Source organism: Pseudomonas sp. G34, from assembly GCF_031119625.1.
Taxonomy (GTDB): domain Bacteria; phylum Pseudomonadota; class Gammaproteobacteria; order Pseudomonadales; family Pseudomonadaceae; genus Aquipseudomonas.
Genome location: NZ_JAVHZV010000029.1, coordinates 332,682 through 388,570, shown reverse-complemented (window position 1 = coordinate 388,570; position 55,889 = coordinate 332,682). Strand labels below are relative to the sequence as shown.

At 63.5% G+C, this 55,889-nt stretch carries 53 protein-coding genes and 1 pseudogene (2 of these 54 cut by a window edge); 18 read left to right on the top strand and 36 right to left on the bottom strand.

The annotated features are described in order from the left end of the window. The 4 genes from QYS36_RS20105 to QYS36_RS20090 all read right to left on the bottom strand — a co-directional run. Positions 1-75, bottom strand: the beginning of a protein-coding gene (locus QYS36_RS20105; protein WP_075930344.1) for an SDR family oxidoreductase. 693 nt of this gene lie to the left of the window's left edge; only the first 75 of its 768 coding nucleotides appear in the window; its start codon is at positions 73-75; its stop codon lies beyond the left edge, outside the window. Between the two features lie 26 nt (positions 76-101). Continuing rightward, on the bottom strand, positions 102-1,169 hold the full coding sequence (locus QYS36_RS20100; protein WP_308841133.1) for a phosphotransferase family protein: 1,068 nt from the start codon (positions 1,167-1,169) through the stop codon (positions 102-104). Positions 1,170-1,370: 201 nt separating this feature from the next. Then, a complete protein-coding gene (locus QYS36_RS20095; protein WP_075930342.1) occupies positions 1,371-1,682 on the bottom strand; it encodes an SCP2 sterol-binding domain-containing protein in 312 nt (103 codons plus the stop codon). 58 nt (positions 1,683-1,740) lie between these two features. Further along, positions 1,741-2,439, bottom strand: a complete 699-nt coding sequence (locus QYS36_RS20090; protein WP_308841132.1) for a histidine phosphatase family protein — start codon at positions 2,437-2,439, stop codon at positions 1,741-1,743. A gap of 204 nt (positions 2,440-2,643) precedes the next feature. Here QYS36_RS20090 and sohB point away from each other — a divergent pair, with 204 nt between their 5' ends. Both sohB and QYS36_RS20080 read left to right on the top strand, forming a co-directional pair. Beyond that, a complete protein-coding gene (sohB, locus tag QYS36_RS20085) occupies positions 2,644-3,663 on the top strand; it encodes a protease SohB (RefSeq protein ID WP_308841131.1) in 1,020 nt (339 codons plus the stop codon). A gap of 37 nt (positions 3,664-3,700) precedes the next feature. Next, positions 3,701-4,693 (top strand): YhdH/YhfP family quinone oxidoreductase, encoded by a 993-nt coding sequence (locus QYS36_RS20080; protein ID WP_308841130.1) that lies wholly within the window; start codon positions 3,701-3,703, stop codon positions 4,691-4,693. A 45-nt stretch (positions 4,694-4,738) separates the two neighbouring features. On the opposite strand, the gene QYS36_RS20075 is transcribed toward QYS36_RS20080, so the two are convergent. Next, positions 4,739-5,236, bottom strand: a complete 498-nt coding sequence (locus tag QYS36_RS20075) for a DUF934 domain-containing protein (RefSeq protein ID WP_308841129.1) — start codon at positions 5,234-5,236, stop codon at positions 4,739-4,741. Beyond that, complete coding sequence (locus tag QYS36_RS20070) at positions 5,220-6,878, bottom strand: nitrite/sulfite reductase (RefSeq protein ID WP_308841128.1); 1,659 nt, start codon at positions 6,876-6,878, stop codon at positions 5,220-5,222. Before QYS36_RS20070 ends, QYS36_RS20075 begins: the two co-directional genes overlap by 17 nt. Positions 6,879-7,373: 495 nt before the next feature. Here QYS36_RS20070 and QYS36_RS20065 point away from each other — a divergent pair, with 495 nt between their 5' ends. From QYS36_RS20065 to QYS36_RS20055, 3 genes are all read left to right on the top strand, one after another. Then, positions 7,374-8,300, top strand: a complete 927-nt coding sequence (locus QYS36_RS20065; RefSeq protein ID WP_308841127.1) for a ZIP family metal transporter — start codon at positions 7,374-7,376, stop codon at positions 8,298-8,300. An 89-nt stretch (positions 8,301-8,389) separates the two neighbouring features. Then, complete coding sequence (locus QYS36_RS20060; protein WP_308841126.1) at positions 8,390-9,166, top strand: transporter substrate-binding domain-containing protein; 777 nt, start codon at positions 8,390-8,392, stop codon at positions 9,164-9,166. Positions 9,167-9,203: 37 nt separating this feature from the next. Further along, positions 9,204-9,506 (top strand): DUF1883 domain-containing protein, encoded by a 303-nt coding sequence (locus QYS36_RS20055; RefSeq protein WP_073266852.1) that lies wholly within the window; start codon positions 9,204-9,206, stop codon positions 9,504-9,506. Positions 9,507-9,512: 6 nt separating this feature from the next. Here QYS36_RS20055 and QYS36_RS20050 read toward each other — a convergent pair whose 3' ends face one another. Genes QYS36_RS20050 through metH form a run of 4 tightly spaced genes read right to left on the bottom strand, consistent with a single transcriptional unit; the run spans position 9,513 to position 14,587 of the window. Then, positions 9,513-9,941, bottom strand: a complete 429-nt coding sequence (locus QYS36_RS20050) for a hypothetical protein (RefSeq protein WP_308841125.1) — start codon at positions 9,939-9,941, stop codon at positions 9,513-9,515. A 16-nt stretch (positions 9,942-9,957) separates the two neighbouring features. Beyond that, positions 9,958-10,278, bottom strand: a complete 321-nt coding sequence (locus tag QYS36_RS20045) for a DUF5629 family protein (protein ID WP_308841124.1) — start codon at positions 10,276-10,278, stop codon at positions 9,958-9,960. A 23-nt stretch (positions 10,279-10,301) separates the two neighbouring features. Beyond that, a complete protein-coding gene (locus tag QYS36_RS20040) occupies positions 10,302-10,811 on the bottom strand; it encodes a hypothetical protein (RefSeq protein WP_308841123.1) in 510 nt (169 codons plus the stop codon). A gap of 59 nt (positions 10,812-10,870) precedes the next feature. Continuing rightward, positions 10,871-14,587 (bottom strand): methionine synthase, encoded by a 3,717-nt coding sequence (gene metH / locus QYS36_RS20035; RefSeq protein ID WP_308841122.1) that lies wholly within the window; start codon positions 14,585-14,587, stop codon positions 10,871-10,873. 187 nt (positions 14,588-14,774) lie between these two features. Here metH and QYS36_RS20030 point away from each other — a divergent pair, with 187 nt between their 5' ends. The 5 genes from QYS36_RS20030 (at position 14,775) to QYS36_RS20010 (ending at position 21,029) form a co-directional block, all read left to right on the top strand. After that, positions 14,775-17,051: a fatty acid cis/trans isomerase gene (locus tag QYS36_RS20030; RefSeq protein ID WP_308841121.1), complete on the top strand. Its 2,277-nt coding sequence runs from the start codon at positions 14,775-14,777 to the stop codon at positions 17,049-17,051. Positions 17,052-17,233: 182 nt separating this feature from the next. Further along, positions 17,234-18,253 carry an acyltransferase gene (locus QYS36_RS20025; protein WP_308841120.1) on the top strand — a complete coding sequence of 340 codons (1,020 nt, stop codon included), beginning with the start codon at positions 17,234-17,236 and terminating at the stop codon, positions 18,251-18,253. A gap of 70 nt (positions 18,254-18,323) precedes the next feature. Continuing rightward, complete coding sequence (nfuA, locus tag QYS36_RS20020) at positions 18,324-18,908, top strand: Fe-S biogenesis protein NfuA (protein ID WP_042552611.1); 585 nt, start codon at positions 18,324-18,326, stop codon at positions 18,906-18,908. 166 nt (positions 18,909-19,074) lie between these two features. After that, on the top strand, positions 19,075-20,067 hold the full coding sequence (locus QYS36_RS20015; protein WP_308841119.1) for a response regulator: 993 nt from the start codon (positions 19,075-19,077) through the stop codon (positions 20,065-20,067). Between the two features lie 5 nt (positions 20,068-20,072). After that, positions 20,073-21,029, top strand: coding sequence for a diguanylate cyclase (locus QYS36_RS20010; protein WP_308841118.1), 957 nt, complete (start codon positions 20,073-20,075; stop codon positions 21,027-21,029). Here QYS36_RS20010 and QYS36_RS20005 read toward each other — a convergent pair. From QYS36_RS20005 to QYS36_RS19980, 6 genes are all read right to left on the bottom strand, one after another. Next, entirely contained in the window at positions 21,026-22,183 is a 1,158-nt protein-coding gene (locus QYS36_RS20005; protein WP_308841399.1) for an MFS transporter, read from the bottom strand. The two genes, QYS36_RS20010 and QYS36_RS20005, sit on opposite strands and share 4 nt — an antisense overlap. Next, the gene (locus QYS36_RS20000; RefSeq protein ID WP_308841117.1) at positions 22,170-22,421 is read right to left on the bottom strand and encodes a DUF1272 domain-containing protein; all 252 of its coding nucleotides are present in this window, start codon (positions 22,419-22,421) and stop codon (positions 22,170-22,172) included. Before QYS36_RS20000 ends, QYS36_RS20005 begins: the two co-directional genes overlap by 14 nt. Then, positions 22,414-23,424 carry a GlxA family transcriptional regulator gene (locus QYS36_RS19995; RefSeq protein WP_308841116.1) on the bottom strand — a complete coding sequence of 337 codons (1,011 nt, stop codon included), beginning with the start codon at positions 23,422-23,424 and terminating at the stop codon, positions 22,414-22,416. The genes QYS36_RS20000 and QYS36_RS19995 overlap by 8 nt, the downstream gene beginning before the upstream one ends. Positions 23,425-23,507: 83 nt before the next feature. Further along, entirely contained in the window at positions 23,508-24,533 is a 1,026-nt protein-coding gene (locus QYS36_RS19990; protein ID WP_308841115.1) for a DNA topoisomerase IB, read from the bottom strand. Between the two features lie 289 nt (positions 24,534-24,822). Next, positions 24,823-25,092: a hypothetical protein gene (locus QYS36_RS19985; RefSeq protein WP_074887633.1), complete on the bottom strand. Its 270-nt coding sequence runs from the start codon at positions 25,090-25,092 to the stop codon at positions 24,823-24,825. 365 nt (positions 25,093-25,457) lie between these two features. Further along, positions 25,458-26,537 carry a patatin-like phospholipase family protein gene (locus tag QYS36_RS19980; RefSeq protein ID WP_308841114.1) on the bottom strand — a complete coding sequence of 360 codons (1,080 nt, stop codon included), beginning with the start codon at positions 26,535-26,537 and terminating at the stop codon, positions 25,458-25,460. A 129-nt stretch (positions 26,538-26,666) separates the two neighbouring features. Between QYS36_RS19980 and QYS36_RS19975 the strand changes: the two genes are divergently transcribed. Genes QYS36_RS19975 through QYS36_RS19960 form a run of 4 tightly spaced genes read left to right on the top strand, consistent with a single transcriptional unit; the run spans position 26,667 to position 29,278 of the window. Beyond that, positions 26,667-26,975: a PepSY domain-containing protein gene (locus QYS36_RS19975; protein WP_308841113.1), complete on the top strand. Its 309-nt coding sequence runs from the start codon at positions 26,667-26,669 to the stop codon at positions 26,973-26,975. Continuing rightward, positions 26,975-27,289 (top strand): PepSY domain-containing protein, encoded by a 315-nt coding sequence (locus QYS36_RS19970; protein ID WP_308841112.1) that lies wholly within the window; start codon positions 26,975-26,977, stop codon positions 27,287-27,289. Before QYS36_RS19975 ends, QYS36_RS19970 begins: the two co-directional genes overlap by 1 nt. Position 27,290: 1 nt before the next feature. Continuing rightward, on the top strand, positions 27,291-27,959 hold the full coding sequence (locus tag QYS36_RS19965; protein WP_308841111.1) for a response regulator transcription factor: 669 nt from the start codon (positions 27,291-27,293) through the stop codon (positions 27,957-27,959). After that, entirely contained in the window at positions 27,956-29,278 is a 1,323-nt protein-coding gene (locus QYS36_RS19960) for a sensor histidine kinase (RefSeq protein WP_308841110.1), read from the top strand. Before QYS36_RS19965 ends, QYS36_RS19960 begins: the two co-directional genes overlap by 4 nt. Before the next feature lie 95 nt (positions 29,279-29,373). On the opposite strand, the gene QYS36_RS19955 is transcribed toward QYS36_RS19960, so the two are convergent. After that, positions 29,374-29,970 carry an NAD(P)H-dependent oxidoreductase gene (locus tag QYS36_RS19955; protein WP_308841109.1) on the bottom strand — a complete coding sequence of 199 codons (597 nt, stop codon included), beginning with the start codon at positions 29,968-29,970 and terminating at the stop codon, positions 29,374-29,376. A 272-nt stretch (positions 29,971-30,242) separates the two neighbouring features. Here QYS36_RS19955 and QYS36_RS19950 point away from each other — a divergent pair, with 272 nt between their 5' ends. The 4 genes and pseudogenes from QYS36_RS19950 to QYS36_RS19940 all read left to right on the top strand — a co-directional run bounded on the left by QYS36_RS19950 (position 30,243) and on the right by QYS36_RS19940 (position 34,509). Next, complete coding sequence (locus tag QYS36_RS19950) at positions 30,243-31,559, top strand: Na+/H+ antiporter family protein (protein WP_308841108.1); 1,317 nt, start codon at positions 30,243-30,245, stop codon at positions 31,557-31,559. A gap of 106 nt (positions 31,560-31,665) precedes the next feature. Then, a pseudogene (locus QYS36_RS24070) lies at positions 31,666-32,490 on the top strand (cache domain-containing protein); the annotation flags it as partial. A gap of 36 nt (positions 32,491-32,526) precedes the next feature. Further along, positions 32,527-33,348 carry a methyl-accepting chemotaxis protein gene (locus QYS36_RS24065; RefSeq protein WP_374990483.1) on the top strand — a complete coding sequence of 274 codons (822 nt, stop codon included), beginning with the start codon at positions 32,527-32,529 and terminating at the stop codon, positions 33,346-33,348. Positions 33,349-33,444: 96 nt separating this feature from the next. Further along, complete coding sequence (locus tag QYS36_RS19940; protein WP_308841106.1) at positions 33,445-34,509, top strand: AI-2E family transporter; 1,065 nt, start codon at positions 33,445-33,447, stop codon at positions 34,507-34,509. 290 nt (positions 34,510-34,799) lie between these two features. Here QYS36_RS19940 and nuoN read toward each other — a convergent pair whose 3' ends face one another. From nuoN to purB, 19 genes are all read right to left on the bottom strand, one after another. Further along, positions 34,800-36,287 carry an NADH-quinone oxidoreductase subunit NuoN gene (gene nuoN, locus QYS36_RS19935; protein WP_308841105.1) on the bottom strand — a complete coding sequence of 496 codons (1,488 nt, stop codon included), beginning with the start codon at positions 36,285-36,287 and terminating at the stop codon, positions 34,800-34,802. A gap of 19 nt (positions 36,288-36,306) precedes the next feature. Beyond that, positions 36,307-37,836, bottom strand: a complete 1,530-nt coding sequence (nuoM, locus tag QYS36_RS19930; protein ID WP_308841104.1) for an NADH-quinone oxidoreductase subunit M — start codon at positions 37,834-37,836, stop codon at positions 36,307-36,309. A gap of 41 nt (positions 37,837-37,877) precedes the next feature. Continuing rightward, positions 37,878-39,725, bottom strand: coding sequence for an NADH-quinone oxidoreductase subunit L (nuoL, locus tag QYS36_RS19925; protein WP_308841103.1), 1,848 nt, complete (start codon positions 39,723-39,725; stop codon positions 37,878-37,880). Then, positions 39,722-40,030, bottom strand: coding sequence for an NADH-quinone oxidoreductase subunit NuoK (gene nuoK, locus QYS36_RS19920; protein WP_027905359.1), 309 nt, complete (start codon positions 40,028-40,030; stop codon positions 39,722-39,724). The genes nuoL and nuoK overlap by 4 nt, the downstream gene beginning before the upstream one ends. Then, positions 40,027-40,536, bottom strand: a complete 510-nt coding sequence (nuoJ, locus tag QYS36_RS19915) for an NADH-quinone oxidoreductase subunit J (RefSeq protein ID WP_308841102.1) — start codon at positions 40,534-40,536, stop codon at positions 40,027-40,029. Before nuoJ ends, nuoK begins: the two co-directional genes overlap by 4 nt. Continuing rightward, positions 40,536-41,084 carry an NADH-quinone oxidoreductase subunit NuoI gene (gene nuoI, locus QYS36_RS19910; protein ID WP_308841101.1) on the bottom strand — a complete coding sequence of 183 codons (549 nt, stop codon included), beginning with the start codon at positions 41,082-41,084 and terminating at the stop codon, positions 40,536-40,538. The genes nuoJ and nuoI overlap by 1 nt, the downstream gene beginning before the upstream one ends. A gap of 13 nt (positions 41,085-41,097) precedes the next feature. Then, a complete protein-coding gene (gene nuoH, locus QYS36_RS19905) occupies positions 41,098-42,090 on the bottom strand; it encodes an NADH-quinone oxidoreductase subunit NuoH (protein ID WP_308841100.1) in 993 nt (330 codons plus the stop codon). After that, on the bottom strand, positions 42,087-44,816 hold the full coding sequence (gene nuoG / locus QYS36_RS19900; protein WP_308841099.1) for an NADH-quinone oxidoreductase subunit NuoG: 2,730 nt from the start codon (positions 44,814-44,816) through the stop codon (positions 42,087-42,089). The genes nuoH and nuoG overlap by 4 nt, the downstream gene beginning before the upstream one ends. Before the next feature lie 107 nt (positions 44,817-44,923). Continuing rightward, positions 44,924-46,285, bottom strand: a complete 1,362-nt coding sequence (gene nuoF, locus QYS36_RS19895; protein WP_308841098.1) for an NADH-quinone oxidoreductase subunit NuoF — start codon at positions 46,283-46,285, stop codon at positions 44,924-44,926. Continuing rightward, positions 46,282-46,773 (bottom strand): NADH-quinone oxidoreductase subunit NuoE, encoded by a 492-nt coding sequence (gene nuoE, locus QYS36_RS19890; RefSeq protein WP_308841097.1) that lies wholly within the window; start codon positions 46,771-46,773, stop codon positions 46,282-46,284. The genes nuoF and nuoE overlap by 4 nt, the downstream gene beginning before the upstream one ends. Positions 46,774-46,783: 10 nt before the next feature. After that, positions 46,784-48,565, bottom strand: coding sequence for an NADH-quinone oxidoreductase subunit C/D (nuoC, locus tag QYS36_RS19885; RefSeq protein WP_308841096.1), 1,782 nt, complete (start codon positions 48,563-48,565; stop codon positions 46,784-46,786). 59 nt (positions 48,566-48,624) lie between these two features. After that, complete coding sequence (locus QYS36_RS19880; protein ID WP_308841095.1) at positions 48,625-49,302, bottom strand: NADH-quinone oxidoreductase subunit B; 678 nt, start codon at positions 49,300-49,302, stop codon at positions 48,625-48,627. Between the two features lie 10 nt (positions 49,303-49,312). Continuing rightward, positions 49,313-49,726, bottom strand: coding sequence for an NADH-quinone oxidoreductase subunit A (locus tag QYS36_RS19875; RefSeq protein ID WP_074887692.1), 414 nt, complete (start codon positions 49,724-49,726; stop codon positions 49,313-49,315). Positions 49,727-50,137: 411 nt separating this feature from the next. After that, on the bottom strand, positions 50,138-51,733 hold the full coding sequence (locus QYS36_RS19870) for an isocitrate lyase (protein ID WP_308841094.1): 1,596 nt from the start codon (positions 51,731-51,733) through the stop codon (positions 50,138-50,140). 477 nt (positions 51,734-52,210) lie between these two features. Continuing rightward, positions 52,211-53,017: a secretin N-terminal domain-containing protein gene (locus tag QYS36_RS19865; RefSeq protein ID WP_308841093.1), complete on the bottom strand. Its 807-nt coding sequence runs from the start codon at positions 53,015-53,017 to the stop codon at positions 52,211-52,213. A gap of 13 nt (positions 53,018-53,030) precedes the next feature. After that, positions 53,031-53,651, bottom strand: coding sequence for a histone acetyltransferase HPA2 (locus QYS36_RS19860; protein ID WP_308841092.1), 621 nt, complete (start codon positions 53,649-53,651; stop codon positions 53,031-53,033). A 38-nt stretch (positions 53,652-53,689) separates the two neighbouring features. Continuing rightward, positions 53,690-54,112 carry a GNAT family N-acetyltransferase gene (locus QYS36_RS19855; protein ID WP_073266895.1) on the bottom strand — a complete coding sequence of 141 codons (423 nt, stop codon included), beginning with the start codon at positions 54,110-54,112 and terminating at the stop codon, positions 53,690-53,692. Further along, entirely contained in the window at positions 54,105-55,274 is a 1,170-nt protein-coding gene (locus QYS36_RS19850) for a cupin domain-containing protein (protein ID WP_308841091.1), read from the bottom strand. The genes QYS36_RS19855 and QYS36_RS19850 overlap by 8 nt, the downstream gene beginning before the upstream one ends. Positions 55,275-55,354: 80 nt before the next feature. Then, a protein-coding gene (purB, locus tag QYS36_RS19845; RefSeq protein ID WP_308841090.1) for an adenylosuccinate lyase crosses the window boundary here: on the bottom strand, positions 55,355-55,889 show its final stretch. Its footprint extends 836 nt past the window's final position; the window shows 535 of its 1,371 coding nt (coding positions 837-1,371); its start codon lies off the right edge, out of view; it ends in the stop codon at positions 55,355-55,357.

Sequence of the window (55,889 nt, the reverse complement as noted above, 5' to 3'; positions counted from 1 at the left end):
TTCACCGATGCCGCGGCTGGCACCGGACACGAAGGCGATCTTGCCGTCGAGGTCGAACAACTGGGTCTTGGACATGGCGTGAGTCTCTATAGGTGATGACGTCAGAGCGATGAGCGCGCGATGACCCCGAGGGCCATCTGCTCCAGCAGCGCGTTCATCTGCACGAAAGAGGCGAAGCGCTTGTCGGCGGTCTGCCCGTGGTAGTAGCGGTAGTAGATCTGCTGGACGATGCCGGCCAGGCGGAACAACCCGTAGATGTAATAGAAATCGAAACAGTCGATACGGATGCCCGCACGCTCGGCGTAGTAGTCGACGAATGCCTGGCGGGTCAGCATCCCCGGGGCATTGCTCGGCTGGCGGCGCATCAGCTGCACCGGCGCCGGGTCGCCTGCCTCGATCCAGTAGGCCAGGGTATTGCCCAGGTCCATCAGCGGATCGCCCAGGGTGGTCAGTTCCCAGTCGAGCACGCCGATGATGCGCATGGGGTCGTTGGCATCGAGGATCACGTTGTCGAAGCGGTAGTCGTTGTGCACGATGGCCGGACGCGGATGATCGGCCGGCATCTTCTCCTCCAGCCAGCTGCGTACCTCCTGCCAGGCGGGCGCATCGGGGGTGCGCGCGTTGTCGTAGCGCTCGCTCCAGCCCTTGATCTGCCGGGCCACGTAACCCTCCGGCTTGCCCAGCTCGGCCAGGCCGCAGGCCTGGTAATCGACCTGATGCAGCTCGACCAGGCGGTCGATGAAGCTCTTGCACAGCGTCGTGGTCTGGGCGGGCGTGAACTGCAACTCGGCGGGCAGATCGGCGCGCAGGATGATGCCGTCCAAACGCTGCATGACGTAGAACTCGGCACCGATCACCGACGCGTCGGTGCAGTGCACGAAGGCCTGGGGGCAATAGGGGAAGGCGTTTCTGAGCTGGTTGAGAATGCGAAATTCACGGCCCATGTCGTGGGCCGATTTGGCTTTGCTGCCGAAGGGTGGGCGGCGTAGCACCAGTTCGCGGTCGGCATAGCGCAGCAGGTAGGTCAGGTTGGATGCGCCGCCGGGGAACTGGCTGATCTGCGGTTCACCGCGCAGGTCGCTGATCTGGGCCTTGAGGTAGGTGTCGATGGCGCGAGCATCGAGTTCTTCGCCCTGGCGGATGGCGCCGGGCCGGTCGGTGAGTGTCATCCCTATCCCTTCTGATTGTCGTTGGCGGTGATGATCGGGCCAATTTATCAGCCCGTTGTGTGGCGGCAAGCGTGTTGCACGTCTATCGATATTGCTGTTGATGACGAATCAAGGCCACTGATGCGTCGCACGGCAGGCAAGGCGAAAAAAAACCGGAATCCACGGATTCCGGTTTCGCTGTTCGAGGCGCTGGGCTGGTCCTCAGACCGGGAACAGCTCGCTCAGTTTGAGCGCCAGCATCATGTCGCCTTCGGCGCGCAGCTTGCCGGCCATGAAAGCCTGCATGCCGTCGGTTTCACCGGTGGTGATGCCCTTGAAGGTTTCCTTGTCCATGATCAGGGTGACGTTGGCGTCCGGGCTGTCGCCCTGTTTCACGTCGCAGGTACCGTCCTTGACGATCAGGTAGTGATTGTCGGCATCTTCGATGTTGAACTGGAAAACCAGGTCCAGGCCTTCGGCAGCGCTGGGGTTGAACTTGGCTTTCATGGTTTGGACGATGTCTGCGACGCTCATGGTGGTTTCCTTGTGTTTGCGGATTGTTCTGCACCCTCGCGGGTGCGTTGACCGTCGCTCAGCGATAGGTAATGAGCGAAGGGGTGTTCAACAGCTGCAGATGGGCGTGGCTGTTGAAGGACGCTAAGGTCACCCGCTCGCCCTGGAACTTCAGGCAGCTTAGCGAGGTGTTGACGATTTGCCAGTTCATGGCGAACGCGCTGGCGACCGGCATGCCGGTCAGCAGGTGAATCAGGGCGGTGATGGTGCCGCCCGAGGTGAACACGGCGATACGCTCGCGGCCCTGGGCCTGTTCGAGCAGGCGTTGCAGGCCGCCGTTCACCTGGTCGAGAAAGGCTTGCCAGCTCTGCAGCGCCGGCGCGTCGTAGTCACCGCCGACCCAGGTGTCGAGCAGGCGCACGAACAACCGCTGGAATTCCGCGCGGTTATGCGCGGCATTGCGCATCACGTCCAGGGCCTGGGGCTCATGGGGCAGCAGGGCGGGGAGCAGGGCGCGAATCACCCCCTCGGCATCGAATTCATTGAAGGCGGCATCGGTCTGCAGCTCAGGCGCCTCCTCCAGCTGTGCCAGGACCAGGCGCGCGGTATGCGCTTGGCGGGTCAGGCTGCCGCTGACGGCGCGCTCCAGGCGCAGCCCCGTCTGGGCGAGGTGACTGCCGAGCAGGATCGACTGACGCTCGCCCAGCGACGAGAGGACATCATAATCCTCTGCACCGAATGAGGCCTGGCCATGTCGAATCAGGTAGATGCTGCCCACGTGCGCTGCAACCCGGAAGCCTTGAATGTGAGGCGAGGGTAGGAGGGATGGGCGGAGGCTGTCAACGAAAAATCATACGTTTGTTTGAATTGCCTGGCAGGCGCTGCAAAGCCACTGCTGCCGCTGGCCGCTGCCTGGTGCCGCCGGTATGCTGGACGCTGCTGGCCTCCGCGCGAGGCCGTCGATTGGATAAAGGGGAAGTGTGTGGAGTTTCTTGCTGATTACGCAGGTTTTCTGGCCAAGACGGTGACGCTGGTCGTCGCCATACTGGTCGTGCTGGTGGCAATTGCCGTGCTGCGTAGCCGGGGGCGCCGCAGCGGTGGCCAGTTGCAGGTCACCAAACTCAATGATTTCTACAAGGCGCTGCGCCAGCGTCTCGAACAGTCGATCCTCGACAAGGATCAGTTGAAGGCGCTGAGCAAGGAGGAAGCCAAGGCCGCCAAGGCGGCGAAGAAGCAACCGGCGCAGAAGTCGCGGGTCTACGTGCTGGATTTCGATGGTGACATCAAGGCCTCGGCCACCGACGGCCTGCGCCACGAGATCACCGCACTGCTCAGCCTTGCCACGCCCCAGGACGAAGTGGTGCTGCGCCTGGAAAGCGGCGGCGGCATGGTGCACAGCTACGGCCTGGCGTCTTCGCAACTGGCGCGCATTCGTCAGGCCGGCGTGCCGCTGACGGTGTGCATCGACAAGGTGGCGGCCAGCGGCGGCTACATGATGGCCTGCATCGGCGAGAAGATCATTTCCGCCCCCTTTGCCATCCTCGGCTCCATCGGTGTGGTCGCGCAGTTGCCCAACGTCAATCGCCTGCTGAAAAAGCACGACATCGACTTCGAGGTGCTGACCGCCGGTGAATACAAGCGCACCCTGACGGTGTTCGGCGAGAACACCGAAAAGGGCCGGGAGAAGTTCCAGGAGGACCTGGAAACCACCCACGAGCTGTTCAAGAACTTCGTGGCCCGCTATCGCCCGCAGCTGGAGATCGACGAGATCGCCACCGGTGAGGTGTGGTTGGGTATGGCGGCGTTGGAGAAGCAGCTGGTCGACGAATTGAAAACCAGCGACGAATACCTGGCCGAGCGCGCTCGCGAAGCCGATCTTTATCAGCTGCACTATGTACAGAAGAAATCCCTGCAGGAGCGTGTCGGCCTGGCTGCCAGCGTAGCGCTGGACCGTTTTGCCCTGACCTGGCTGGGCCGTCTGAGCCAGCAACGCTTCTGGTAACCCGCACCCTCCGCCGCGGCGGATCAAGGAGGTTTGGATGACGAATTTCACTGCGCTGCAGGCAGCACCCGATACCGAAGGCCATTTTTCGATGCAAGTGGTCGGGCGTGATGTGGCCGACCTGCCCGCGGGCGAGCTGTTGATCCGCGTCCGCTACTCTTCACTGAACTTCAAGGATGCGCTGTCCGCCACCGGCCAGCGCGGCGTTAGCAAGCATTACCCGCATACGCCGGGGATCGATGCAGCCGGCGTGGTGGAGCATTCCAGCGCCGCCGAATTCGCCGAAGGCGATGAGGTGATCGTCACCGGCTATGACCTGGGCATGAACACCGCGGGCGGTTTCGGCCAGTACATCCGCATTCCGGCAAGCTGGGCGATCAAGCGCCCGCAAGGGTTGTCGCTGCGCGAGGCGATGATTCTCGGCACCGCAGGCCTGACCGCAGCGTTGTGCGTCGACAAGCTCGAGCAGGCCGGCGTAGAGCCCGACAACGGCCCGGTACTGGTCACCGGCGCCACCGGCGGTGTGGGCAGCATTGCCGTGATGTTGCTCAGCACCCTGGGTTATCAGGTCAGTGCCGCCACGGGTAAAGCCCAGCAGGCCGACATGCTCACGCGCCTGGGCGCGACCCAGGTGGTGCCACGGCTGGAGTTGCAGAGCGGCACCGATCGGCCGCTGCTGCGTGAACAATGGAGCGGGGCGGTGGACACCGTCGGCGGCGACATCCTGTTCAACGTGCTCAAGGCCACCCGTTACGGTGGCAGCGTGGCCTGCTGCGGGCTGACCGCCGGTGTCGACTTCCAGGCCAGCGTGCTGCCGTTCATCCTGCGCGGGGTCAACCTGCTGGGCGTCGACTCGGTCGAGCTGCCGCTGGTGGTCAAGGCCTCGATGTGGGACAAGCTGTCGTTGCAATGGAAGCTGCCGAATCTGGAAGCGCTGGTAACCGAGGTCGGGCTGAGCGAGTTGCCGGCGGCCATCGAGCGCATCCTGCAGGGCGAGCAGGTGGGCCGGGTACTGGTCAGGCTGGATTGATTTGCGCGCCATAAAAAACCCGCCATCCGGCGGGTTTTTTCATGCTTAGGCGCGGCGCCTGAACAGCGGTTGAGGTTGGTCCGCAGAGGCCTGGTAGACCTCGGAGAACTCCTCGAAGGCTTTCAGCGCGTCCTCGGCGTCCTTGTCTTCACGCAGGGCGAAGGCATCGAAGCCGCAACGCTTGAGCGCCCACAGCTGGTCACGCAGCACGTCGCCGATGGCGCGCAGCTCGCCCTTGAAGCCGTAGCGGGTGCGCAGCAGGTAGGCGGATGACGAGTGACGGCCATCGGTGAACGCCGGGAAGTTCAGGGCGATAACCTGGAAGGCGTCGAGGGAATCGACGATCGATTCGATCTCTTCCTCGGCATCCAGCCACACACCCAGGCCGCCGTCGCGGGCTTTCAAGGCACGGCCATGTTCGAGCCACAGGTTCAACGGCACGATCAGGTCGTCGCAGTTGGACAGTTCTTCGAAGGCGGTTTCCTTGGGCAGCAGGTGCCAGCTTTCGTCGACGATCTGGCCGTTCTTAATGATTCGCTGCATATACGCGCTCCTTGAACGGGGCGACACCGATACGGCGGAAGGTGTCGATGAAACTCTCTTCTTCGGTACGTTGCTCGACGTAGACGTTGACGATCTTGTCGATCACGTCCGGCATGTCGTCCTGGGCGAAGGATGGGCCGAGGATCTGCGCCAGGCTGGCATCACGGCCAGCGCTGCCGCCAAGGGACACCTGATAGAACTCCTGGCCTTTCTTGTCGACGCCGAGAATGCCGATGTGGCCCACGTGGTGGTGACCGCAAGCATTCATGCAGCCGGAGATGTTCAGGTCGATATCTCCGATGTCGAACAGGTAGTCGAGGCTGTCGAAGCGGCGCTGGATGGCTTCGGCGACCGGGATCGACTTGGCGTTGGCCAGGGAGCAGAAGTCGCCACCCGGGCAGCAGATGATGTCGGTCAGCAGGCCCACGTTCGGGGTGGCGAAACCCTGCTCGCGCAGCTCGCCCCACAGGGTGAACAGCTGCTCCTGCTCGACGTCGGCGAGGATCATGTTCTGGTTGTGGCTGTTGCGCACTTCGCCGAAGCTGTAGCGGTCTGCCAGCTCGGCGATGGCGTCGAGCTGCTTGTCGGTCACATCGCCTGGGGCGACGCCGGTCGGTTTGAGCGACAGGGTAACGGCGACATAGCCCGGCTTCTTGTGGGCGAAGGTGTTGCGCTGGCGCCAGCGGGCAAAGCCCGGGTGCTCGCTATCGAGCTTGGCGAGCAGCGCGTGCTGATCCTCCAGCGCCTTGAACGCCGGGTCGACGAAGTGAGCGGCGACGCGCGCGACTTCGGCCTCGGTCAGGGTGCTTGGGCCATCCTTCAGGTGCGCCCACTCGGCATTCACACGCTCGGCGAACACTTCAGGGGTCAGCGCCTTGACCAGGATCTTGATGCGCGCCTTGTACTTGTTGTCGCGACGGCCATAGCGGTTGTACACACGCAGGATGGCGTCGAGGTAGGAGATCAGGTGCTGCCAGGGCAGGAATTCGTTGATGAAGCTGCCGACGATCGGGGTACGGCCCAGGCCGCCACCCACGGCGACCCGGAAGCCCAGCTCACCGGCGTCGTTGTTCACCGCTTCCAGGCCGATATCGTGCACCTCGATGGCCGCACGGTCGCCCGCGGCACCGTTGACGGCAATCTTGAACTTGCGCGGCAGGTGGCTGAACTCGGGGTGGAAGGTCGACCACTGGCGGATGATCTCGCACCAGGGGCGCGGATCGACGATTTCGTCCTTGGCCACGCCGGCGAACTGGTCGGTGGTGGTGTTGCGAATGCAGTTGCCGCTGGTCTGGATGGCGTGCATCTGCACGGTAGCCAGCTCGGCGAGAATCTCCGGCACGTCTTCCAGCTCGGGCCAGTTGAACTGCACGTTCTGGCGGGTGCTGATGTGCGCGTAGCCCTTGTCGTAGTCGCGGGCGATCTTCGCCAGCATGCGCACCTGAGTGGAGGAGAGCAGGCCGTAAGGCACGGCGACCCGCAGCATGGGCGCGAAACGCTGGATGTACAGACCGTTCTGCAGGCGCAGCGGACGGAATTCTTCGCCGCTCAGTTCGCCACTGAGGTACCGGCGGGTTTGATCGCGGAACTGCTTGACGCGGTCCTCGACGATTTTCTGGTCGTACTGGTCGTATACGTACATGGGAATCCTGTTATCAGGCTGCTTGCCAGATCGATGAAAGGCGATTGCGGCGCGACAGTGCGGCTTGGATCAGCCGCGAACGATTTGGCGTTCGTTGGCTGGGTGGCCCTGGCAAGCCGTCACTTACAATGCTTCGATGACCTGTTACAGCAAATCTGCGCGCACGGCCGCGCACTCCTGGTGCGGAGCCGGGGCACGATACCAGTTCAGGTTTATGCGCAAAAGTGATGTTTGAGTATAAGAAAAGAACTTTTGGAGCTAAGCGTGAAAGCATGCATAACTATGCCGTCGGATCGCTGCTCACCGCCTCCAGGGGCTGGGTCTGCGGATTTGTTTGAATGAGAATCGTCCGACCGTTCGCCACGGCCCGTGCTGCGCTATCGGAGCACGGAGACCGCACAGCGCAGAGGTGAAACGCGGGCGATAATCCGCTTGTCGCACTAAACAGGCAGCCCGTTACCGCCGCCTACTTTCGGGGTTGATCACAGAGGTTCTATGCAAACGCTTTCCGAGCGCAACGGCTTCCTGCAGGCATGCATGTCCCAGGTGCGTGAGTCGCCCTGGGTAGCGGCTGGCTTGGGCGTTGCCTTGCTGGTCGTGGTATGGCTGCTGGTGAGCAGCCTGTTCAACATATTCGATGACGGCCATCCGGAGCGCATCCGCCATGCCCTGTATGGTGGCGGGGCCGGTTTCGCGGCTACCGCCCTGGGCGCACTGGCGGCACTCGCGCTGGGTAACATCAGCGTCAAGACCCAGGACAGCATGCTGGGATTCGCGGCCGGCATGATGCTCGCGGCAAGCTCGTTTTCGCTGATCCTGCCGGGCCTGGAAGCCGCGGAGAACCTGACCGGTAGCGGTATGCGCGGGGCCGCGACGGTGGTGCTCGGGCTGGCCCTTGGTGTGTTGCTGATGTTGGGGCTCGATCATTTCACCCCCCACGAACACGAAAGCGCAGGCGCTCAAGGGCCGCACACCAGCCGGCTGAGCCGGGTGTGGCTGTTCGTGTTCGCCATTACCCTGCACAACCTACCCGAGGGCATGGCCATCGGTGTCGGCTTTGCCGCCGATGACATGCAGGTCGGCATTCCCCTGGCCAGCGCGATCGCCATTCAGGACATTCCCGAGGGCCTGGCCGTTGCCCTGGCCCTGCGCACCATCGGTATCTCGGCGTTGCGCGCGGCCTTGATCGCCGCGGCCAGCGGCTTGATGGAGCCGCTGGGGGCGCTGGTTGGGGTCGGCATGTCCAGCAGCTACGCGCTGGCTTATCCCGTCGGCCTCGGCCTGGCGGCGGGCGCCATGCTGTTCGTGGTCTCCCATGAAATCATTCCCGAAACCCACCGCAATGGCCACCAGACGCCGGCGACCCTGGGGCTGATGGGTGGATTTGCTGTGATGATGTTCTTAGATACGGCATTGGGCTGATAGGCATTTGTCAGGCGCTGATGCACACTGCGCACCGTCTTGGCTGCTGCGATCGAAATGCAATGGGTGCGTGGGCATACAATGAGGTCATGGCCCGTGGGCGTCACGCCGCCTGCGTGCTGGTGCTGGCGGCCGCCCTGGGCGGCGCTGGCGGCGCGCACGGCGAGCAGCTGAACGTCTATGTCGGCCAGGGGCAGATGCCGTTTGCCGATGGCACCGCCAAGCGTGCCGGGCTGTTTGGCGAACTGATGCACGAGCTGTGCACGCGCACTGCGCAGCAATGCGTGTTTCGCAGCGTGCCCTGGCGGCGGGTACTCAGTGAAGCCGAGGGCGATCCCCATGGCATCGTGCTCAATCTGGGCCGCACCCCCGACCGGGAGGCAGGCTTCGTCTGGTTGCTCGACGTGCTGCCCACCCCCTATGTGCTGGTCAGCCTCGACCGTACGTTCGACACCCTGGGCGACGCCCTGCAGGCCGGCCCGGTGGCGGTGATGGCCGGCACCCCGCGGGCCGATGAAATCAAGCGAATCCGCAGCGGTGATCAGCGCGTGGTGGAAGTCACCGACCCGCAACAGGCTGCCGAGTTGTTGCGCAGTGGCCGGGTGGTGGCCTGGTATGAAATCGACCTGCGGGCGTTGTACCTCTGGCATGAGCTGGACGCCCAGGCGCCGCTGCGGCTCGGCAAGCCGTTGAGCAATACCCGCAGCCATATCGCCGGCAGCCTCAAGCTGGAAGGTGCCAGCAGGTTATCTCGGCAAATGAGCGCCGCCTTCGCCGACATGCGCCGCGACGGCAGCTGGCAGCGCATTCTCGCCAGCTATCTGGGGCTGGATCGGTCGCGGGCTTTGCTGTCGGACGGCTGGTGAGTCATGCTAGCGCCCTGAAACCCCTGAGGAGCGCTTGATGAAGTACATCCACCAGCGCGAGCACCTCAACGAAGACGATCTGGTCGTCATCGAATGCTCGCAACCCTGCAATATCCGCCTGATGAACGATGCGAACTTTCGCAGTTTCAAGAATGGCGGCCGCCACACCTACCATGGCGGCGCGTTCGACAAGTTCCCGGCCAAGATCACCGTGCCCAGCAGCGGTTTCTGGAACATCACCATCGATACGGTGACGCGCAAGGCGATCAGCGTAACGCGCAAGCCGACGCTCAAGCACTCGATCAAGCTGGTGCGTCGCTCGTCGTCGGATTTGTCCTGAGGCGGTTCAGATACTGCTGCTGTTGAAACCTTCGTCGATCGTCGCTTCGCAGGCGCCTGGCGCCAGGCTGCAAATGGCCTCCAGCCCGAGATAGTCGTAGCCGTGTTCCTGCTGACCGGGATGCCACGGCTTCTCCTGGCAGCGAAACTGAATCCACAGCCGGTAACCCTCGTCGCCGGCCTGATAGGTTTCCGACTCGATGTAATAAGTGCCGGCCAGGCATTCGCGGCAGGGAAAACCATCGGCTTCGAGGAAGCACTGCTCGGGGTCGTTGACATAGGCGTCAAGGCGGCGCTGCAAGGCCTCGTAAAGCGCGCCCAGCAAAGGCGCAAACGCCGCTCTTGCTTCCTCGGCTCGAGGCCCGTCGAGCAGGATGCAGTGCCGGGCATAGTCCGGCGCCCAGGCGGGTGGGGCGATGCGCTGCAAGCTGATCATCCGTACGCTGCCGCGCTCAGTCTTCTGCGTCGCTGCTCACTGCCGCGAGACAGGTCAGGTGGTGTTCGCCAACACGCCAGCTGTCTTGCGCTGCCAGATATTCGGCCTCCATCACCGCGTTGTAACTGAACTGCCAGCGTTTGCGTTCGCGGCCATCCTGAGCGTCGATGGTCAGCACCACGGTTTCGCTGGCGAACGGCTCGCCCGCTTCAGCGGCGGCGTCGGCCTGGTCGAGAAGCGCGTCGTCGAGCTGGAAATCGAAGGCGTGCAGGCCGTCGATGAGCAGCATGTCGGCGGTTTCCAGTTGGTCGAGCAGGTAGATCGGCGTATTGGTCATGGCAGTCCCGTCGGTTAATCAGATCAGTGCGCCAGGTAGGCGAGTACTCGCGGATCCTTGTATAGCGCCACCACACCATCGGCGATCGAACCGCTGAGGTCTTGCTGGGCACTGGCGCCGGTGGCGTGATTGACGGTCATCTCGAAACGCTGCCCGTCGCCCAGGCTGACGGTGAAGGTCATGGTGCCTTTCCAGTAAAAGAAGATGTAGCGGCTTTCCAGGTGGGTGACCTTAAGGTCGATGCGCTTGTCGCGTCCAGGGCTCATCTTGCCGTGACGGGCAAGTTCGAAGCGGGCCTGGGTAACCATGGTCCTGGTGACTTCGTGGTAATTCGATTGCAAGCGCGTACCGCTTTGCGAGTGCAGGATCACCGGCTCGGTGGCGGGCTGGGCATTTTCGATGGCGACCGTTCCCTTGACCGGAAAATCGGCAATCTTCGACGACGCCAGCTCGAACACCGGTGGGTCGAAGGCGATGGTGCCGCAGCCGGTAAGCAGGGCGCACAGCAAAAGCGCGGGTAGTCGGTAGTACATGGTTACGTCCTTGCAGAGAAAGAACCCGGCGGCCGTTACCGCGCGGTCCTGGTGATGGGTCAGTCGTCGTAGCCGAGGTTGGGCGCCAGCCAGCGTTCGCTGACGGCGATGTCCTGCGCCTTGCGCTCGGTGTAGCGCTCGATCTGATCCTTGTCGACCTTGCCCACGGCGAAGTACTGCGCCTCGGGGTGGGCGAAGTACCAACCGCTGACTGCGGCTGCCGGGAACATCGCATAGTGCTCGGTGAGGAACACGCCGCTCTTGCCGGCCTTGTGGTAGTCGGCTTCCGGGTCGAGCAGCTTGAACAGCGTGGCCTTCTCGGTGTGGTCCGGGCAGGCCGGGTAGCCAGGGGCAGGGCGGATGCCCTTGTAGGCTTCCTTGATCAGCTCGTCATTGCTCAGGTGCTCGTCCGGCTGGTAGCCCCAGTGCTCCTTGCGCACCTGCTCGTGCAACCATTCGGCGCAGGCTTCGGCGAGGCGATCGGCCAGTGCCTTGACCATGATCGAGTTGTAATCGTCGCCCTTGGCCTCGTAAGCCTTGGCGACTTCCTCGGCGCCGATGCCGGCGGTGGTGATGAAACCGCCCACGTAGTCGGTCACGCCGCTGCTCTTTGGTGCAACGAAGTCGGCCAGGGACAGGTTCGGCTTGCCGTCCGGCTTGATGGTCTGCTGGCGCAGATGGTGCAGGGTGGCGAGCTGCTCGCCGTTCTCCCCGTACACCTCGATATCGTCGTCACGCACCTGGTTGGCGGGCCAGAAGCCGAACACGGCGCGGGCCTTGATCAGTTTCTCGTCGATCAGCTTGCGCAGGATCACCTTGGCATCGTTGAACAGGCTGGTGGCCGCTTCGCCGACCACTTCGTCGGTGAGGATGCGCGGGTATTTGCCGGCCAGGTCCCAGGAGATGAAGAACGGCGTCCAGTCGATGTACTCGGCCAGTACGTTGAGGTCGATGTCTTCCAGCACCCTGACGCCGGTAAAGCTCGGCTTCGGCGCGGTATAGCCCGCCCAGTCGAACCTCGGCTTGTTGGCGACGGCCTTGTCGTAGCTCAGGCGCTCGGTGCGCGAGGCACGGGCCGAGGTGCGTTCGCGCACCACTACATAATCGTCACGGGTGCGCTGCACGAAGTCGGGTTTGAGTTCCTTGGACAACAGCTGGGTGGCCACGCCCACGGCGCGCGAGGCGTCGGTCACGTAGACCACCGCGTCGTTGCTGTACTGCGGGTCGATCTTCACCGCGGTGTGCGCTTTGGAGGTGGTGGCGCCGCCGATCATCAGGGGCAGCTTGAAGCCCTGGCGTTGCATTTCCTTGGCCACATGCACCATCTCGTCCAGCGACGGGGTGATCAGCCCGGACAGGCCGATGATGTCGCATTTCTCGGCGATGGCGGTCTGCAGGATTTTCTCCGCCGGCACCATAACGCCCAGGTCGACGATGTCGTAGCCGTTACAGCCGAGCACCACGCCGACGATGTTCTTGCCGATGTCGTGCACGTCGCCTTTCACGGTGGCCATGAGGATCTTGCCCTTGGCTTCCGGCTTGTCGCCTTTCTCGGCCTCGATGAACGGGATCAGGTGCGCCACGGCCTGCTTCATCACCCGCGCAGACTTGACCACCTGGGGCAGGAACATCTTGCCCGAGCCGAACAGGTCGCCAACGATGTTCATGCCGCTCATCAGCGGCCCTTCGATGACCTCGATGGGACGTGCGCATTGCTGGCGGCACTCCTCGGTGTCTTCGACGATAAATGCAGTGATGCCCTTGACCAGTGCGTGTTCGAGACGCTTGTCGACCGGCAGCGAGCGCCACTCTTCGTTTTCGATTTCCTTGACGGCGCCACCGCCACGGTAGTTTTCGGCGATGGCTAGCAGGGCATCGGTGCCGCCCGGGGTGCGGTTGAGCACCACGTCCTCGACCCGATCACGCAGCTCCCTGGGGATCTCGTCGTAGATCTCCAGCTGGCCGGCGTTGACGATGCCCATGGTCAGGCCGTTCTGGATCGCGTAGTAGAGGAACACCGAGTGGATCGCTTCGCGCACCGGGTTGTTGCCGCGGAACGAGAACGACACGTTGGACACCCCGCCCGAACTCAAGGCGTAGGGCAGGTGGTCGCGAATGAAGGCGCAGGCCTCGATGAAGTCCACGGCGTAGTTGTTGTGTTCCTCGATACCGGTGGCCACGGCGAAGATGTTCGGGTCGAAGATGATGTCTTCCGGCGGGAAGCCCACTTCATTGACCAGGATGTCGTAGCTGCGCTGGCAGATTTCCTGCTTGCGCGCCGCGGTGTCGGCCTGGCCGACTTCGTCGAAGGCCATCACCACCACGGCGGCGCCATAGCGCTTGCACAGCTTGGCGTGGTGCTTGAACTGCTCGACGCCTTCCTTCATGGAGATCGAGTTGACGATGCCCTTGCCCTGGATGCACTTGAGGCCCGCCTCGATCACTTCCCACTTGGAGGAGTCGATCATGATCGGCACCCGGGAAATGTCCGGTTCGCCGGCGATCAGGTTGAGGAAGCGAACCATCGCCGCCTTGGAGTCGAGCATGCCCTCGTCCATGTTGATGTCGATCACCTGGGCGCCGGCTTCCACCTGCTGCAGGGCGACTTCCAGGGCTTCGGTGTAGTTCTCCTCGCGAATCAGCCGGGCGAACTTGGCCGAACCGGTGATGTTGGTGCGCTCGCCGACGTTGACGAACAGCGAGTTGCGGTCGATGGTGAACGGCTCGAGGCCTGACAGCCGGCAGGCCTTGGGAATCTCCGGAATCGGGCGGGGCTGATATTTTGCGACCGCTTCGGCGATGGCCTGGATATGCCCCGGCGTGGTGCCGCAGCAGCCGCCGATGATGTTCAGAAAACCGCTGGCGGCGAACTCCTCGACCACCGCGGCCATTTCTGCCGGGCTCTCGTCGTACTCACCGAAGGCGTTCGGCAGGCCGGCATTGGGGTGGGCGGACACGAAGGTGTCGGCCTTGGTCGACAATTCTTCCAGGTAGGGGCGCAGGTCCTTGGCCCCCAGCGCGCAGTTCAGACCCACCGAGATCGGCTTGGCGTGGCGCACCGAGTTCCAGAAGGCTTCGGTGGTCTGCCCGGACAGGGTGCGCCCGGATGCGTCGGTGATGGTGCCGGAAATCATGATCGGCAGCTCGACGCCATCTTCGTCGAACACCTGCTGTACGGCGAAGATCGCCGCCTTGGCGTTCAGGGTGTCGAAGATGGTCTCGATCAGGATCAGGTCGGCGCCGCCTTCGATCAGGCCGCGAGTGGCCTCGGTGTAGTTCTCCACCAGTTCATCGAAGGTAACGTTGCGGTAGCCGGGGTCATTGACGTCCGGGGAGATCGAGCAGGTACGGCTGGTCGGGCCCAGCACGCCGGCGACGAAGCGCGGGCGCTCCGGGGTTTCCAGGGTCTTGGCATCGGCCACTTCGCGGGCCACGCGGGCACCGGCGAGGTTCAGCTCGTAGGCCAGCGACTCCATGCCGTAATCGGCCTGGGACACCTGGGTGGCGTTGAAGGTGTTGGTTTCCAGAATGTCGGCGCCGGCATCCAGGTAGGCCTTCTCGATCGCCGCGATGATCTGCGGCTGGCTGAGCAGCAGCAGGTCGTTGTTGCCCTTGACGTCGCTCGGCCAGTCGGCGAAGCGCTCGCCACGGTAGTCGGCCTCTTCCAGCTTGTAGCTCTGGATCATGGTGCCCATGCCGCCGTCGAGGATCAGGATGCGTTCCTTGAGGGCGTGCTGAAGTGCTTGGAGGCGGGCGCTGCGATCTGACAGGGGCATGGAAAAGGCTCTGAACGGGAGACTACGACAAGGCGGCAGATGATAACAAACCCTGACGCCATTTCTGCGCCGCGCACTTGTGCATGAATTATGTTCATGTTGCGGCGGCTGCAAACACCGATGCAGGCATAGCGACAGCACAGGCGAGACGGCTAGAATGCGCGGCTATTTTCGTGGAAGTGCCACCATGTGCCGTCGGCTGTTATTGAGTGTTTGCCTGTTCGTTATCAGTTCGCTGGCAATGGCGCAGAGCGTTTCCTACAGCCGCGATATCCAGCCGATCTTCACCCACAACTGCGTGGCCTGCCATGCCTGCTACGACGCGCCCTGCCAGCTCAACCTGGGCAGCGGCGAGGGTGTCGAGCGGGGCGCCAGCAAGGCCACGGTGTATGACGGCACGCGCACCCATACCCAGGACACCACGCGGTTGTTCATGGATGCCCATGGCGCGCCGGCCTGGCGCCGCAAGGATTTCCATTCGGTGCTGGACCAGCAGGGCGGCCAGGCGGCGCTGATGGCACGCATGCTCGAGTTGGGGCATGCCACGCCGTTGCCTGCCAACAGCAAGTTGCCAGACGACCTGGCCATCGGCATCGATCGGGTCAACCAATGTGCGCTGCCCGGCGAGTTTGCCGATTTCGCCGGCAAGAATCCCATGGCCGGCATGCCGTTCGCAGTGACCGGCCTCACCGAGCAGGATTACCAGACCGTGCAGCGTTGGCTGCAGCAAGGCGCGCCGGTCGATCAGCAGCCGCTGCAGGCCAGCGCCGCCGAAGCCCGGCAGGTCGCGCAGTGGGAAGCGTTTCTCAATGGCGCCGGTAACGAACAAAGCCTGGTCAGCCGCTGGCTCTACGAGCACCTGTTTCTCGCTCATCTGGACTTCGAGGGCGGCGATGCGGGGCACTTCTTCCAACTGGTTCGTTCGCGCACGCCCAGCGGTCAGCCGGTGGACATCATCGCCACGCGGCGCCCCAATGACGATCCCGGCACTGCCTTCCATTACCGGCTGATACCGATCCAGGGCGTGATCGTGCACAAGACTCATATCAGCTACCCGCTGAGCGCCAGGAAGCTGGCTCGGGTCAAAAGCCTGTTTTTCGCCAGTCAGTGGCAGGTGAGTGCGCTGCCGGGCTATGGCGTACAGCACCGTTCCAACCCGTTCGAAACCTTCGAGGCGATACCGGCCCAGGCGCGCTACCAGTTCATGCTCGATAACGCCGAGTATTTCGTGCGCACCTTTATTCGCGGGCCGGTGTGCCGCGGGCAGATCGCCACCGATGTGATTCGCGACAACTTCTGGGTGTTGTTCCAGGACCCCCAGCACGACCTTTACATCACCGACCCGGCCTATCGCGGTGAGGCCACGCCGCTGCTGGCCATGCCTGGGCAGCTCGATGAAATCGGCGACCTGTTGGGCCTGTGGCGCAGCTACCGCGACAAGCGCAATGCCTACGAGGCGCTGCGCACCGAAGGTTACAGCGAAGCGCCGGCGCCGCAGTGGGCGGATATCTGGCGTGGCAACGACAACGCCCTGTTAACGGTCTTCCGCCAGTATGACAGTGCCTCGGTGCGCAAGGGCCTGGTCGGCGAGATCCCGCAGACCCTGTGGTGGATGGACTACCCGCTACTGGAACGCACCTACTACCAGCTGGTGGTCAATTTCGATGTGTTCGGTAACGTTTCGCATCAGGCGCAGACCCGGCTGTACTTCGACCTGATTCGCAACGGCGCCGAACAGAACTTCCTGCGCCTGATGCCTGCCGACGCGCGCAAGCCGATCTTTGGCGACTGGTACCAGTACAGCGGCAAGCTCAAGGCGTGGATGGATTACTCGCCGCTCGATCGCAAGACGCCGAGCGGCTTGTCGTTGAACGAAGACGACCCGAAACGCCAGTTTGCCGAGCAACTGCTGCAGCGCTTCGCCACGCTCAATGCGCGGCCCGATCCGATCAATCGCTGTGGCGGCGAGCATTGCTACCGCGACGGGCTGCCCGCCGATCTGCGCCAGGCCGAACAGGCGCTGAGCCACCTGGCATCCAAGCCCGCTGCGCAGTTGAAGGTGATTCATCGCCTGCCGGAAGCGACGCTTTTGCGGGTCGAGGGGGGCGGGCGCCGCGAGATCTACAGCCTGCTGCGCAATCGTGCCCACAGCAATGTGGCGTTCATGCTCGGCGAGGAGCTGCGTTACCAGGCCGACCTCGACACCCTGACGCTCTACCCGGAGGTGATGACCAGCTACCCGAACTTCATGTTCTCGATGCCGGCGGCCCAAGTGTCGGACTTCGTGGCGGCCATGGAGCAGGCCCGCGATGCCGGCGCCTTCGAAAGGATCGTCGAGCGCTGGGGCATTCGCCGTACCCATCCACAGTTCTGGCAGTACTTCCACGACCTGACGGCGCACATCCGCGAGCATGATCCGCTGGAAGCCGGTGTGTTGGATATGAACCGCTACCAGAACCTCTAGAGCCGTCGCGCCGGCATTTCAACGGCGTGGCGTGATGTGCAAGGGGCGAGTGCCACAGGCCGGCGCGCCGCGCTTGGCCAATTCGTCCGATCTTTCTCCCGCTACTGCGGTCGGACGCTGTGGCAGCCCTTTACTCAGGGCTGCCCCGTATCGGTTTCAACGAGAGGGAGAGTGGCGGTTCTATGCTGATTTCAGTGCAGGCACTCCGGGCATTGGCAGCCTGGGTTGTGGTCTTTCACCATGTCATGCAGGTGTTTTTCGATTTCAAGGCCGAAAGCTTCATGGGCCATCTGTTTTCCGACAAGGGCGCCGTGGGCGTCGACATTTTCTTCGTCATCAGCGGTCTGGTCATCTACCTGTCGACCCAGGGCAAGACCATCACCCCGTGGCGCTTCATGCTCAACCGCGCCCTGCGCATCGTGCCGGCCTACTGGCTGTATTCGTTGATCGCCGCACTGATCATCGCCTTCGCCAATCCGGTGATGCCGACCCAGGCATTCGACTTCCATCACCTGATGCTTTCGCTGCTGTTCATTCCCGCAGAAAATCCCGCGGGTTTTGGCCTCTATCCGACCCTCAACGTCGGTTGGACGCTGAACTACGAGATGTTCTTCTACCTGCTGTTCGCCCTGGCCTTCGTGGTGCCGCAGCGCCTGCGGCTGGTTTTCGTGGCGGTGATGCTGATGATTTTCGGCCTGCTGGCCACCCAGCCCTGGCTGAGCAACTTCTACCGCAACAGCATCGTCTACGAGTTCCTGTTCGGGGTGCTGCTGGGCATGGTCTACAGCCGTGGCTGGATTCGGCAGGGGCTGTGGCTGCCGCTGCTGGTGATCGCCGCTTCGCTGCTGGCCATCTACCACTTCGACAACAGCATGCGCCTGCTGCACTGGGGTGTGCCAAGCGCGCTGATCGTCGCCGCCTGCATCGCCATGGAGCCCTGGTTCAAGGATAACCGCCTGCTGGCCCGCATGGGCGACTGCTCGTATTCGGTGTATCTGTTGCACGTGATCATCCTGTCCCTGGGCTGGTACCTGCAGGCCAGCCTGGATCTGAACCCCTATGTGGTGATCGTCGCCTGCATGCCACTGATCGCCCTGGCCTCGTGGGGTAGCTACGAGCTGATCGAGAAGCGTTTTTTCGTTCGTGCCAAGGCATGGTTGAACGAGCGACAAGCCGGCGGGCGGCTGCAGGCTTTATCCTGAGTAAAATAGTAGGACTTTATTCGCGACGGTCATTTGGCGTACACTGCGCCCATGACCGTGAGGAGTTGCCATGAGCACTATTACCATTACCGATGCCGCCCATGATTACCTGGCCGACCTGCTGAACAAGCAGAACACGCCGGGCATCGGCATTCGTGTATTCATCACCCAGCCCGGTACCCAGTACGCGGAAACCTGCATCGCCTATTGCAAACCGGGCGAGCAGAAGCCCGAAGACCAGGCCATCGGCCTGGCCAGTTTCACCGCCTGGATCGATGCCGTCAGCGAGCCCTTTCTCGAGGACGCCGTGGTCGACTACGCCACCGACCGCATGGGTGGCCAGCTGACCATCAAGGCGCCGAACGCCAAGGTGCCGATGGTCAACGAAGACAGCCCGCTCAACGAGCGCATCAACTATTACCTGCAGACCGAGATCAACCCCGGCCTGGCCAGCCATGGCGGCCAGGTTACCTTGATCGACGTGGTCGACGAGGGCATTGCCGTGCTGCAGTTCGGTGGTGGTTGCCAGGGCTGCGGCCAGGCCGACCTGACCCTCAAGGAGGGTATCGAGAAAACCCTGCTCGAGCGTATTCCGCAGCTCAAGGGCGTGCGTGACGTGACCGATCACAGCAACCGCGAGAACGCGTATTACTGAGTGCTGTGAGTGCAATGACAAGGCGACTTCGGTCGCCTTGTGTGCTTTAAAGCATTGAAAACACCCGAAGGCGTGCCGGTGCTCTGCTATAAGTGTCAGTAGCGCACCCAGCCGGCATGCCCGCCGTAGCCCAAGCCGGATCAGGCCCACCTCTTGAGGCGTATCGATGCCGACAGCATCTCTTCTCGTCTGCGATGACTCCAACATGGCCCGCAAGCAGTTGCTGCGCGCCTTGCCTGCCGACTGGCCGGTAACCGTCAGCCAGGCCGCCAACGGCGAGGAAGCGCTGGAGCAACTGCGTGCCGCGCACTTCGATCTCCTACTGCTCGACCTGACCATGCCGGTGCTCGATGGCTACGGCGTGCTCGCGGCGCTGAAGGCCGAGGGCCGTGCGCAGAACGTCATCGTGGTGTCGGGTGACGTGCAGGAGGAGGCAATTCGCCGCGTCAAGGAACTCGGCGCCCTGGCATTCCTGAAAAAGCCCGCCGACCCCGAGCTGCTACGCCAGACCCTGGATCAACTCGGTTTTCTGCGCGTCGCCGAAGCGGCGACCACGACGACCTTGCCCGAGCCCAAGGTGTCGTTCCGCGATGCCTTCCGCGAGGTGGTCAACGTCGCCATGGGCCGTGCGGCCGCGCTGCTGGCCAGGGTGCTCGGGGTCTTCGTGCAGCTGCCGATCCCCAACGTCAACATTCTCGAGGTCAGCGAGCTGCACATGGCCCTGGCCGACGCCCAGCGTGGCGACGGCCTGACCGCCGTATGCCAGGGCTATATCGGCGAGGGCATCGCCGGCGAGGCGCTGCTGATCTTCCACGACTCCGAAGTGGCCGACATGGCCAGGCTCATGCAGTGGCAGCAGCACAATCATTCGTCCATGGAAATGCTCCTAGACATGTCCAGCATCCTCATCGGCGCGTGCCTGAGCGGCATCGCCGAGCAGCTCGACGTGAGCTTCTCCCAGGGCCACCCGCAGATTCTCGGCGAGCACGCCTCCATCGACGAGCTGATTCGCATCAACAGCCAGCGCTGGCGCAAGACCCTGGCGGTCGAGGTGAGCTACAGCATCGAAGGGCATGACATCCACTTCGACCTGCTGCTGCTGTTCACCGAGGATTCGGTGTCGCTGCTGACCGACAAACTCGCCTATTTGATGGAATAAGCCCCATGGCCGAGAGCATGGATTTAAACGACTTCCACTGGTTGCTGGCCATCGTGCAGAGCATCGATGTCGGTGTGGTGGTGCTCGACCGCCAGTACCGCGTGGAGGTGTGGAACAGCTTCATGGAGAACCACTCCGGGCGCACCGCGCGCGACGCCGCCGAGCGTTCGTTCTTCGAGCTGTTTCCCGAGGTCGATGAAGTCTGGTTCCGCAACAAGGTGGAACACGTCGTCACCCTGGGCACGCCGGCCTTCACCATCTGGGAGCAGCGACCGTACCTGGTGCGCTTCAAGAACTACCAGCCGATCACCGGCCTGGAAGACTTCATGTACCAGAACACCACCATCCTGCCGCTGGTGGCCACCAACAGCAGGATCGAGCACCTGTGCGTGATCATCTATGACGTGACGGGCGTCGCGGTCAACAAGCGTCAGTTGCAGGCCATGAGCGACCAGTTCAAGCATCTCTCGCGTACCGACCGGCTCACCGGGCTGAATAATCGCGGCCACTGGGAAGAGGAACTCAAGCGTGAGCATGCCCGCCATCGTCGCTACGGCAGCAGTGCGGCCCTGGTGATCTTCGATATCGACCACTTCAAGAAGGTCAACGACACCTATGGCCACCAGGCCGGTGACACGGTGATCCAGAGCGTGGCCAAGGTGCTGCGCGAGCAGTTGCGCGATACCGACATCGCCGGGCGCTACGGCGGTGAGGAGTTCGTGGTGTTGCTGCCGGATGTGGATGCAGCCGGTGGGCGGGTGTTCGCCGAACGCCTGCGGCTGATCGTCGAGCGCCTGCAGGTCAGCCACGACGGACAGGTGATTCCCTTCACCATCAGCCTTGGCGTGGCCGACCTGAGCGAGCCCAGCCATGATCATCAGCAGGTCATCCAGTGGGCCGATCAGGCGCTGTACAACTCCAAGCGCAATGGTCGTAATCAGGTGACGGTGTTCGGCATCTAGTGCGCTAGCGGGGTTCTGGCCCTTGCCAGCACCGCTACGAGTGCAATCGCCAGCAACGGCAGCATGGCCAGGTTGACCTGAAACCAGCCCAGGCCAGTGATCAGTGCCCCGGACGCGAAGGCGGCGCAGGCCGCGACGCTGCCATTGGCCAGTTCCATCAGCCCTTGGGCCTTGCCACGTTCGGCTGGCTCATGGGCGCTGGCCAACAGGGTGGTGCCGGCCACCAGCATCAGGTTCCAGCCGATCCCCAGCAGCAGCGAGGAAATCAGGAAATAGGCCTGAGACTGGCCGCTCAACCCGACCAGCGCACTGCCGCCCAGCAGCCCGATACCCAGCATCGCCACCGGCTTGCTGCCCAGGCGATCCACCAACGGGCCGGCAATCAGCGCGGGCAGGAACATGCCCAGCATGTGCCACTGGATCACCTGCGCGGCGCTTTCCAGCGGCAAGCCACAGAAGCTCATGGCCAGCGGCGTGGCGTTCATCACCAGAATCATCAGGCCATGGCCAATGGCGGTCACCGCCAGCGCACAGCGAATCGCCGGGCGGGCCAGCAGACCAAGCAAGTCGCCACGCGGTGCCACGGGGATCGCCCCCTCACGCAGAGCGCTGAGCAGCAGCAGGCCAAACAATGCCAGCACGGCCAGCAGCACATAGGCGCCCACGAAAGGCGTACTCAGTGCGTTGCGCGCCCAGAGGGTCAGGCTCGGGGCGATCAGCGCCGCGCAGATACCGCCGGCGATCACCCAGGCCGCCGCGCGCCCCTTGTGGGCGTCGTCCACCGTCTCCAGGGCGGCGAAGCGGTAGTACATGGCGGAGGCCTGATAGACCCCAATCGGCAGCGCACCGAGGCAGAACAGCACGAAATCACCCAGCCAGACGCCCAGGGCGCTGATCAACCCACCGACAATCCCGGCCGCAGCGCCCAGGCTCAGGCCCGGCCGGCGGCCATGGCGCTGCATGAACAGCGACAACGGGTGGGTCGACAGCAGGTTGCCGAGCACTAGCAAGGCCAGGGGCAGGGTCGCCAGGCTGTTGTAGGGCGACAGCTGCATGCCGATCAGCGCGGTGAGGGTGATGCCGATCAGCGAACAGCTCCAGTACAGGCCCTGGGCGAGGAACAGGATCAGCAGCGCAGGATTACCCATCAGCAGCATGGCATCCTCCTGCCTGGAGCACGCGCAAGGTCGAGGGCGGATTGGCGGGCAGCTTGGCTGCCGGGCGGATCGGCCGACGCACCAGCTCCCCCGAGCAATTCGGGCAGTGCCCCTGCAGGTGGGTATCGGCGCATTCGCTGCAATAGGTGCATTCGAACGAGCAGATACGTGCCTCCAGGGAGTCGGGCGGCAGGTCACGGTCGCAGCATTCGCAGTTGGGGCGCAGCTCAAGCATGGTGGTTCTCCCGGCCGAAACGTTCGGCATATTGCTGGGGGCTGATGGACAGGTGTTTGTGAAACACCCGGCGCAGGTTTTCCGGGTGGCCGAAGCCGGTCAGCTGGGCGACGGTGCTGATCGAGGCCTGGGCGTCCTGCAGCAGGCTGCGAGCGGCTTCCAGGCGTACGCGCTCCACGTAGCCCGCCGGGCCGGTGCCCAGCTCCCGGGCGAATACCCGGGACAGGGTGCGCGGGGTCATGCGTGCCTTGTTCGCCAGCGCTTCGAGTGACAGGTCGCCGACCAGGTTGGTGGGAATCCAGTCGAGCAACTCGGCCAGGCGCGGCGTGCGGCTCGGCTCCGGAGCGAGCAGGGCGCTGAACTGCGCCTGACCGCCCGGGCGACGCAGGAACATCACCAGGCGCCGCGCCACCGCCAGCGCCATGCTGCGGCCCAGGTCGGCTTCGACCAGGGCCAGTGCCAGGTCGATCCCGGCGGTGACGCCAGCGGAGGTGAACAGGTGCTCGCTGCCATCGCCCGCTGCCGGGTCGTAGGTGTGCAGGCAGTCGCTGTCGACCAGCAGCCGGTGGTGTTGGCGCAGGGTGTCGATGTCGGCCCAGTGGGTGGTCACCCGCCTGCCGTCGAGCAGGCCGGTACGCGCCAGGATCAGCGCCCCCGAACAGATCGAGCCGAGGCGCCGGATATCGGGCTCGGCCTGTTGCAGCCAGCTCAGCAACCTCTGGTTTTCGCATTGCTCTGTTTCGCCCAAACCGCCGGGAATCAGCAGGGTATCCAGGCTGGCGGGGTCCACCTCGGCCCAGGCGAGGTCGGCCACCAGGCGTATGCCCGAGGAGCTGTTAACCGGCCCTGGCTGGTCGGCGAGCAGCAGCAGCCGGTAGGCATCGCTCAGGCCCTGGCGATTACGCTCGACGTTGGCGGAAGCGAACACCTGCATTGGGCCGACCACATCCAGGCTCATGAAGTCCGGGTAGATCAGTGCGGCAATGCATTTGCGGTGGTCCATGGCGGCCCCTCGTCGAAGAGGAGCCCAGTGTGGGCACAAAGCAGGGTGGCAGCAATGACATAAAGCCCACAGATCTTGCCACGTCAGGAGGCGGGTAGTTTTTCCAGAAAGCGCATCAGCAGGCTTTCTTCGCTGCGCAGCCCCTTGCGCGCGGCCGCCAGGCGCAGGTCGGCCAGCTCACCGGCGTGGAAGGCCTCGATCAGCGCCGGGTGGATGTAGCACTTGCGGCACACCGCCGGGGTATTGCGCAATTCTTCGGCAACCTGCTTGACCATGCCGACCACGTGTTTCTTGGCCGAGCTCTCCGGCTGCCACTCCAGCTCACGCAGCAGCGTCAGCGCCAGGGCACTGCCGGCCCAGGTGCGGTAATCCTTGGCGGTGAAGTCCGCCCCGGTAAGCTCACGCAGGTAATTGTTGACGTCGGTCGAGGTCACCGTGTGGCGCTCGCCATTGGCGTCCAGGTACTGGAACAGGTGCTGGCCCGGCAGCTCCAGGCAGCGGCGGATGATGCGCGCCAGGCGGCGATCACTGACTTCCACCTCGTGCTCGATACCGCTCTTGCCGCGAAAATGGAAGCGAATCGCGCTGCCCTGCACCTCGACATGGCGGTTGCGCAGGGTAGTCAGCCCATAGGAGCGGTTTTCCTTGGCGTAGCGCACGTTACCGATGCGGATCAGCGTGTTGTCGAGCAGGGTGATCACGGTGGCCATGACCTTTTCCCGACCGTGTTCGGGCAACAGCAGGTGCTGCTCTATGGTCTGGCGCAGTTTCGGCAACGCCTTGCCGAACAGCAGCAGGTTGGCGTACTTGTCGGTGTCGCGCACTTCGCGCCAGCGCGGGTGATAGCGATACTGCTTGCGGCCCCGCGCATCACGGCCGGTCGCCTGCAGGTGGCCCTTGGGGTCGGGGCAGATCCACACGTCCACATAGGCCGGCGGGATCGCCAGGGCATTGATGCGGGCGATCTCCTGCGCATCGCGGATACGCTCGCCACTGGGCTGGAAGTAACAGAACTTGCCGCGCAGCTTGCGGCGGCTGATGCCGGGCGTGCGATCGTCGACGTAGTGCAGGTCGTTGGGCAGTTCGGACGCTACCGACAGGCTGCTCATCGCGGCGTTTCCGCAATCAGGCCATGGGCCGACGGGGGCAGGCGGTGTGCGGCGCGATTCGACGTGGGGGGCAGGGTTATGGCGAGGTTTTGCATGCCGGTCAGCTCATGGCAACAGTTAAAGTCTTAGCCCGCCGAAAGCGAGGGGAAGTTCAGACTTTAACGCGCACCACGAGGCGAGCCGTTGAATGAAAACAGCGGGACGCTTTTATAGCGGGTGTATCGCTGGGGCAAGTTGCCGCACCCTCGGGTGCGGCAACTTTCAACACAACACAACACGGTGCCAGGGTTTATTCCGGCATGCTCCAGGGGGCGAGATCGAAGCCCTTGCGGCTTAGCTCGTCACGGGACTTTTTCAGGGCCTTGGCCAGCTCCTGTGGGTCGCTGTAGATGCTGCTGGTGAGTTGCGCACGGTCGATCAGCGGCGTATTGGTACGGTCGACGATCGTCAGGTTCAGTACGCCGGTACCGTCCTGCGGCGCCCAGGCCACGCAATGAAAAGGTTGAAAGGCGCGGTCGGCAATCAGCAGTGCATCATTGAAACGCAGCGAAGCGTTCATGGGGTCGGTTCTCCGAGTGTTTCCCAATGAATCATAGTGTCAGCGTGCATGTACAACGCTGACGTTCCTAGCTGTTGATGGTTCGATGAGCCCTGCAAGTCACATCCAATTAAATTAATTTCCAAAAAAATTGAAAATTAAGTTGTGAAGTTGACGGGCATCAAAGTTTTCAAGGGGTGGCGACACGCTGTCAGGCAAATGCGCTTACTGCCGATCCACGAAAATCTCATCAACACTCAATAGGAAAATGGCCCTGCTGATCAGTTCCGTTAAGTTCAGTTTTTATTAACGGCGCCAAGCGCTTAATTTGATTAAAGCGGTTATCGTCGGTTTCCTGACAGCGCGCCCACCACGGGCGAAGCCGGCTACAGCGGCGCCAGGTGCTCAGCCAGGCGGCCCGTTTCGCTCAGTTCGAGAAATTCATCGCCCAGGCGCCGGCTCTCATCCATCGCCTGGCGCCAGTAACGCTCACGCCCGGCGTCGTCGCCCAGAAATCGGCTGAAATCCTTGCGATCCGGCAGCTTGCCGAAGGGCAGGCGGGCCAGGTAGTCACGTGAAGGGGCCAGCAGCAACACGTTCTGCAGGCGTATGGCATCGCCCCGGCGCCAGGGCATGCCCTTGTCGAACCAGCCGGGAATGATGCGATCGGTGAAGTGCGGGTAGAGCACCACGTCGTCGCCGCTATAGGGCAGGTCGAGGTGATAATCGAGCAGGCCACCGTCGCGGTAGGTGCCCGGGCCTGCACCTGGAATGTCGCGCACGCCCTGCATGACGAACGGGATCGAGCCGGAGGCCAGCAGGGCGTGGCGCAGGTTGCCGACATCCAGCGGCAGGCAGCGTGAAGGGAAATCGGTCAGCGGATGCAGCGGCGGCGGCAGACGTGCGTCGTGCAGGATCACCCGCTCGAAGTGGCGGGCCAGGCGCGGGCGGCCGAGCAGGTTGCTGCCGATCACCGACGACAGCCCCATGCCCAGGGAGCGGCGGTCGTCCTCGGCAAGCCGGCCATGGCTCTTCACCACCATGATGTTGAGCCGGTAGTGGGGGTTGTCGAGCACCGCGGCATCCTGATGCTGCAACAGCTCATCGAGCATCCGCACGCAGCGCTCGGTCACCTCGCGGATGCCTACACCCTTGGCGAAACGCATGCCGGTGTACAGCTCGCCCAGGCGGTGCAAGGCCGCCGCCGGGTCGGGCAGGCAGGCGCTGGCGAAGCGCCAGGAACCGATGGACGCACCGATAAGCGAGCGCTCCCGTGGCGCCCGGGCCAACCAGTCGCCGAACAGGGCGACATCCAGCCCCTGAATGCCCAGCGCCTTGGGCCCGCCCGCCGCACCGGGCAGCGTCCCGACATCGCCAGGCTGCAGGCCGCGCTCGCGAATCCGCGCCAGGGCTCGCTGGCCGGCCTTGAGGGTGAGGGCAGGGAATTTGATCTGGATGGCGCTCATGCCGACCTCCGCTGAACAGGCGCCAGTATAGAGCCATGAACAGCCCCGGTCTGTGGGCCAATTCAGGTTGAATTAAGTCGCTCCCCTTAACCTGAACAGCGTCGAAACACGATTAATCAGGAGATCACCATGAACAAACTGACTGCCCTGTTCGCCGTTGCCGCACTCACTGCCACCGCGGGTATCGCCCAGGCTCGAGACCTGGGGCCGGATGAGGCGCTGAAATTGCGTGATGCCGGTACCATCCAGTCGTTCGAGAAACTCAACGAGGCTGCCCTTGCGGCCCATCCCGGCGGTAAACTGGGCGACACCGAACTCGAGGAAGAATACGGCCGCTACCTCTACCAGGTAGAAATCCGCGATGCCCAGAACCAGAAGTGGGACGTCGAACTGGATGCCACCAATGGCACCGTCCTCAAGAACCACCAGGATGATTGATGAAAGGCAACCCCGTTTTTCGCTGCATCTGCATCGTTTCACTGGCCGCGCTGACGTGCGCGGCCAGTGCACGTGACCTTGACCAGGACGAAGCGCGGGATTTACGCCTGAGTGGCGTGATCCTGCCGCTCGACCAACTGATGCGCGCTGCCCTGGAACGCTATCCGGGCGCGACCCTGCTCGAAGCCGAGCTGGAAGAAGAAGACGATGTCTTCGTCTATGAAGTGGAACTGCTGACCCGCGAGGGCGTGGTTCGTGAACTGGAGCTCGATGCCCACGACGGCAAGATCCTGAAGGATGAGGTAGACGACTGACATGCGCCTGTTGCTGGTTGAAGACCACGTTCCGCTTGCCGATGAACTGATCGCCTCACTGACCCGCCAGGGCTATGCCGTGGATTGGCTGGCCGATGGCCGCGATGCCGTGTACCAGGGTGCCAGTGAGCCCTATGACCTGATCATTCTCGACCTCGGTTTGCCTGGCAAACCGGGGCTCGAGGTGTTGCAGCAATGGCGCCAGGGCGGTCTGGCCACCCCGGTGCTGATCCTTACCGCGCGCGGCTCCTGGGCCGAGCGCATCGAGGGCCTGAAAGTCGGCGCCGATGACTACCTGAGCAAACCCTTCCACCCCGAGGAATTGCAGCTACGCATCCAGGCGTTGCTGCGCCGGGCCCGCGGCCTGGCCAACCAGCCACAGCTGCAGGCGGCCGGGCTGCACCTGGACGAGAGCCGGCAATGCGTCAGCCGTGGCGAGCAGGTCATCGAGCTGACCGCCGCCGAGTTTCGTCTGCTGCGTTACTTCATGCTGCACGCCGGGCAGATCCTCTCCAAGAGCCACCTGGCCGAACACCTGTACGATGGCGAAACCGAGCGCGACTCCAACGTCATCGAGGTGCACGTCAATCACCTGCGCCGCAAGCTCGGCCGCGAGGTGATCGAAACCCGCCGCGGGCAAGGCTATCGGTTCACCGGTAGTACCGCTTGAGGTCGATCCAGCGGCGCCTGAGCCTGGGCCTGATCAGCGTGCTGCTGATCATCGGCCTGCTGCTCGCGCAGACCTGCCTGTGGCTGTTCGACAGCAACCTGCGGCGCTACATGCAAACCGGCCTCGAAGAGGAGGCGCAATCGCTGCTGATCGCCCTGGTGCGCGGCCCGTCCGGCATCCAGCTCGACGAGTCGCGGCTTAGCGCGGCCTATCAGCGGCCGTATTCGGGCCTGTATTTCCGTATCGATTTCAGCGACAAGCGCTGGCGCTCGCGTTCGCTGTGGGACAGCGAATTGCAGCCGTCCGAGGTCGATGGCCTGCAGCCCGAATTGCAGGAAGGCCCCCAGGGCCAGGTACTGGTGGCCTTTCGAGGCGAATATCGGCGCTTCGGACAGGACCTGACCATTACCGTGGCCCGCGACTATACGCCGGTGCTGGACAGCTTCCGCCGGGTAAAGCGCATTGGCCTGGCGCTGGGGCTTGGCGGCCTGGCGCTGATCCTGCTGCTGCAGCGCCTGGCGGTCAGCCGTGCATTGCGCCCGCTGGAACAGACCCGCGTGCAGATCGCCCAGTTGCAGCAAGGGCAGCGCTCGGAGCTGGATGAGCAGGTACCCGAGGAGCTGGAGCCGCTGGTCGAGCAGATCAACCACCTGCTGGCGCATACCGAAGATACCCTGAGACGCTCGCGCAACGCCCTTGGCAACCTCGGCCATGCGTTGAAGACGCCATTGGCAGTGCTGGTCAACCTGGCTTCCCGGGACGAATTGCGGGCTCACCCCGAGCTGCGCGACAACCTGCTCGAACACCTGCAACAGATCGAGCAGCGCATCGCCCGCGAGCTGGGCCGTGCGCGCCTGGCCGGCGAGGCGCTGCCTGGCGCGCACTTCGATTGCCAGGAGGAGCTACCGGGTTTGTTCTCCACCCTCGGCATGATCCACGACAGCGGCATCGAGCTGAGCTGGCAGGTTTCACCGCCCGACTTGCGCCTGCCGCGTGATCGCGAGGATCTGCTGGAACTGCTGGGTAACCTGCTGGACAACGCCTGCAAGTGGACGGACAGCCAGGTGCGCCTGCGCATCGAGCGCAGCGACTCGGCTTATGTGCTGAGCGTCGATGACGATGGCCCCGGGATCGACAGCGAGCGCCGCGAAGAGGTGCTCAGCCGCGGCATTCGCCTGGACGAGCAGACCGCCGGGCACGGCTTGGGGCTGGGCATCGTGCGCGACATCGTCGATGCCTGGGACGGCAGCCTGACGCTGCACGACAGCCAGCTGGGTGGTTTGCAGGTCAGGATCGAGCTGCCGCTGCGCGCGCGATAATTGCCTTTCCCGAATCGCCCCCGGGTTTCGCTGTGCTCTACCCGGGCTACCCAGGCGGATCACCTGGGGCGCTCCGTCGTTCCCCCCCTCGCGGCTCACATGCCGTTGGTAAACGCCGGGTCGCTGAGGTCGATGCTGGCGCGCACCGGTTTCAGCGCTTCGCCGTACTTGGCCAGGATGTCCAGCGCGTAATCGATACGGGCGCGAATGCGGCTGTCGTCCTCGCTGGCCGGTTGCTCGTCGTTGAGCACCTTGGTTACCGAGCGGATGATCAGGTGTTCGGGCAGGTAGTTCACCCGGCAGTTCTTGTAGCTGGAGCTGCGCAACTCGGCAATCGGGCTACCGCCGCCGATACCTGACGACACGCCCACCAGCAGCCCCGGCTTGTGCGCCAGCTCGGCCTTGCTGGCGTAGATGAAGAAGTTCTTGATTGCCGGGCCGGCCATGCCGTTCCACTCCGGGGCAATCACCACCACCGCATCGGCGCGCTGCAGGCGTGCGCCGTAGTCGGCCCAGGTGCCGGTGTCTTCGGCAGGCCACAGCGGCAGCGGGCCGGTGCCCAGGTCGATGACCTGGCTGAGGGCGGCGCTGGTCTTGCCCAGGGTGATCAGGCGTTGACGCAGGAAGTGGGCAACCTTGGCGGATTGGCTTTGCGGGCGGCTTGAGCCGGCGATCAGGATGATATCGAGCATGGGGGCCTCCGTTGATGACAAGGCCGTAAGGCTAACGCCGGCTATTGAAAGCGCAAAGTACCTTGGTGCGCTTTGCCTGGCGGATGCCTCGCCTGCGTGGCGGTGGTTTTGACACCCAGGTCAGCTTGCGGCAGAGTGCGACGCTTTTTGTGGCCCGCCATCCTTGGCGGCAACCCTGTGGGCTGTCGCCAGCGAGGTGAAAAAATCGCTCCCGGCGATTTTTACGTAGCCCGCCGATTACGCCGCATTGGCGGCGATTCTAGGAGCCTCTCATGAACGCAGTTATCGCCGCCGTTGGCATCATGTTGATTCTCAGCCTTTGCCGGGTGCATGTGGTGGTGGCGTTGATCACCGGGGCCCTGGCGGGCGGCATGATTGGCGGCCTGGGCATGCAGGGCTCGCTGGCCGCCTTCAACAAGGGCCTGGGTGGCGGAGCTACCGTGGCACTGTCCTACGCTCTGCTCGGCGCCTTCGCCGTGGCGATCGCCAAGTCCGGCCTGGCCCACGCATTGGCCGACAAGGCACTGGCCATGGTCGGGCGTCAGGATCAGCACGGCGGCGGCGCACTGAAGTGGCTGCTGCTGGGCCTGCTCTTGGCAGTGGCCATCTCGTCGCAGAACATCCTGCCGATCCATATCGCCTTCATCCCGCTGCTGGTGCCGCCGCTGCTCTACGTGATCACCCGCCTGCAGCTCGATCGACGGTTGATCGCCTGCGTGCTGACCTTCGGCCTGGTCACACCCTACATGTTCCTGCCGGTGGGTTTCGGCAACATCTTCCTCAACGAGATTCTGCTCGCCAACGTGGCACGCAGCGGCATGGATGTCAGCGGCGTGAACGTCAGCCATGCCATGCTGATCCCCGCCATGGGCATGGTTGCTGGCCTGCTGTTGGCGCTGTACAGCTACCGTGGCAAGCGCCGCTATGACCTGGAGCGGGTCGAGCGTACCGAGCGGGTGAGCGTCAGCTACAACGCACGCAGCCTGATCGTCGCCGGCGTGGCAGTGGCCATCGCCTTCGCCGTACAGCTGTGGCTCGATTCGATGATCATCGGTGCCTTGCTGGGTTTCGTGGTGTTTTCTGCTTCGGGCATCGTGCGCTGGAAGGAAACCGACGGCCTGTTCACCGAAGGCATGAAGATGATGGCGATGATCGGCTTCATCATGATCGCCGCTTCCGGCTTTGCCGAAGTGATGCGCGAGACCGGCGAGGTGAAGGGGCTGGTCAACGCCAGTGCGGCGCTGATCGGCGACAGCAAGGGCCTTGCTGTGCTGATGATGCTGCTGGTGGGCCTGGTGGTGACCATTGGCATCGGCTCGTCGTTTTCCACCGTCCCGATCATTGCGGCGATCTTCGTGCCGCTGTGCGCGCAGCTGGGCTTCAGCCCGCTGGCCACGGTATGCATCGTCGGTGTGGCGGGTGCCATCGGCGATGCCGGCTCGCCGGCGTCGGACTCGACCCTGGGCCCGACCGCTGGCCTGAACGTGGACGGGCAGCACGATCACATCTGGGACACCGTGGTGCCCACCTTCCTGCACTACAACCTGCCCCTGCTGGTATTCGGCTGGGCCGCCGCCATGCTGCTGTAAGGCGTCCGGCGCAATTACCCGCGCGTTCAAGGTTTCGCGGGCTGCTGCCGATGACCTGAGTAGAAGCCAGCTATCCTTGGCTTTGTCTGGTCAAAGGAAAATAACAATGCGCCTGACCTTGAAATCCAAAGTTGTGCTATTGGCCCTGGTTCCCGTTCTGCTGTTTGCCCTGGTGCTAAGCGGCGCCGCTGCCAAGGTGCTGTACGGCCTGGCGGAGCAGGAGGTGATCGAAACCCGCGAGCGCCTGCTCGATGAGAAGCGCAACGAGCTGCAGAACTACAGCGCAATTGCCATGGGCGCCGTGCAGAGCCTGTACGACGCCGCGCCCAACGGCGATCTGGAGAGCCGCAAGCAGGCCATCACCATCCTGTCCAAGATCAAATATGGCAAGGACGGCTACTTCTTCGGCCATGACTCCAATGTGGTACGGCTGTTTCGCAGCGACAGTCCCGTGGATGTGGGCAAAAGTCTCAATGATCGGCGCGACGTCAACGGCGTGTTCGTGAACCGCGAGCTGGTGCGCGTCGCCAAGGACAACAGCTACTACGTCAACTATTCCTCGCCGTTGCCCGGCAACGAGTCGATCCAGGTGCCCAAGCTCGCCTACAGCTACTACCTGCCCAAGTGGGACATGGCCCTCGGCACCGCGGTCAACCTGGACGGCGTGGAGGCGCAGATTGCCGAGGTGCGCACCGGTATCGATCAGCGGGTGAGCACCATCATCACCAGCATTCTGGTGATCGCCGTGGTGCTGCTGGTGATCTTTGGCGTGGTCGGCGGCATTCTGGCCAACACCTTTTTGCGGCCGCTGCAGCAGATCAAGGCGAATCTCGACGATATCGCCGCCGGCGAAGGCGACCTGACCAAGCGCCTGCCGGTCACCAGCCGCGACGAACTGGGTGAGCTGGCTGGCTCGTTCAACCGTTTCGTCGACAAGGTGCACGGCCTGGTGCGGCAGATCAGCGAAATGACCAGCCACCTTACCGAACTGGTCGGCCAGGTGGCGGCCCAGGCACAGCGCTCCGAGCAGGCCATGGAACGCCAGCGCCACGAAACCGATCAGGTGGCCACGGCCATCAACGAGATGTCCGCCGCGGCCCACGAGGTGGCCAAGAGCGCCCAGGGGGCTGCCGAAGCGGCTCAGCAGACCGACCGCGAAGGGCAGGTGGCCAAGCAGGTGGTGGACGGCAGCATCGAGCGCATCCATTCGCTGGTCGGCGACATCCGCGGCAGCGGCACTTCGCTGGACAGCCTGCAAAAGGACGTGCACTCCATCGTCAGCGTGCTCGACGTGATTCGCTCCATCGCCGAGCAGACCAACCTGCTGGCGCTCAACGCAGCCATCGAAGCGGCACGGGCCGGGGAGGCCGGGCGTGGCTTCGCGGTGGTCGCCGATGAGGTACGTGCCCTGGCCAGCCGTACCCAGCAGAGCACCCAGGAAATCCAGGGCATGATCGACCGGCTGCAGGGCGGTACCCGCGATGCGGTCAATGCCATGCGCCAGTCCAGCGATGCCGGCGAGCTGACCAGCGAACAGGCCAACAAGGCCGGGGCTTCGCTGGATGCCATCGCCGGCCTGATCGGCACCATCAATGCCATGAACGCGCAGATTGCCAGCGCGGCCGAGGAGCAGACCGCGGTGGCCGAGGAGATCAACCGCAGCGTGCACCAGATCGCCACCGCGGTGGACAGCGTCGCCGATGAAACCCGCCAGGGCGCCGAGACCGCACGCAGCCTGGCGCAACTCGGTCAGGGCCTGCAAAACCTGGTGCGCCAGTTCCGTATCTGAGGCCGCGGCGGGCAGGGATGCTCGCCCAGCCAATAAGAGTGCACTTTGTCGGCGGCAGGGGAGACTAACAGGCATACCCCCTCGTGTGACCGGACCATGCAGACGACTTCCCTCGAAAAGAAAACCTTCATCCTCCTGCTCGCCCTGGTGACGATCGCTTTCATCTGGATACTCATGCCGTTCTACGGCGCAGTGTTCTGGGCGGTGGCCCTGGCTGTGGTGTTCGCGCCACTGCAGCGGCGCATGGCACGGCGCATTGGCGGGCGCGGCAACCTGTCGGCATTGCTGACGCTGATCATCTGCCTGCTGGTGGCGATTCTGCCGGTGATCTTCATCACCTCGGCGATGGTCGCCGAGGGCACCAGCCTCTACCAGCGCATCGAGTCCGGCGAGCTGGACGTCGGCGCCTACGTGACCAGCACCAAGGAAATGCTGCCGCCGTTCCTGCAGCAGCAGATCGATCGCCTCGGCATGGGCAACATGGCCGACCTGCAGGAAAGCATCACCAGCGGCGCCGCCGCCGGTAGCCAGTACCTGGCGACCAAGGTGTTCGCGATCGGCCAGGGCACGTTCCAGTTCGTGATCAGCTTTTTCATCATGCTGTACCTGTTGTTCTTCCTGCTGCGTGATGGACAGGAGCTGGTGCGTGACATTCGCATGGCCGTACCCCTGGGTGACAACACCAAGCGTCGCCTGCAGATCAAGTTCACCCGCGTGGTGCGCGCCACGGTCAAGGGCAACATCGTCGTGGCGGCGGTGCAGGGCGCCCTGGGCGGGCTGATCTTCTGGGTACTGGGCATTCCCAGCCCCTTGCTGTGGGGCGTGCTGATGGCCTTTCTGTCGCTGCTGCCCGCCGCCGGTGCCGGCATCGTCTGGGCACCGGTGGCCGTCTACCTGTTCCTCAGCGGAAGCATCTGGCAGGGCGTGGTGTTGACCCTGTTCGGCGTGCTGGTGATCGGCCTGGTGGACAACATCCTGCGCCCGATCCTGGTCGGCAAGGACACCCGCATGCCCGACTACCTGATCCTGATTTCCACCCTGGGCGGCATGGCACTGCTGGGCCTCAATGGTTTCGTGCTCGGCCCCCTGGTGGCCGCCTTGTTCGTCGCCAGCTGGAACCTGTTCGCTGCCGGCAAGAAGACCGTCAGGCTGCCCGAATGACAGCCCGCGCCAAGCAAAACGGCTGCTTGAAAGGTAGCCGTTTTTCTTTGTCACTCGGACGGTAGCCTGGGTAGCGCGCCGCGAAACCCAGGAGCGGGCGAGGGAATGAGGGCATCCTAGCTGCTCCCTGCGCATCGCTTCGCTCAGCAGCAGGCAAAGCACGCCACCGGACCCGTAGCCTGGGTGTAACGAAGTGAAACCCGGGGAACAGCCTGGCGAAGACCAACCCGCTGCGTGAGGCACAAACAAAAACGGCTGCCCACTGGCAGCCGTTTTTCGTCGCACGTGGGTCAGAGCGCCACAGTGGCCAAGCCAGCCTGCTGCACCAGGTCCAGCAGCGGTTGCGGGTACACACCGAGGATAAAGGCCAGGGCCGCCACCAGCATCAGCATGATGCCGCCGGCACGCTGGCCCCAGTTGAACGGCGCATCGTGGCGCTGCAGGTTCGGCTCGTTGAGGAACAGGGTGACCATCACCCGCAGGTAGTAGAACACCGCGATGGCGCTACCCAGAATCAGCGCGCCGATCAGCCACCACAGTTGTGCCTGCACACCGGCGGCGATGACGTAGAACTTGCCGATGAAGCCTGCAGTCAGCGGAATGCCGGCCAGCGACAGCATCATCACCGTCAGCACGGCGGTCAGGTACGGGCGCCGCCAGAACAGGCCGCGGTACTCGTACAGCGCATCGGCGTCACGGCCGTTGTAGGGCGTGGACATCAGGGTGATCACCCCGAAGGCGCCCAGGCTGGTCAGCACGTAGGTGGCCATGTACACGCCAATGGCCTCGACGGCCAGGCCCTTGCTGGCGATCAGCGCCACCAGCAGGTAGCCGAAGTGGGCAATCGACGAATAGCCGAGCAGACGCTTGAGGTTGTTCTGCACCAGGGCCAGCAGGTTGCCGAACAGGATCGAGGCGATGGCGATGACCGTCAGCAGGTCGTTCAGCCAGCCGCCGGCGGTGGCCGGGGAGAGCTGATACAGGCGCAGCAGCACGGCGAACACCGCGACCTTGCTGGCGGTGGCCAGGAACGCCGCCACCGGCGCGGGTGCACCTTCGTAGACGTCCGGCGTCCACAGGTGGAACGGCACCATGGACAGCTTGAAGGCCAGGCCGATGAGCATCATGCCGATGCCGATCTGTACCAGTTGGCTGCCGCTGGCGCCGGCCAGGCTGGCACCGATTTCGGCGAAGCTCAGGCTGCCGGCGTCGGCATACAGCAGCGCCATGCCGAACAGCAGGAAGGCGCTGCCGGCCGCCGACAGCACCATGTACTTGATGCCGGCTTCCAGCGAGCGCTTGTTGAAGTAGGCGTAGGCGATCATCCCGTAGGTGGGTACCGAGAGCAGCTCCAGGCCGATGAACAGCCCCGCCAGGTGCTCGGTGCTGACCAGCACCAGGCCGCCGGCCGCGGAAAGCAGCAGCAGCAGGTACATCTCCTCGCGGTTGCGCGGGTAGCCCTTGGTCTTGCCATCGCTGACCGTGGCCTCGCCCAGGTAGGCATGGGTCAGGGTCACGCAGGCCAGCGTGGCGATCAGCACCAGTGCCATGTAGTAGCAGGCGAAGGTGTCGATCTGCATCAGCGGGGTGACCTGCAGCGGCGCGACGCCGATAGCTGGCAACAGCGACAGCAGGGCGGCGTTGAGGCCGATCACCGAGAGCACGAAGGTCATGCCATGGCTGCGTTTCCAGGCGATGGCCAGCATCACCACCACCACGGTGGCGCAGGTGACCAGCAGCGGTAGCAGGGCGATCAGGTGTTGGGTGGTGAATTCCACAGCGTGATGTTCCATAGCGTTACTGGCCCGTAGCGAGTTGATTGAGGGCGCCACTGAACCACTGCTGCACGCCTTGCATGCTGGCGGCAGAGGTATCGAGCACCGGCTGCGGGTAAACACCGAGCAGGATCAGCAGCACGGCCAGGCACAGCACCATGCTCAGTTCACGAAATTGCAGGCCGGGTAGCGGGCTGTCGTTCTTCACCGGGCCGAAGTGCGCGCGGTGAATCATGATCAGCGAGTACACCGAACCCAGGACCAGGCCGGTGGCGGCGATCACGGTGACCCAGGGCGCGGCCGGGAAGCTGCCGATCAGGATCAGGAACTCGCCGACGAAGTTACCGGTGCCCGGCAGGCCCAGCGCCGCGGCGGCGAAGAACAGGCTCAATGCCGGCAGCCAGGACATGCGCGCCCAGATACCGCCCATCTCGCGCATGTCACGGGTGTGCAGGCGTTCGTACAGCTGGCCGCAGAGGATGAACAGCGCCGCTGCCGACAGGCCGTGCGCCATCATCTGCACCACCGCGCCCTGGAGGGCGATCTGGCTGCCGGAATAGATGGCGATCAGCACGAAGCCCATGTGCGACACGCTGGAGTACGCCACCAGGCGCTTGATGTCGGTCTGCGCGAAGGACAGCAGGGCACCGTAGATGATCGCGAACACGCCCAGGTACATGGCGATCGGCGCGAACTCCGCCGAGGCATTCGGGAACAGCGGCAGGGCGAAACGCAGCAGGCCGTAGGCGGCGGTTTTCAGCAGGATGCCGGCCAGGTCCACGGAACCGGCGGTCGGCGCCTGGGCGTGGGCGTCCGGCAGCCAGGAGTGGAAGGGCACCACCGGAAACTTGACCGCGAAGGCGATGAAGAAGCCGAGCATCAGCAGGTATTCGGTGCCCTCGGAAAGCTGGGTCTTGAGCAGGTCCGCGTAGTTGAAGGTGAACACGCCGGTCTGGTTGAAGTGCACGAACACCAGGCCGAGGATCGCCACCAGCATCACCAGGCCGCTGGCCTGGGTGAAGATGAAGAACTTGGTCGCCGCGGTGATGCGGCTCTTGCCAGGGCTGCCGCTATGACCCCAGAGCGCGATGAGGAAATACATCGGCACCAGCATCATTTCCCAGAAGAAGAAGAACAGGAACAGGTCGATGGCCAGGAACACGCCGACCACGCCGCCGAGGATCCACATCAGGTTGAGGTGGAAGAAGCCGACGCGGTTGTGAATCTCGCTCCACGAGCAGAGTACCGAGAGCACGCCGAGCAGGCCGGTCAGGGTGACCATCAAGACCGACAGGCCGTCCATCGCCAGGTGGATGCTGATGCCGAAGCGCGCGATCCACTGCACCTGGAACTCGTGGGCCCAGCGCGGCTCGCCGCCAGGCGCAGGGGCCAGGCTGAAGTCGCCGGTGCCCCACAGCCACAGGCCGAGGCCGAACAGCAGGGACATGGTCAGCAGCGCGATCCAGCGTGGCAGGGTGGCGCCGAAGCGCTCGCCTTGCCAGCACAACAGGCCGCCGATGAAGGGAATCAGGATTAGCCAAGGCAGAATCATGACGGACGGGATTCCTTAGAAAAAGTATTCGGGATCATCGGTCAGGCCACCAGCACGGCGGCAAGCACCAGCACGGCACCCCCGGCGATGGAGATGGCGTACCAGCGCAGATGTCCGGTCTCGCTGCGGCTCAACACGCCATGACCGCCGCGCGCCAGGCGCGGGATGATGCCGATGGCACCATCGATGGGGTCACGGGCGAGCACCCGGCAGAGGAACAGGTAGGGCTGCACGAAGATCTTGTCGTACAGCCAGTCGAAGCCCCAGGCGGCGAACCACCAGGCCGACAGGAAGCGACCCGGCGCGCTGCCGGCGACGGCACTCACGAAACTGCGCTTGCCGAGGAACAGCATCGCGGCCAGCAGGATGCCGGCCAGGGCGATGCAGCCGGAGACGATTTCCAGGCTGTGCTTGGCCTCGCCACCGGCATGCCCGGCACTCTGCGGCAACACGCCAGCCAACGGCGGGGTGATCCAGGCGCCGATGAAGGTCGACAGCACGATCAGCACCAGCAGCGGCAGGTTGTGGGCGATGCCATGGCCGGCATGGGCCTCGGTCTTCTGCTCGCCATGGAAGGCGATGAAGATCAGCCGGAAGGTGTAGATCGAGGTCATGAAGGCGCCCAGCAGGCCGGCGTAGAGCAGGCCGGAGTTGCCGCTGGCGAAGGCTTCCCAGAGGATTTCGTCCTTCGAATAGAAACCCACGGTGATCAGCGGCAACGCCGCCAGGGCCGAGCCACCGACGATAAAGCTGGCGTAGGCCAGCGGCAGCTTCTTCCACAGGCCGCCCATCTTGAAGATGTTCTGCTCGTGGTGGCAGGCATGGATCACCGAGCCGGAGGCGAGGAACAGCAGGGCCTTGAAGAAGGCGTGGGTCATCAGGTGGAAGATCGCCGCGTCCCAGGCACCGACGCCCAGGGCCAGGAACATGTAGCCGATCTGGCTCATGGTCGAGTAGGCGAGGATGCGCTTGATGTCGGTCTGCACCAGGGCTGCGAAACCCGCCAGCACCAGGGTCACGCCGCCAACGATACCGACCAGCTCGAGAATCTCCGGGGTCAGCAGGAACAGGCCGTTGGTACGGGCGATCAGGTACACGCCGGCGGTGACCATGGTCGCGGCGTGGATCAGCGCCGAAACCGGCGTCGGGCCGGCCATGGCGTCAGCCAGCCAGGTCTGCAGCGGCAGCTGGGCGGACTTACCGACCGCACCGCCAAGCAGCATCAGGGTCGCCAGCCACAGCCAGGTGTCACCCGCTGCGTATTTCTGCGGGGCCAGCACCATCAGCTCCTGGATGTTCAGGGTGCCGAGGTTGAGGAACAGCAGGAACAGGCCGATCATCAGGAACACGTCGCCGATGCGGGTGACGATGAACGCCTTCAGCGCCGCGTTCCCGTTGGGCACGTGCTTGTAGTAGAAGCCGATCAGCAGGTACGAGCACAGGCCTACGCCTTCCCAGCCGAAGAACAGGGTCATCAGGTTGTCGCCGAGCACCAGCAGCAACATGCTGAAGATGAACAGGTTGGTGTAGGAGAGGAAGCGCGAATAGCCCTCTTCACCACGCATGTACCAGCTGGCGAACAGGTGGATCAGGAAGCCCACCCCAGTGACCACACCGAGCATGGTCAGCGACAGACCGTCCAGATACAGGGTGAAGCTCGGCGCCAGGCCTTCTACGCTCATCCACTGCCAGAGGGTCTGGGTGTACACGCCACCGGCGGGCGGCGCGCTGTTGAATTGCCACATGATCCAGGCGGTGGTCAGTGCCGACAGGCCGACCGAGCCGACCCCGATGACGGCGGCAGCGCCTTCGCGCAGGCGGCCACGGGAAAAGGCCAGGATGAACCAGCCGATCAGTGGGAACAGTAAGGTCAGGAATAGGACGTTCATCCGCGCATCTCGCTGGCTGCGTCGATATCGAGGGTGTGGAAGCGGCGGTACAGCTGCAGCAGGATCGCCAGGCCGATGCTCGCTTCGGCGGCGGCCAGGGCGATCACCAGAATGAACATGATCTGCCCGTCCGCCTGGCCCCAGCGTGCGCCGGCGACGACGAAGGCCAGGGCGGCGGCGTTCATCATCACTTCCAGGCTCATCAGCACGAACAGGATGTTGCGGCGCACCATCAGGCCGACCAGGCCGAGGCTGAACAGCACGCCGGCCAGCGCCAGGCCGTGCTCCATTGGAATACCGTTCATGGGGTAGCGTCCTTGATGTCGTTGCGGCCCAGGTGATAGGCGGCGACCAGCGCGGCGAGCAGCAGCATGGACGCCAGTTCGACGGCCAGCAGATAAGGGCCGAACAGGTGCACGCCAACGGCTTTGGCATCGACCGTGGTATGGCCGATGGTGGCACCGCTCGGCACCGCGAACAGCACGTACAGGAGCTGGCCGAGCAGCACCGCGGAGAGCAGCGCCGGGCCGATCCAGATGCCCGGCGTCAGCCAGGTGCGTTCCTGTTCGACGGAGGCCGGCCCGAGGTTGAGCATCATCACCACGAACACGAACAGCACCATGATGGCGCCGGCGTAGACGATGATTTCCAGGGCGCCGGCGAACGGCGCGCCAAGACTGAAGAACACCATGGACACGGCGAGCAGCGAGATGATCAGGTAGAGCAGGGCGTGCACCGGGTTCTTGCCGGTGATCACGCCCAGGGTCGAGGCAACCGCGACCCCTGCGGAGAAATAGAAGGCGAATTCCATTATGGCAACAACCCCTTGACGTTGATCGGCTCGGCTTCGTCCTGCGCGGCGCCTTTCGGCTTGCCGGCAATGGCCATGCCGGCCACGCGGTAGAAGTTGTAGTCCGGGTTCTTGCCGGGGCCGGAAATCAGCAGGTCTTCTTTCTCGTACACCAGATCCTGACGCTTGAACTCGCCCATTTCGAAATCCGGGGTGAGCTGGATCGCGGTGGTCGGGCAGGCTTCCTCGCACAGGCCGCAGAAGATGCAGCGCGAGAAGTTGATACGGAAGAAGTCCGGGTACCAGCGACCGTCCTCGGTTTCCGCCTTCTGCAGCGAGATGCAGCCCACCGGGCAGGCCACGGCGCACAGGTTGCAGGCCACGCAGCGTTCTTCGCCATCGGGGTCGCGGGTCAGCACGATGCGCCCGCGATAGCGCGGCGGCAGGTAAACCTGTTCTTCGGGGTATTGCAGGGTGTCGCGCTTGCGGAAACCATGGCTGAACACCATGGCCAGGCTGCGCAACTGGGTACCGGTACCGACCAGCACATCCCATATGTATTTGAACATTTTACGATTCTCCTTACTGGGCCGTGGCCAGCACGACGGCGCCGGTCACCAGCAGGTTGATCAGGGTCAGCGGCAGACAGAACTTCCAGCTGAAGGCCATGACCTGGTCATACCGTGGGCGCGGAATGGAGGCGCGCAGCAGGATGAAGATCATGATGAAGAAGCAGGTCTTGATCGCGAACCAGAAGAACGGGATCTGCGGCAGGATGCCGAACGGGCCGTGCCAGCCACCGAAGAACAGGGTTACCAGCAACGCCGAAATGGTCACGATGCCGATGTACTCACCAACGAAGAACATGCCCCATTTCATCCCGGCGTATTCGATGTGGTAACCGTCGGCCAGCTCTTGCTCGGCTTCCGGCTGGTCGAAGGGGTGACGGTGGGTTACCGCCACGCCCGCGATGAAGAAGGTACAGAAGCCGAAGAACTGCGGAATGATGAACCACAGGTTGTCGGCCTGGTAGTCGACGATGTCGCGCATGTTGAACGAGCCGACCTGGGCGACGATGCCCATCAGCGCCAGGGCCAGGAACACCTCGTAGGAGACCGTCTGGGCCGAGGCGCGCAGCGCGCCGAGCAGGGCGAACTTGTTGTTGCTCGACCAGCCGGCGAACAGCACCGCGTACACCGAAAGCCCGGCCATGGCGAAGAAGAACAGGATGCCGATGTTCAGGTCCGCCACGCCCCAGTTGGGGGTGATGGGGATGATCGCGAAGGCCACCAGCATGGCGCCCATGCCGATGATCGGCGCCAGGGTGAAGATCATCTTGTCGGCGAACGGCGGCGTCCAGTCTTCCTTGAAGAACATCTTCAGCATGTCGGCGGCGATCTGGAACATGCCGAACGGCCCGACCCGGTTGGGGCCGTAGCGGTCCTGCCACCAGCCGAGCAGGCGCCGTTCGACGAAGCTCAGCAGCGCGCCGCAGACCACCACGGCGAGCAGGATGACGATGGCCTTGAGCACTTCCTGGATGATGTCGAGCAACCCGGGTGTCAACCAGCTCATCGTGCGGCCTCCCCAATGTCGGTCACCGGCGCACCGGCGATACCGGCTGGAATGCCCGCCAGCCCCACCGGCAGGCCGACCAGGCCGATGCCCAACTCTTCGCTGACGCGCAGCGGCAGGCGCAGGTTCTGGCCATTGACGCTCAGTTGCAGCAGGGCGCCATCGTTGACACCCAGGCGGTCGGCTTCATCCTTGGCCAGCGCCACGTAGGCGGCAGGCGTGCGTTCGGCGATCGGCGCGGCGCGCGAGGACATCTCCTCGCTGCCAAACAGGTGGTGCAGCGGCACCGCCTGCCAGGTGCCCTGAGCCGGGTTGAAGGCCGTCGGTGCGCTGAACCAGGCCAGGCTTGCGCCCTTGCTTTCGATCAGACGCACACCGGGGTCGCCGGCGCGCAGGTGACCACCGACTTCGTCCTGGAACTTGTTCCAGGCCTGCGGCGAGTTCCAGCCTGGCGACCAGGCGAACGGAATCTGCTGACGATCTTCCTGGCTGCCCGAATAGCCTTCCATGGAGAAGGCGAAGGCGCTGTCCTTGTCCTGGGGCTGACGTGGCTCGTGCACGCTGATATTGGCGCGCATGGCGGTACGACCGCTGTAGCGGTGCGGCTCGCGGGCCAGCTTGAGGCCCTTGATGCGGAACGAGGCGCTTGGCGCGGCATCACGGATGCCGGCCAGCTGGGCGTTGCTCTCGGCGCAAGCGGCAGTGACCTGATCCAGTTGAGTCCAGTCGACGCCACGGTTTTGCAGGGTGCTGTGCAGCGCGTGCAGCCAGCGCCAGCCTTCACGCACCAGGATGTTGGCGTCGTAGTAGGACGGCTCGTAGACCTGGAAGAAGCGCTGGGCGCGGCCTTCCTGGCTGACCAGGGTGCCGTCGCCCTCGGCGAAGCTGGCCGCCGGCAGCAGCAGGTGCGCCTTGGCGGTGGTGGCGGTGCTCTGGTGATCGGCAACGATCACCACCTTGGCGGCCGCCAGGGCAGCGTCCACTTTGCCTGCGTCGGCGCGGTGGTAGAGATCGTTCTCCAGCACCACCAGGGCATCGGCCTGACCGCAGGTGAGCGCTTCGAGGGCGTCGTCCAGGCTGTTGCCAGCGAATTTGTCGCCCATCAGCAGGGCCAGGCCCATGCTATTGGCTTCCGGCACCACCAGGCTGATGGAGCCGTTCTTCTCGCGGTTCTTCAAGGCGCTGGCGATGTTGGCAGCCGCCTCGATCACGGCGCGATTGCCCAGCGAAGCACCGGAGACGATCAGCGGGCGCCTGGCATTCAGCAGCGCATCGGCGATGCGTTGCACCAGCTCGGCGGCCTCAGCCTCCAGGCCTTCGACAGCCGGCGCGCTCGGGTCGATGGCGTGAGCCACGGCGAAACCGACACGGGCCAGGTCGTCCGGCGCGGCGTGTACGCACTGCTCGGCAATATCATCGAGGCGGGTAGCGGTGACGCTGGCGATGAACAGCGGGTTGAGCGCGTGCTGGGCGACGTTCTGCACGGCCGCCATGTGCCAGTCCTGAATCTTCGCACCGGCAGCGATTTCGGTGGCCTTGCCCTTGACCGACTGGCGCAGGGCCAGGGCGACGCGCGCCGCAGTCTGGGTCAGGTCTTCACCGAGCACGAACACCGCGTCGTGGCTTTCGATGTCGCGCAGGGTCGGCACCGGCAGCGGGCCGTTCTGCAGCACATCGCGAATCAGGCGGATATTGGCCTGCTCGGCGGCGGCGATACCGGAATAGAAGTTGCCTTCGCCAACCAGTTCGCGCAGGGCGAAGTTGCCCTCCAGGCTGGCACGCGGCGAACCGATGCCGATCACCTTGCGGTTCTTCAGCAGGGCAGCGGCCTGATCCAGTGCGGAGTCGATGCCCATCTTCATCTTGCTGAGCACCATCAGCGGCTGACGCGGGCGATCCTCACGGTTGACGTAGCCATAGCCGAAGCGGCCACGGTCACAGAGGAAATACTGGTTCACCGAGCCATTGAAGCGGTTCTCGATGCGGCGCACCTCGCCGTAACGCTCACCGGGGCTGGTGTTGCAGCCGCTGGAGCAGCCGTGGCAGATGCTCGGCGCGAACTGCATGTCCCACTTGCGGTTGTAGCGCTCGGAGTGGGTCTTGTCGGTGAACACCCCGGTCGGGCAGACCTCGACCAGGTTGCCGGAGAACTCGCTCTCCAGGGTGCCGTCTTCGACGCGGCCGAAGTACACGTTGTCGTGGGCGCCATAGACGCCCAGGTCAGTGCCGCCGGCGTAGTCCTTGTAGTAGCGCACGCAGCGGTAGCAGGCGATGCAGCGGTTCATCTCGTGGGCGATGAACGGACCGAGTTCCTGGTTCTGGTGGGTGCGTTTGGTGAAGCGATAACGCCGGGCGTTGTGGCCGGTCATCACCGTCATGTCCTGCAGGTGGCAGTGGCCGCCTTCCTCGCACACCGGGCAGTCGTGCGGGTGGTTGGTCATCAGCCATTCGACGACGCTCTTGCGAAAGGCCACGGCCTCTTCGTCGTCAATGGAAATCCAGCTGTTGTCGGTGGCCGGGGTCATGCAGGACATGACCAGCCGGCCGCGCTTGTCGTTCTCGTCGGTGTACTGCTTCACCGCACACTGGCGGCAGGCACCAACGCTGCCAAGCGCCGGGTGCCAGCAGAAGTAAGGGATGTCGAGACCGAGGGACAGACAGGCCTGCAGCAGGTTGTCCGCACCATCGACTTCGAGATCTTTGCCGTCTACGTGGATAGTGGCCATTTTCTTCAGTCTTCGTTTGCCCACCCGAAGGTGGACGGGCTAAGGGAATTCTTTTCTCGTTACCCGGGCCGGACGGCGCCGTGCGCCCACTTGTCCGGCCATCGGGTTCATACCGCGTGGGCCGCCACTGGCGGCTCGATCGCATCGGCGATCACCCCGGCGTCGAACTCTTCACGGAAATACTTGATCGCACTGCCCAGCGGCTCCACGGCACCTGGCGCGTGGGCGCAGAAGGTCTTGCCGGGGCCGAGGAAGTTGACCAGGCCGAGGAGGGTGTCGATGTCCTCGCGGGTGCCTTGCTTGCGCTCCAGGGCACGCAGGATCTTCACGCTCCACGGCAGGCCGTCACGGCACGGCGTGCACCAGCCGCAGGATTCACGGGCGAAGAACTCTTCCATGTTGCGCAACAGCGAGACCATGTTCACGGTGTTGTCGATGGCCAGGGCCAGGCCGGTGCCCATGCGAGTGCCGACCTTGGCGATGCCGGCAGCGTACATGGCGGCCTCGAGGTGCTCGGGCAGCAGGAAGCCGGTGCCGGCGCCGCCGGGCTGCCAGGCCTTGAGGGTATAACCGTCGCGCATGCCGCCGGCGTAGTCCTCGAACAGCTCGCGGGCGCTGATGCCGAAGGGCAGCTCCCAGATGCCCGGGGTTTTCACCTTGCCGGAGAAGCCCATCAGCTTGGTGCCGTGGTCTTCACTGCCTTCGCGGGCCAGGGATTTGTACCAGTCGACGCCATGGGCGACGATTGCCGGTACGTTGCACAGGGTCTCGACGTTGTTGACGCAGGTCGGCTTGCCCCACACGCCCACGGCGGCCGGGAACGGCGGCTTGGCGCGCGGGTTGGCGCGGCGGCCTTCCAGGGAGTTGATCAGTGCGGTTTCTTCACCGCAGATATAGCGCCCGGCGCCGGTGTGTACGAACAGCTCGAAGTCGAAACCGCTACCGAGGATGTTCTTGCCGAGGAGGCCGGCAGCCTTGGCTTCGTCGATGGCGCGGTTGAGATTCGCTGCGGCGTCGACGTATTCGCCGCGCAGGAAGATATAGCCGCGATACGCCTTCAGGGCCCGGGCGCTGATCAGCATGCCTTCCACCAACAGGTGCGGCAGCTGTTCCATCAACATACGGTCCTTCCAGGTGTTGGGCTCCATCTCGTCCGCGTTGCACAGCAGGTAACGGATGTTCAGCGATTCGTCGTTGGGCATCAGGCCCCACTTCACGCCGGTGGGGAAGCCCGCACCGCCGCGGCCCTTGAGGCCGGAGTCCTTGACGGTCTGCACGATGTCGGCCTGGGCCATTTCCGCCAGGGCCTTGCGGGCGGCGGCGTAGCCGTTCTTCTGCTGGTACTCGTCCAGCCATACCGGCTGGCCATCATCGCGCAGGCGCCAGGTCAGCGGATGGGTCTCTTCGCTGCGGGCGATACGGTTGGCCGGGCCGAAGGAGGTCAGCAGGTTGGAGCTGCGACTGGTCATTGGAAGCTCTCCAGCAGTTGCGCCACGCCTTCGGGCTGTACGTCGCCAAAGGTCTCGTCGTCGATCATCAGCGCCGGCGCCTTGTCGCAGTTGCCCAGGCAGCACACCGGCAGCAGGGTGAAGCGGCCGTCGGCGGTGGTCTGCCCGGGCACGATGCCAAGTTCGGATTTGATGCTGCCCAGCACGTTTTCATGGCCCCCGATAAAGCAGGTCATGCTGTCGCATACGCGGATGATGTGGCGGCCAACCGGCTGGCGGAAAATCTGGCTATAGAAGGTAGCCACACCTTCCACGTCGCTGGCCGGAATACCGAGGATCGCGCCAATGGCGCCGGCGGCGCCGTCCGGCACCCAGCCGCGCTGCTTCTGGACGATCTTCAGCGCTTCGATGCTGGCGGCGCGCGGGTCTTCGTAGTGGTGCATCTCGTGCTCGATGGCCGAGCGCTCGGCTTCGCTGAGGGCGAAACGGTCAGTTTGAATCATGCTCATGGTGTGCTCCTCAGCGATCCACGTCGGCCATCACGAAATCGATACTGCCCAGATAGGCAATCAGGTCAGCGACCATGCTGCCGCGGATCACCGAAGGGATCTGCTGCAGGTGCGGGAAGCTCGGCGTACGAATTCGGGTGCGGTAGCTCATGGTGCTGCCGTCGCTGGTCAGGTAGTAGCTGTTGATACCCTTGGTCGCTTCGATCATCTGGAAGCTTTCGTTGGCTGGCATCACCGGGCCCCAGGAAACCTGCAGGAAGTGGGTGATCAGCGTCTCGATGTGCTGCAGCGTGCGCTCTTTCGGCGGCGGCGTGGTCAGCGGGTGATCCGCCTTGTACGGGCCTTCCGGCATGTTGCGCATGCACTGGTCGATGATCCTGATGCTCTGGCGCATTTCCTCGACGCGCACCATGCAGCGGTCATAGGCATCGCCATTGGCGGCCAACGGCACCTCGAACTCGAAGTTCTCGTAGCCGGAGTAGGGGCGAGCCTTGCGCAGGTCGAAATCGCAACCGGTAGCGCGCAGGCCGGCACCGGTGGTGCCCCATTCCAGCGCTTCCTTGGTGTTGTACTGCGCCACACCGATGGTGCGGGCCTTGAGGATGCTGTTTTTAAGCGCAGCCTTTTCGTACTCGTCGAGGCGCTTGGGCAGCCAGTCGACGAATTCCTTGACCAGTTTGTCCCAGCCGCGCGGCAGGTCGTGGGCGACCCCGCCGATGCGGTACCAGGCCGGGTGCAGGCGAAAGCCGGTAATGGCTTCGATGACCTTGTAGGCACGCTGGCGGTCGGTGAAGGTGAAGAACACCGGGGTCATGGCGCCGACGTCCTGAATATAGGTGCCCAGGAACAGCAGGTGGCTGGTGATGCGGAAGAACTCGGCCATCATGATGCGGATGGTGTCGACCTTCTGCGGCACCTTGATGCCGGCCAGCTTCTCGACCGAGAGCACGTAGGGCAGGTTGTTCATCACCCCGCCGAGGTAGTCGATACGGTCGGTGTAGGGAATGAAGCTGTGCCAGCTCTGACGCTCGGCCATCTTCTCGGCGCCGCGGTGGTGGTAACCGATTTCCGGCACGCAATCGACGATCTCTTCGCCGTCGAGCTGCAGGATGATGCGGAACGCACCGTGGGCAGACGGGTGGTTGGGGCCGAGGTTGAGGAACATGTAGTCCTCGTTCTCGCTCTGGCGCTTCATGCCCCAGTCCTCGGGGTTGAAGCGCGCGGCTTCTTCCTCGAGCTGCTGCTTGGCCAGGGTCAGGCTGAACGGGTCGAATTCGGTGGCGCGCGCCGGGTAGTCCTTGCGCAGCGGGTGACCTTCCCAGGTCGGCGGCATCATGATGCGGGTCAGATGCGGGTGGCCGGTGAAGTGGATGCCGTAGAGATCCCAGACTTCACGCTCGTACCAGTTGGCGTTCGGCCAGATTTCGGTCACCGAAGGCAGGTTGAGGTCGCCTTCGCGCAACGCCACCTTGATCATCACGTCGCTGTTACGCTCCAGCGACATGAGGTGGTAGAACACCGTGAAATCCGCGTCCGGCAGGCCGCGACGCTGGGTGCGCAGGCGCTCGTCGACGCCGTGCAGGTCATACAGCATCACGTAGGGACGGGTGGTCTGGCGCAGGAAGCGCAGCACCTCGACGAGCTTGTCGCGGCCGACCCAGATCACCGGCATGCCGGTACGGGTGGCCTGCAGCGTGAAGCTGTCGGCGCCAAAACGGGATTGAAGCTCAACGACGACGTCTTGGTCGTCCGCCTTGTACGGCGCAATGGACACGATGGTGTCTGCAGTCATGGTCTCGATCGCTATCGGTCAACGGTGAGAGTGAGCCCGGCTTAATGAAAAAGCAGGACTCAGACTTCGTCAGGGGAACGCAGGTTGGTAACCGCAATACGCTGCTCGCGGCGCTGTTCTTTCTGGGATGGCATCTCGGCGCGATAAACGCCTTGATCGCCAACGACCCAGGACAGCGGGCGGCGCTCCTGACCGATGGATTCCTGCAGCAGCATCAAGCCTTGCAGGAACGCCTCGGGACGGGGCGGGCAACCGGGAATGTAGACGTCGACGGGCAGGAACTTGTCGACCCCCTGAACGACCGAGTAGATGTCGTACATGCCGCCGGAATTGGCGCACGAGCCCATGGAAATGACCCACTTGGGTTCGAGCATCTGCTCGTACAGACGCTGGATGACCGGCGCCATCTTGATGAAGCAGGTGCCGGCAATGACCATGAAGTCGGCCTGGCGCGGGGAGGCACGGATCACCTCGGCACCGAAGCGCGCAACGTCGTGCGGCGCGGTGAACGCGGTGGTCATTTCCACGTAGCAGCAAGACAGCCCGAAGTTGTAAGGCCACAGGGAGTTCTTGCGCCCCCAGTTAACCGCACCGCTGAGAACATCCGAGAGTTTCCCCATATAGATGTTCTTGTGCACTTCATCGTCTAGCTGTTGGTCAGTAACGACCTCCCGCTTGCCGATCGGGTATTGCTCGTTGGGAGCATCCGGATCGATCCGAGTGAGCTTGTATTGCATCGCCAAAGCCTCATTGTTTCAGCTTCGCCTGCCGAGCCTTACGACTCTCGGGTGCCCAATCCAGCGCACCGATACGCCAAAGGTAGACAAGACCTGCCAACAGAATGTTTATGAAAACGGCTGCTTCGATGAAGCCGGCCCAGCCGCTTTCGCGAACGGAGACGGCCCAGGCGAAGAGAAAGAGGGCTTCGACGTCGAAGATCACGAAGAGCATCGCGACCAGATAGAATTTGGCGGACAGGCGCAGGCGTGCGCTGCCGGTGGGAAGCATGCCCGATTCGAAGGGCTCGTTCTTGCTGCGTCCCCAGGCTTTGCTGCCCAGCAGGCTGGATAGACCCATCATGAAGGCACAGAGCCCAACGACGCCCAGCAGAAAAACGGCCAACGCCCAGTTGTGGGACAGGGAACTGCTTGCTTCCAGCATCCGGGGCTCCTCAGGCAAGGAACGGCTTAACGCACGATTTAAAATTATGGCAAGGCATTAAGCGCCTTGAATCAATTGCCATAATGTTATGCCTGTATCGGGTGTAAGTAAATTTTTCAGCTTAAAAAATAATAAAACGTCGCATGCCTGCAATTGATCAGTTTTGCAGAACCCCACGCAAATCAAGGCACTATGAAACAAGCTGGAAACTTGGCGGATCTGGGCAAGTGCATGTAGCGAGACTGGAAGGGGTATAAATAAGAATTTATATCATTTGAGAATTTATTCTTTGAGCATCCCCAGGTGTTGCGCCTGAATAAAACCAAGCCATTGCAATCGGGCGCTTTACCGGCCCAATAGAAAAGCCCCGGCATTGCTGCCGGGGCCAAGGCTCGAAAGCGCTGTCTGAACTCAGTGGAACTGGTTCATGGTGTTGTCCTTGCCGCCGGCCTTGAGCGCGGCCTCACCGGCAAAGTACTCCTTGTGGTTGTCGCCGATATCCGAGCCCGCCATGTTCTGGTGCTTGACGCAGGCGATGCCCTGGCGGATTTCCTGGCGCTGCACGCCCTTGACGTAGGCGAGCATGCCCTGGTCGGCGAAGTAGCCCTTGGCCAGGTTGTCGGTGGACAGGGCGGCCGTGTGGTAGGTCGGCAGGGTGATCAGGTGGTGGAAGATACCGGCATGGGCCGAGCCGTCGCGCTGGAAAGTGCGGATCTTCTCATCGGCGATCTGCGCCAGTTCGGTTTCATCGTACTCGACGCTCATCAGCTTGGCGCGGTCGTAAGCCGACACGTCCTTGCCCTCGGCGACGAAGGCGTCGAAGACCTGCTGACGGAAGCTCAGCGTCCAGTTGAACGACGGGCTGTTGTTGTAGACCAGCTTGGCGTTGGGAACCACTTCGCGAACGCGGTCGACCATGGCCTTGATCTGCCCGACGTGGGGCTTCTCGGTCTCGATCCAGATCATGTCGGCGCCGTTCTGCAGCGAGGTGATGCTGTCCAGCACGCAGCGATCTTCGCCGGTGCCCTTGCGGAACTGGAACAGGTTGGACGGCAGGCGCTTGGGACGCAGCAACTTGCCCTCGCGGTTGATCACCACATCGCCGTTGTTCAGTTCGGCGGCGCTGATTTCCTCGCAATCGAGGAACGCGTTGTACTGGTCGCCCAGGTCGCCCGGCTCGTTGGTCACGGCGATCTGCTTGGTCAGGCCGGCGCCCAGGGAATCGGTACGGGCGACGATCACGCCGTCGTCCACGCCCAGTTCGAGGAAGGCATAACGCACCGCGTTGATCTTGGCGAGGAAGTCGGCGTGGGGCACGGTGACCTTGCCGTCCTGGTGGCCACACTGTTTCTCGTCGGACACCTGGTTTTCGATCTGGATGCAGCAGGCGCCGGCTTCGATCATCTTCTTGGCCAGCAGGTAGGTCGCCTCGGGGTTGCCGAAGCCGGCGTCGATATCGGCGATGATCGGCACCACGTGGGTTTCGAAATTGTCGATCTGCGCCTGGATCTCGCTCTGCTTGGCGCGATCACCCGACTCACGTGCCTCATCCAGCGCGCTGAACAGCAGGTCCAGCTCACGGGCGTCGGCCTGGCGCAGGAAGGTGTAGAGCTCCTCGATCAGCGCGGCGACCGCGGTTTTCTCGTGCATCGACTGATCCGGCAGCGGGCCGAAGTCGGAGCGCAGCGCGGCGATCATCCAGCCGGACAGGTAGAGGTAGCGCTTGTTGGTGGTCTTCAGGTGCTTCTTGATGGAGATCATCTTCTGCTGGCCGATGAAACCATGCCAGCAGCCGAGCGACTGGGTATAGACGGACGAGTCGGCGTCGTATTCGGCCATGTCCTTGCGCATGATGGCAGCAGTGTACTTGGCTACATCCAGACCGGTCTTGAAGCGGTTCTGGGCGCGCATACGAGCGACGGATTCCGGGTTGATGGCGCTCCAGCTGCTGCCAGCGGCTTCTTTCAGGGCGGCAACGGCTTTGATGTCGTTTTCGTAAGCTGACATGGTCAATCCTTCAAGTGTGTGTTTGGTCGAGCGCCGAGTGTCGCGCCCAGGGGCGCAGCGCTCGGTGCGAGCTCACCGCAGACGTTGAGAGGAAACCGGAATGAGGAGGGCACTTGGGCCGGGTGGACGAAGCGTATCGTTCTGCTACCCACCGGATAGGTGAGCTGCTGTGCGTGCAGGCCCGTGGACGCCCTTGGCACTGTGCTGCAGTTCGATACGTGAAACGCTTCCCCGTCCCTCAGGACAACCTCGTTCCAGTCGCCATCTCGTCGAACTGCCTTGTGGGCTTAACAACACGGATCGATCCCTGCGGTAAGCGGAGATACAACCCGGAGACTCCGTTTCCAGAGCCCCTGATTAGCGGGAGCGAGGCCATCATGCGACCGACGAAAATGTTCGTCAATCATTTTTGTAGTGTTTTTTTAGGAGTACTACATAAGTCTTAGATCGACCGCGCAGTCACGTTTTATGGGGCTTTCAGTCGATCACCTCGACTTTCACGCGCATGCTCATGTCGTCGCGGCCTTCGGTCGAATAGCGGCGCAGGATGCCACTGCTGTCGGCCTGGCTCTGTTCGCTGCTGCCACCAATGCTGATCCATTCACCAACCCGGCCACTGACGCGGGTGTCGGCTTGCTGGATGTCGATCACCCCGGGCTGCTGCTGGCTGACGCGGTCACGGTTGCTGCTGATGTCCAGGTGCACGGTATCGCCCGCCAGGCTGGCGGTGACGTAGAAGCCCTGGGTGACATTGCGGTACTCGGTGTTGTTGTACACCTGGCCGTAAGCGTCGCGACTGCGGGTAGTAATTGGCACGCTCTGGCCGACCTGGATCAGCGCCGGATAACCTTCGCTGGTCTGCACCTGCTGAGTGCCGCCGCCACGGCTGTCGGTGCTGCGGCGGATGATGCGCGCCTGGTCACGGCCACCGACCTCACCACGGCCGATCTCGACACGACCATTGCCGGCGCTGATGCTGCCGTCAACGCCATAACCGCGGTCGTCACGGTAGGTCGACTCGCTGGTGTCGACGCTGATCAGCAGGCGCCGCGGCTGGGTATCGAGCTGGCCGAGCAGGGCGCGAACCTCTTCGATCTTGCCCGGCGGGGCATTGACGATCAGCTGGTTGCCATAAGCGCTGACACGCCCTTCGTTGCCCAACGCCGACTGCACCACGGGCAACAGATCGCCCGCGGTTCGGTAGTTGAGCGCAATGACTTCGGTGGCGGCCAGCGCCGAGAGGCTGAGCGCGAGCAGGGCCGCGCCGAGAACATGACGTTTCATAGCAGAACGCTCTTCATAGCAGAAAACTCCGCAAATCAGGATCGGTGATACTGGTGTCCCAGGTTTGATCGAATAGCCGCTGCAACTGGCGCACGCCGGCGGCGTCCTGGTAGTGCGCATAGCCGCCGAATTGATCGGGCTCGGGGCGCATCAGCAGGCCGTGATCGTCGGCCAGCAGAAAGGCGCCATCGGGCACGGGATAATCGGCATGGCAGCGGCGAATCTGTATATGGCTGGCCAGTTTGCGCGACAGGCCGATCAGCCGGTGCCCATCGCGAACGGCGCGGCTGCTGTCACGCAGCAGAATGCGCAGCGTGCTGTGGCGATGGCTGAGCACGAACTGCGTGCATGCCTGGGCAATGCTGCTGTGGTTGTAAAGCCAGGGTTCGAGATCGGGGCTGTAGAGGCACAGCGTACGGCTGGCCTGCTGCATCAGCGCCAGCGCATGGCTGCGCGCCTGGTCGGGCAGGCTGAAGCGTTGTAACGCCTGCTCGCTGCCGAGTACGAAGGGGGCGGGTTCCCAGGCAGCCGGCGTTGGCAGCTGGCTGTCCGGGTTGTGCAGGCTGAAACGCCCGGGTGACTGGAACTCGATCGGCTCGAGCGCGCCGTCATCGGGCATCTGTTCATCGTTCATGCTGACCTCTGTGGCATCCATGGGCGCCACAGCTCGAATCAGCTGCTGCGCACCATGTCGACGTGGGGAATGCCGGCTTCCAGGTATTCGTCACTCACTACAGTGAAGCCCAGCTTTTCATAGAACGGCGTTGCCTGCACCTGGGCGCTGAGCATTTGCTGATTCAGGCCACGTTTCTCCGCTTCGGCGATCACCGCCTGCAGCAGCGCTTCGCCCACCTTGAGGCCGCGCCAGTCCTTGAGCACCGACACCCGGCCGATCTGACCGTCGGCAAGCAGGCGCGCGGTACCGATCGGGTAGTCGCCTTCGCAGGCGAGGAAATGCACGGCATCACTGTCTTCGGCGTCCCATTCCAGTTCAGGCGGCACGGCCTGTTCAGCAACGAAGACCGTTTCGCGGATGCGGCGCAGTTCTTCGTAATCCTTGTGCCAGTCGGCGATGCGTACGTGCAGGTCATTCATCGGCGGCAAACTCCAGGCTTCCTTGTTTGGTCAGCTCGAGAACCAGTTCCCGGGCTTCGTCGTTGGCGATCCACGGACCGAGATTTTCCAGGTGCAGGGCGTCGGCCGAGCAGATCAATTTCAGCAGCTCACGCAGGCTGGCGGAAACCAGGCGGCTCTGCCCGCTGGCGAACAGCACCAGGTCTTCACCGACTTCCGACCACGCCATGCGCGCGCTGGGGTTGCGGATCATCACGGCGCCGTCTTCCAGTTGCTCGAGGAAGCCGTCTTCGTCGATTTCGATACCGGCGATCAGCTCCGGGTAACGGGGCTCGGTCATGAACTGGCCAAACCAGGTCATCAGCAGGCGCTCGTCGCTCATGTGCTCGGCGAGCAGGGCCTTGAGGCGATCGAGGGCGTCGCGCTGGATTTCGTTGGGGTCGCTGACCGGCGCAGTGCCGGCGTCGCTGTAGCGGGTTTCGTCGGGCAGGAACTGGCCAAGAAAATCAGTGAAATGGGTCAGTACTTCGGCCGCGCTGGGTGCGCGGAAACCCACGGAATAAGTCATGCAATCGTCCTCGGCGGTGCCACAGTGGGCCAGGAGCGGCGGCAGATAGAGCATATCGCCGGGCTCGAGCACCCATTCTTCGGTTTGATCAAATTGGGCCAGGATCTTCATGTCCAGATCCGGCAGCAGCGGGCTCTGTGCGTCGCACATCTGGCCGATCTGCCAGCGACGGCGGCCATGAGCCTGCAGGAGAAACACGTCGTAGTTGTCGAAGTGCGGGCCAACGCCGCCACCAGGGGTGGCGAAGCTGACCATCACGTCGTCGATACGCCATTTGGGCAGGAACTTGAACTGCTCCAGCAGCTCGGCGACTTCGGGCACGAACTGGTCGACGGCCTGCACCAGCAGCGTCCAGTCGCGCTCCGGCAGCTCGGCGAAGGCGTCCTCGGCGAACGGGCCGCGGCGCACTTCCCACGGCGTCTCGCCGTGCTCGAGCACCAGGCGCGACTCGACTTCTTCCTCGAGGGCCAGGCCGGCCAATTCGTCCGCAGAAATGGGACTTTCAAAATCGCTAATGGCCTGGCGCACCAGCAGGGGCTTCTTCTGCCAGTAGTCGCGCAGGAATTCACGTGCGCTCAGGCCACCCAACAGCTGAAGAGGAGCATCAGGATTCATCTGTAAGTCCTTGATATTTATCGAAGCGTATAAAAAGAAACGCCCGGCTTCAGCCGGGCGTCCTTGGAGCCGAAGGCCGTTTAGATGCGCTTGGCCTGAGCCACGGCATTACCGATGTAGTTGGCCGGGGTGAGCTGCTTGAGCTCTTCCTTGGCCTGCTGCGGCATATCCAGGCCATCGATGAAGGCCAGCAAGGCCTCTGGGGTGATGCCTTTGCCGCGGGTCAGCTCTTTGAGCTTCTCGTAGGGGTTTTCGATGGCGTAGCGCCGCATGACGGTCTGGATCGGCTCGGCGAGCACTTCCCAGCAGGCGTTCAGGTCTTCAGCAATACGTTGAGCATTGAGCTCCAACTTACTGATTCCCTTGAGGCTTGCTTCATAGGCGATCACGCTGTGGGCGAAGCCGACACCGAGATTGCGCAGTACCGTGGAGTCGGTCAGGTCACGCTGCCAGCGGGAGATCGGCAGCTTGCTGGCCAGGTGCTGGAACAGTGCGTTGGCGATACCCAGGTTGCCTTCGGAGTTCTCGAAGTCGATCGGGTTGACCTTGTGCGGCATGGTCGACGATCCGATTTCGCCTGCGATGGTCTTCTGCTTGAAGTAGCCCAGGGAGATG

Bases quoted from the DNA above. Each gene is read 5' to 3' on its own strand.
- QYS36_RS20045 (WP_308841124.1), bottom strand. From the start codon at position 10,278: ATGACCAATACGCCGATCTACCTGCTCGACCAACTGGAAACCGCCGAC.
- nuoJ (WP_308841102.1), bottom strand. From the start codon at position 40,536: ATGGAATTCGCCTTCTATTTCTCCGCAGGGGTCGCGGTTGCCTCGACC.
- nuoI (WP_308841101.1), bottom strand. From the start codon at position 41,084: ATGTTCAAATACATATGGGATGTGCTGGTCGGTACCGGTACCCAGTTG.
- QYS36_RS20010 (WP_308841118.1), top strand. From the start codon at position 20,073: ATGGCCGAGAGCATGGATTTAAACGACTTCCACTGGTTGCTGGCCATC.
- QYS36_RS20065 (WP_308841127.1), top strand. From the start codon at position 7,374: ATGCAAACGCTTTCCGAGCGCAACGGCTTCCTGCAGGCATGCATGTCC.
- QYS36_RS19940 (WP_308841106.1), top strand. From the start codon at position 33,445: ATGCAGACGACTTCCCTCGAAAAGAAAACCTTCATCCTCCTGCTCGCC.
- QYS36_RS19995 (WP_308841116.1), bottom strand. From the start codon at position 23,424: ATGGACCACCGCAAATGCATTGCCGCACTGATCTACCCGGACTTCATG.
- QYS36_RS20025 (WP_308841120.1), top strand. From the start codon at position 17,234: ATGCTGATTTCAGTGCAGGCACTCCGGGCATTGGCAGCCTGGGTTGTG.
- QYS36_RS19970 (WP_308841112.1), top strand. From the start codon at position 26,975: ATGAAAGGCAACCCCGTTTTTCGCTGCATCTGCATCGTTTCACTGGCC.
- nuoH (WP_308841100.1), bottom strand. From the start codon at position 42,090: ATGAGCTGGTTGACACCCGGGTTGCTCGACATCATCCAGGAAGTGCTC.
- QYS36_RS20095 (WP_075930342.1), bottom strand. From the start codon at position 1,682: ATGAGCGTCGCAGACATCGTCCAAACCATGAAAGCCAAGTTCAACCCC.
- QYS36_RS20030 (WP_308841121.1), top strand. From the start codon at position 14,775: ATGTGCCGTCGGCTGTTATTGAGTGTTTGCCTGTTCGTTATCAGTTCG.
- QYS36_RS20050 (WP_308841125.1), bottom strand. From the start codon at position 9,941: ATGATCAGCTTGCAGCGCATCGCCCCACCCGCCTGGGCGCCGGACTAT.
- nuoC (WP_308841096.1), bottom strand. From the start codon at position 48,565: ATGACTGCAGACACCATCGTGTCCATTGCGCCGTACAAGGCGGACGAC.
- QYS36_RS19980 (WP_308841114.1), bottom strand. From the start codon at position 26,537: ATGAGCGCCATCCAGATCAAATTCCCTGCCCTCACCCTCAAGGCCGGC.
- nuoM (WP_308841104.1), bottom strand. From the start codon at position 37,836: ATGATTCTGCCTTGGCTAATCCTGATTCCCTTCATCGGCGGCCTGTTG.
- QYS36_RS19860 (WP_308841092.1), bottom strand. From the start codon at position 53,651: ATGAACGATGAACAGATGCCCGATGACGGCGCGCTCGAGCCGATCGAG.
- QYS36_RS19950 (WP_308841108.1), top strand. From the start codon at position 30,243: ATGAACGCAGTTATCGCCGCCGTTGGCATCATGTTGATTCTCAGCCTT.
- QYS36_RS19975 (WP_308841113.1), top strand. From the start codon at position 26,667: ATGAACAAACTGACTGCCCTGTTCGCCGTTGCCGCACTCACTGCCACC.
- metH (WP_308841122.1), bottom strand. From the start codon at position 14,587: ATGCCCCTGTCAGATCGCAGCGCCCGCCTCCAAGCACTTCAGCACGCC.
- QYS36_RS20015 (WP_308841119.1), top strand. From the start codon at position 19,075: ATGCCGACAGCATCTCTTCTCGTCTGCGATGACTCCAACATGGCCCGC.
- QYS36_RS20075 (WP_308841129.1), bottom strand. From the start codon at position 5,236: ATGCAGCGAATCATTAAGAACGGCCAGATCGTCGACGAAAGCTGGCAC.
- QYS36_RS20000 (WP_308841117.1), bottom strand. From the start codon at position 22,421: ATGCTTGAGCTGCGCCCCAACTGCGAATGCTGCGACCGTGACCTGCCG.
- QYS36_RS19880 (WP_308841095.1), bottom strand. From the start codon at position 49,302: ATGCAATACAAGCTCACTCGGATCGATCCGGATGCTCCCAACGAGCAA.
- nuoL (WP_308841103.1), bottom strand. From the start codon at position 39,725: ATGAACGTCCTATTCCTGACCTTACTGTTCCCACTGATCGGCTGGTTC.
- QYS36_RS19870 (WP_308841094.1), bottom strand. From the start codon at position 51,733: ATGTCAGCTTACGAAAACGACATCAAAGCCGTTGCCGCCCTGAAAGAA.
- QYS36_RS19875 (WP_074887692.1), bottom strand. From the start codon at position 49,726: ATGCTGGAAGCAAGCAGTTCCCTGTCCCACAACTGGGCGTTGGCCGTT.
- QYS36_RS24065 (WP_374990483.1), top strand. From the start codon at position 32,527: ATGACCAGCCACCTTACCGAACTGGTCGGCCAGGTGGCGGCCCAGGCA.
- QYS36_RS19850 (WP_308841091.1), bottom strand. From the start codon at position 55,274: ATGAATCCTGATGCTCCTCTTCAGCTGTTGGGTGGCCTGAGCGCACGT.
- QYS36_RS20100 (WP_308841133.1), bottom strand. From the start codon at position 1,169: ATGACACTCACCGACCGGCCCGGCGCCATCCGCCAGGGCGAAGAACTC.
- QYS36_RS19955 (WP_308841109.1), bottom strand. From the start codon at position 29,970: ATGCTCGATATCATCCTGATCGCCGGCTCAAGCCGCCCGCAAAGCCAA.
- QYS36_RS20070 (WP_308841128.1), bottom strand. From the start codon at position 6,878: ATGTACGTATACGACCAGTACGACCAGAAAATCGTCGAGGACCGCGTC.
- nfuA (WP_042552611.1), top strand. From the start codon at position 18,324: ATGAGCACTATTACCATTACCGATGCCGCCCATGATTACCTGGCCGAC.
- QYS36_RS20060 (WP_308841126.1), top strand. From the start codon at position 8,390: ATGGCCCGTGGGCGTCACGCCGCCTGCGTGCTGGTGCTGGCGGCCGCC.
- nuoF (WP_308841098.1), bottom strand. From the start codon at position 46,285: ATGACCAGTCGCAGCTCCAACCTGCTGACCTCCTTCGGCCCGGCCAAC.
- nuoG (WP_308841099.1), bottom strand. From the start codon at position 44,816: ATGGCCACTATCCACGTAGACGGCAAAGATCTCGAAGTCGATGGTGCG.
- QYS36_RS20055 (WP_073266852.1), top strand. From the start codon at position 9,204: ATGAAGTACATCCACCAGCGCGAGCACCTCAACGAAGACGATCTGGTC.
- QYS36_RS19990 (WP_308841115.1), bottom strand. From the start codon at position 24,533: ATGAGCAGCCTGTCGGTAGCGTCCGAACTGCCCAACGACCTGCACTAC.
- nuoE (WP_308841097.1), bottom strand. From the start codon at position 46,773: ATGAGCATGATTCAAACTGACCGTTTCGCCCTCAGCGAAGCCGAGCGC.
- QYS36_RS19865 (WP_308841093.1), bottom strand. From the start codon at position 53,017: ATGAAACGTCATGTTCTCGGCGCGGCCCTGCTCGCGCTCAGCCTCTCG.
- nuoK (WP_027905359.1), bottom strand. From the start codon at position 40,030: ATGAACGGTATTCCAATGGAGCACGGCCTGGCGCTGGCCGGCGTGCTG.
- QYS36_RS19965 (WP_308841111.1), top strand. From the start codon at position 27,291: ATGCGCCTGTTGCTGGTTGAAGACCACGTTCCGCTTGCCGATGAACTG.
- QYS36_RS20040 (WP_308841123.1), bottom strand. From the start codon at position 10,811: ATGTACTACCGACTACCCGCGCTTTTGCTGTGCGCCCTGCTTACCGGC.
- QYS36_RS19855 (WP_073266895.1), bottom strand. From the start codon at position 54,112: ATGAATGACCTGCACGTACGCATCGCCGACTGGCACAAGGATTACGAA.
- QYS36_RS20080 (WP_308841130.1), top strand. From the start codon at position 3,701: ATGACGAATTTCACTGCGCTGCAGGCAGCACCCGATACCGAAGGCCAT.
- QYS36_RS19985 (WP_074887633.1), bottom strand. From the start codon at position 25,092: ATGAACGCTTCGCTGCGTTTCAATGATGCACTGCTGATTGCCGACCGC.